51 protein-coding genes (2 of these 51 only partly in view) are annotated in these 54,905 nt (G+C 67.4%); 28 read left to right on the top strand and 23 right to left on the bottom strand.

Going from position 1 to position 54,905, the window contains the following annotated elements:
• The 3 genes from HFGMBDPB_RS09445 to HFGMBDPB_RS09435 all read left to right on the top strand — a co-directional run.
• Positions 1-390, top strand: the 3' portion of a protein-coding gene (locus tag HFGMBDPB_RS09445; RefSeq protein WP_212645297.1) for a GFA family protein. 18 nt of this gene lie to the left of the window's left edge; the window shows 390 of its 408 coding nt (coding positions 19-408); the start codon falls outside the window, past its left edge; the stop codon is at positions 388-390.
• A 252-nt stretch (positions 391-642) separates the two neighbouring features.
• Entirely contained in the window at positions 643-2,565 is a 1,923-nt protein-coding gene (locus HFGMBDPB_RS09440; protein ID WP_349305364.1) for a HEAT repeat domain-containing protein, read from the top strand.
• Positions 2,566-2,770: 205 nt separating this feature from the next.
• Positions 2,771-3,211: a hypothetical protein gene (locus HFGMBDPB_RS09435; protein WP_133074196.1), complete on the top strand. Its 441-nt coding sequence runs from the start codon at positions 2,771-2,773 to the stop codon at positions 3,209-3,211.
• 36 nt (positions 3,212-3,247) lie between these two features.
• Here the strand turns inward: HFGMBDPB_RS09435 and HFGMBDPB_RS09430 are convergent, their stop codons facing one another.
• A complete protein-coding gene (locus tag HFGMBDPB_RS09430) occupies positions 3,248-3,727 on the bottom strand; it encodes a GNAT family N-acetyltransferase (protein WP_249343400.1) in 480 nt (159 codons plus the stop codon).
• A 129-nt stretch (positions 3,728-3,856) separates the two neighbouring features.
• Positions 3,857-6,727, bottom strand: a complete 2,871-nt coding sequence (locus HFGMBDPB_RS09425; RefSeq protein ID WP_502757464.1) for an IPTL-CTERM sorting domain-containing protein — start codon at positions 6,725-6,727, stop codon at positions 3,857-3,859.
• A 1,134-nt stretch (positions 6,728-7,861) separates the two neighbouring features.
• On the opposite strand from HFGMBDPB_RS09425, the gene HFGMBDPB_RS09420 reads away from it, so the two are divergent.
• Positions 7,862-8,161 carry a hypothetical protein gene (locus HFGMBDPB_RS09420; protein WP_016446382.1) on the top strand — a complete coding sequence of 100 codons (300 nt, stop codon included), beginning with the start codon at positions 7,862-7,864 and terminating at the stop codon, positions 8,159-8,161.
• Positions 8,162-8,195: 34 nt separating this feature from the next.
• Here the strand turns inward: HFGMBDPB_RS09420 and HFGMBDPB_RS09415 are convergent, their stop codons facing one another.
• From HFGMBDPB_RS09415 to HFGMBDPB_RS09405, 3 genes are all read right to left on the bottom strand, one after another.
• Positions 8,196-8,900: an SDR family oxidoreductase gene (locus HFGMBDPB_RS09415; RefSeq protein ID WP_016446383.1), complete on the bottom strand. Its 705-nt coding sequence runs from the start codon at positions 8,898-8,900 to the stop codon at positions 8,196-8,198.
• 30 nt (positions 8,901-8,930) lie between these two features.
• Positions 8,931-9,932 carry an NADP-dependent oxidoreductase gene (locus tag HFGMBDPB_RS09410; RefSeq protein WP_212645294.1) on the bottom strand — a complete coding sequence of 334 codons (1,002 nt, stop codon included), beginning with the start codon at positions 9,930-9,932 and terminating at the stop codon, positions 8,931-8,933.
• A 73-nt stretch (positions 9,933-10,005) separates the two neighbouring features.
• Complete coding sequence (locus HFGMBDPB_RS09405) at positions 10,006-10,611, bottom strand: TetR/AcrR family transcriptional regulator (protein WP_212645293.1); 606 nt, start codon at positions 10,609-10,611, stop codon at positions 10,006-10,008.
• Between the two features lie 70 nt (positions 10,612-10,681).
• Between HFGMBDPB_RS09405 and HFGMBDPB_RS09400 the strand changes: the two genes are divergently transcribed.
• The 4 genes from HFGMBDPB_RS09400 to HFGMBDPB_RS09385 all read left to right on the top strand — a co-directional run bounded on the left by HFGMBDPB_RS09400 (position 10,682) and on the right by HFGMBDPB_RS09385 (position 14,456).
• Positions 10,682-11,992 carry a flavin-dependent oxidoreductase gene (locus HFGMBDPB_RS09400; RefSeq protein WP_212645292.1) on the top strand — a complete coding sequence of 437 codons (1,311 nt, stop codon included), beginning with the start codon at positions 10,682-10,684 and terminating at the stop codon, positions 11,990-11,992.
• Between the two features lie 98 nt (positions 11,993-12,090).
• On the top strand, positions 12,091-12,993 hold the full coding sequence (locus HFGMBDPB_RS09395) for a glutamate ABC transporter substrate-binding protein (protein ID WP_016446387.1): 903 nt from the start codon (positions 12,091-12,093) through the stop codon (positions 12,991-12,993).
• A gap of 3 nt (positions 12,994-12,996) precedes the next feature.
• On the top strand, positions 12,997-13,659 hold the full coding sequence (locus HFGMBDPB_RS09390) for an amino acid ABC transporter permease (protein ID WP_046238349.1): 663 nt from the start codon (positions 12,997-12,999) through the stop codon (positions 13,657-13,659).
• Entirely contained in the window at positions 13,656-14,456 is an 801-nt protein-coding gene (locus HFGMBDPB_RS09385) for an amino acid ABC transporter permease (protein WP_016451468.1), read from the top strand. Before HFGMBDPB_RS09390 ends, HFGMBDPB_RS09385 begins: the two co-directional genes overlap by 4 nt.
• Positions 14,457-14,475: 19 nt before the next feature.
• Here the strand turns inward: HFGMBDPB_RS09385 and HFGMBDPB_RS09380 are convergent, their stop codons facing one another.
• The gene (locus HFGMBDPB_RS09380) at positions 14,476-14,712 is read right to left on the bottom strand and encodes a hypothetical protein (RefSeq protein WP_016446390.1); all 237 of its coding nucleotides are present in this window, start codon (positions 14,710-14,712) and stop codon (positions 14,476-14,478) included.
• Between the two features lie 174 nt (positions 14,713-14,886).
• Here HFGMBDPB_RS09380 and HFGMBDPB_RS09375 point away from each other — a divergent pair, with 174 nt between their 5' ends.
• The gene (locus HFGMBDPB_RS09375) at positions 14,887-16,269 is read left to right on the top strand and encodes an aminotransferase-like domain-containing protein (protein ID WP_016446391.1); all 1,383 of its coding nucleotides are present in this window, start codon (positions 14,887-14,889) and stop codon (positions 16,267-16,269) included.
• Here the strand turns inward: HFGMBDPB_RS09375 and HFGMBDPB_RS09370 are convergent.
• Positions 16,250-17,740, bottom strand: a complete 1,491-nt coding sequence (locus HFGMBDPB_RS09370; RefSeq protein WP_212645291.1) for an MFS transporter — start codon at positions 17,738-17,740, stop codon at positions 16,250-16,252. The two genes, HFGMBDPB_RS09375 and HFGMBDPB_RS09370, sit on opposite strands and share 20 nt — an antisense overlap.
• A gap of 128 nt (positions 17,741-17,868) precedes the next feature.
• On the opposite strand from HFGMBDPB_RS09370, the gene HFGMBDPB_RS09365 reads away from it, so the two are divergent.
• From HFGMBDPB_RS09365 to HFGMBDPB_RS09345, 5 genes are all read left to right on the top strand, one after another.
• On the top strand, positions 17,869-18,771 hold the full coding sequence (locus HFGMBDPB_RS09365) for a LysR family transcriptional regulator (protein ID WP_047327515.1): 903 nt from the start codon (positions 17,869-17,871) through the stop codon (positions 18,769-18,771).
• A 149-nt stretch (positions 18,772-18,920) separates the two neighbouring features.
• Positions 18,921-19,394 carry a BLUF domain-containing protein gene (locus tag HFGMBDPB_RS09360; RefSeq protein ID WP_223275322.1) on the top strand — a complete coding sequence of 158 codons (474 nt, stop codon included), beginning with the start codon at positions 18,921-18,923 and terminating at the stop codon, positions 19,392-19,394.
• Positions 19,395-19,454: 60 nt separating this feature from the next.
• Positions 19,455-21,239, top strand: a complete 1,785-nt coding sequence (locus HFGMBDPB_RS09355) for a putative bifunctional diguanylate cyclase/phosphodiesterase (RefSeq protein ID WP_212645290.1) — start codon at positions 19,455-19,457, stop codon at positions 21,237-21,239.
• Between the two features lie 177 nt (positions 21,240-21,416).
• A complete protein-coding gene (locus HFGMBDPB_RS09350) occupies positions 21,417-21,824 on the top strand; it encodes a PRC-barrel domain-containing protein (protein ID WP_017404321.1) in 408 nt (135 codons plus the stop codon).
• Positions 21,825-21,944: 120 nt separating this feature from the next.
• The gene (locus tag HFGMBDPB_RS09345; RefSeq protein WP_016446397.1) at positions 21,945-22,319 is read left to right on the top strand and encodes a c-type cytochrome; all 375 of its coding nucleotides are present in this window, start codon (positions 21,945-21,947) and stop codon (positions 22,317-22,319) included.
• Positions 22,320-22,321: 2 nt separating this feature from the next.
• On the opposite strand, the gene HFGMBDPB_RS09340 is transcribed toward HFGMBDPB_RS09345, so the two are convergent.
• Entirely contained in the window at positions 22,322-23,257 is a 936-nt protein-coding gene (locus tag HFGMBDPB_RS09340; protein WP_016446398.1) for a LysR substrate-binding domain-containing protein, read from the bottom strand.
• 89 nt (positions 23,258-23,346) lie between these two features.
• Here HFGMBDPB_RS09340 and HFGMBDPB_RS09335 point away from each other — a divergent pair, with 89 nt between their 5' ends.
• Together HFGMBDPB_RS09335 and HFGMBDPB_RS09330 are read left to right on the top strand one after the other, a co-directional pair.
• Positions 23,347-24,717: an MFS transporter gene (locus HFGMBDPB_RS09335; protein WP_212645289.1), complete on the top strand. Its 1,371-nt coding sequence runs from the start codon at positions 23,347-23,349 to the stop codon at positions 24,715-24,717.
• Positions 24,714-25,352, top strand: coding sequence for a LysE family translocator (locus HFGMBDPB_RS09330; protein ID WP_016451462.1), 639 nt, complete (start codon positions 24,714-24,716; stop codon positions 25,350-25,352). Before HFGMBDPB_RS09335 ends, HFGMBDPB_RS09330 begins: the two co-directional genes overlap by 4 nt.
• Positions 25,353-25,395: 43 nt before the next feature.
• Here HFGMBDPB_RS09330 and HFGMBDPB_RS09325 read toward each other — a convergent pair whose 3' ends face one another.
• Positions 25,396-26,289, bottom strand: coding sequence for a LysR family transcriptional regulator (locus HFGMBDPB_RS09325; protein ID WP_016446401.1), 894 nt, complete (start codon positions 26,287-26,289; stop codon positions 25,396-25,398).
• A 133-nt stretch (positions 26,290-26,422) separates the two neighbouring features.
• Here HFGMBDPB_RS09325 and HFGMBDPB_RS09320 point away from each other — a divergent pair, with 133 nt between their 5' ends.
• The 4 genes from HFGMBDPB_RS09320 to HFGMBDPB_RS09305 all read left to right on the top strand — a co-directional run bounded on the left by HFGMBDPB_RS09320 (position 26,423) and on the right by HFGMBDPB_RS09305 (position 29,568).
• Complete coding sequence (locus HFGMBDPB_RS09320) at positions 26,423-27,277, top strand: amidohydrolase family protein (RefSeq protein ID WP_061289477.1); 855 nt, start codon at positions 26,423-26,425, stop codon at positions 27,275-27,277.
• A 77-nt stretch (positions 27,278-27,354) separates the two neighbouring features.
• The gene (locus HFGMBDPB_RS09315) at positions 27,355-28,359 is read left to right on the top strand and encodes a Bug family tripartite tricarboxylate transporter substrate binding protein (RefSeq protein WP_212645288.1); all 1,005 of its coding nucleotides are present in this window, start codon (positions 27,355-27,357) and stop codon (positions 28,357-28,359) included.
• Positions 28,360-28,370: 11 nt separating this feature from the next.
• Entirely contained in the window at positions 28,371-28,889 is a 519-nt protein-coding gene (locus tag HFGMBDPB_RS09310; protein ID WP_016451460.1) for a carboxymuconolactone decarboxylase family protein, read from the top strand.
• 4 nt (positions 28,890-28,893) lie between these two features.
• Positions 28,894-29,568 carry a hypothetical protein gene (locus HFGMBDPB_RS09305; RefSeq protein WP_034366750.1) on the top strand — a complete coding sequence of 225 codons (675 nt, stop codon included), beginning with the start codon at positions 28,894-28,896 and terminating at the stop codon, positions 29,566-29,568.
• 17 nt (positions 29,569-29,585) lie between these two features.
• On the opposite strand, the gene HFGMBDPB_RS09300 is transcribed toward HFGMBDPB_RS09305, so the two are convergent.
• Positions 29,586-30,599 carry an NAD(P)H-quinone oxidoreductase gene (locus HFGMBDPB_RS09300; RefSeq protein ID WP_034366753.1) on the bottom strand — a complete coding sequence of 338 codons (1,014 nt, stop codon included), beginning with the start codon at positions 30,597-30,599 and terminating at the stop codon, positions 29,586-29,588.
• A gap of 122 nt (positions 30,600-30,721) precedes the next feature.
• On the opposite strand from HFGMBDPB_RS09300, the gene HFGMBDPB_RS09295 reads away from it, so the two are divergent.
• Positions 30,722-31,597: a LysR family transcriptional regulator gene (locus HFGMBDPB_RS09295; protein WP_212645287.1), complete on the top strand. Its 876-nt coding sequence runs from the start codon at positions 30,722-30,724 to the stop codon at positions 31,595-31,597.
• A gap of 126 nt (positions 31,598-31,723) precedes the next feature.
• Here the strand turns inward: HFGMBDPB_RS09295 and HFGMBDPB_RS09290 are convergent, their stop codons facing one another.
• Positions 31,724-31,987 (bottom strand): VF530 family protein, encoded by a 264-nt coding sequence (locus HFGMBDPB_RS09290; protein WP_191625470.1) that lies wholly within the window; start codon positions 31,985-31,987, stop codon positions 31,724-31,726.
• Between the two features lie 123 nt (positions 31,988-32,110).
• Between HFGMBDPB_RS09290 and HFGMBDPB_RS09285 the strand changes: the two genes are divergently transcribed.
• Positions 32,111-33,667, top strand: a complete 1,557-nt coding sequence (locus HFGMBDPB_RS09285) for a methyl-accepting chemotaxis protein (RefSeq protein WP_016446409.1) — start codon at positions 32,111-32,113, stop codon at positions 33,665-33,667.
• A 53-nt stretch (positions 33,668-33,720) separates the two neighbouring features.
• Positions 33,721-34,026 (top strand): NIPSNAP family protein, encoded by a 306-nt coding sequence (locus HFGMBDPB_RS09280; RefSeq protein ID WP_016446410.1) that lies wholly within the window; start codon positions 33,721-33,723, stop codon positions 34,024-34,026.
• Between the two features lie 90 nt (positions 34,027-34,116).
• Here the strand turns inward: HFGMBDPB_RS09280 and HFGMBDPB_RS09275 are convergent, their stop codons facing one another.
• Positions 34,117-35,010 carry an amino acid ABC transporter substrate-binding protein gene (locus HFGMBDPB_RS09275; RefSeq protein WP_151019191.1) on the bottom strand — a complete coding sequence of 298 codons (894 nt, stop codon included), beginning with the start codon at positions 35,008-35,010 and terminating at the stop codon, positions 34,117-34,119.
• 181 nt (positions 35,011-35,191) lie between these two features.
• Here HFGMBDPB_RS09275 and corA point away from each other — a divergent pair, with 181 nt between their 5' ends.
• Complete coding sequence (gene corA / locus HFGMBDPB_RS09270; RefSeq protein ID WP_212645286.1) at positions 35,192-36,166, top strand: magnesium/cobalt transporter CorA; 975 nt, start codon at positions 35,192-35,194, stop codon at positions 36,164-36,166.
• Between the two features lie 114 nt (positions 36,167-36,280).
• Positions 36,281-37,201, top strand: a complete 921-nt coding sequence (gene ppk2, locus HFGMBDPB_RS09265; RefSeq protein WP_017404332.1) for a polyphosphate kinase 2 — start codon at positions 36,281-36,283, stop codon at positions 37,199-37,201.
• 138 nt (positions 37,202-37,339) lie between these two features.
• Here ppk2 and proA read toward each other — a convergent pair whose 3' ends face one another.
• Positions 37,340-43,417: an anti-phage protein ProA gene (gene proA, locus HFGMBDPB_RS09260; RefSeq protein ID WP_212645285.1), complete on the bottom strand. Its 6,078-nt coding sequence runs from the start codon at positions 43,415-43,417 to the stop codon at positions 37,340-37,342.
• A gap of 197 nt (positions 43,418-43,614) precedes the next feature.
• Positions 43,615-43,890: a metal/formaldehyde-sensitive transcriptional repressor gene (locus HFGMBDPB_RS09255; protein ID WP_026062191.1), complete on the bottom strand. Its 276-nt coding sequence runs from the start codon at positions 43,888-43,890 to the stop codon at positions 43,615-43,617.
• A gap of 45 nt (positions 43,891-43,935) precedes the next feature.
• On the opposite strand from HFGMBDPB_RS09255, the gene dmeF reads away from it, so the two are divergent.
• Positions 43,936-44,955, top strand: a complete 1,020-nt coding sequence (gene dmeF, locus HFGMBDPB_RS09250) for a CDF family Co(II)/Ni(II) efflux transporter DmeF (RefSeq protein ID WP_151020563.1) — start codon at positions 43,936-43,938, stop codon at positions 44,953-44,955.
• Positions 44,956-44,957: 2 nt separating this feature from the next.
• On the opposite strand, the gene HFGMBDPB_RS09245 is transcribed toward dmeF, so the two are convergent.
• Both HFGMBDPB_RS09245 and HFGMBDPB_RS09240 read right to left on the bottom strand, forming a co-directional pair.
• The gene (locus tag HFGMBDPB_RS09245) at positions 44,958-46,628 is read right to left on the bottom strand and encodes an ABC transporter substrate-binding protein (protein WP_016451452.1); all 1,671 of its coding nucleotides are present in this window, start codon (positions 46,626-46,628) and stop codon (positions 44,958-44,960) included.
• Between the two features lie 115 nt (positions 46,629-46,743).
• Positions 46,744-48,234 (bottom strand): leucyl aminopeptidase family protein, encoded by a 1,491-nt coding sequence (locus tag HFGMBDPB_RS09240; protein ID WP_212645284.1) that lies wholly within the window; start codon positions 48,232-48,234, stop codon positions 46,744-46,746.
• A 62-nt stretch (positions 48,235-48,296) separates the two neighbouring features.
• On the opposite strand from HFGMBDPB_RS09240, the gene HFGMBDPB_RS09235 reads away from it, so the two are divergent.
• Complete coding sequence (locus HFGMBDPB_RS09235; RefSeq protein ID WP_170961986.1) at positions 48,297-48,455, top strand: DUF6616 family protein; 159 nt, start codon at positions 48,297-48,299, stop codon at positions 48,453-48,455.
• 55 nt (positions 48,456-48,510) lie between these two features.
• On the opposite strand, the gene HFGMBDPB_RS09230 is transcribed toward HFGMBDPB_RS09235, so the two are convergent.
• Genes HFGMBDPB_RS09230 through HFGMBDPB_RS09220 form a run of 3 tightly spaced genes read right to left on the bottom strand, consistent with a single transcriptional unit; the run spans position 48,511 to position 51,138 of the window.
• Positions 48,511-49,185 carry an RraA family protein gene (locus HFGMBDPB_RS09230; protein WP_212645283.1) on the bottom strand — a complete coding sequence of 225 codons (675 nt, stop codon included), beginning with the start codon at positions 49,183-49,185 and terminating at the stop codon, positions 48,511-48,513.
• 40 nt (positions 49,186-49,225) lie between these two features.
• Complete coding sequence (locus HFGMBDPB_RS09225; RefSeq protein ID WP_016450417.1) at positions 49,226-50,212, bottom strand: Bug family tripartite tricarboxylate transporter substrate binding protein; 987 nt, start codon at positions 50,210-50,212, stop codon at positions 49,226-49,228.
• Positions 50,213-50,259: 47 nt separating this feature from the next.
• Complete coding sequence (locus HFGMBDPB_RS09220; protein WP_212645282.1) at positions 50,260-51,138, bottom strand: NAD(P)-dependent oxidoreductase; 879 nt, start codon at positions 51,136-51,138, stop codon at positions 50,260-50,262.
• Between the two features lie 188 nt (positions 51,139-51,326).
• Here HFGMBDPB_RS09220 and HFGMBDPB_RS09215 point away from each other — a divergent pair, with 188 nt between their 5' ends.
• Positions 51,327-51,983 carry a GntR family transcriptional regulator gene (locus HFGMBDPB_RS09215; RefSeq protein WP_012206234.1) on the top strand — a complete coding sequence of 219 codons (657 nt, stop codon included), beginning with the start codon at positions 51,327-51,329 and terminating at the stop codon, positions 51,981-51,983.
• 6 nt (positions 51,984-51,989) lie between these two features.
• Here the strand turns inward: HFGMBDPB_RS09215 and HFGMBDPB_RS09210 are convergent, their stop codons facing one another.
• From HFGMBDPB_RS09210 to HFGMBDPB_RS09195, 4 genes are all read right to left on the bottom strand, one after another.
• On the bottom strand, positions 51,990-53,243 hold the full coding sequence (locus HFGMBDPB_RS09210) for an MFS transporter (RefSeq protein ID WP_126312966.1): 1,254 nt from the start codon (positions 53,241-53,243) through the stop codon (positions 51,990-51,992).
• A gap of 84 nt (positions 53,244-53,327) precedes the next feature.
• The gene (gene aroQ / locus HFGMBDPB_RS09205; protein WP_013801830.1) at positions 53,328-53,765 is read right to left on the bottom strand and encodes a type II 3-dehydroquinate dehydratase; all 438 of its coding nucleotides are present in this window, start codon (positions 53,763-53,765) and stop codon (positions 53,328-53,330) included.
• Between the two features lie 56 nt (positions 53,766-53,821).
• Positions 53,822-54,880, bottom strand: coding sequence for a Gfo/Idh/MocA family protein (locus HFGMBDPB_RS09200; protein ID WP_212645281.1), 1,059 nt, complete (start codon positions 54,878-54,880; stop codon positions 53,822-53,824).
• 11 nt (positions 54,881-54,891) lie between these two features.
• On the bottom strand, positions 54,892-54,905 hold the 3' end of the coding sequence (locus tag HFGMBDPB_RS09195) for a porin (RefSeq protein WP_212645280.1). 1,138 nt of this gene lie beyond the right edge of the window; 14 of the gene's 1,152 nt are visible here — the last part of the coding sequence; its start codon lies off the right edge, out of view; the stop codon is at positions 54,892-54,894.

The raw sequence follows: 54,905 nt of genomic DNA, 5'->3' as shown, positions 1-54,905 counted from the left end.
AGCCCCCCTCTTGCCCTGACCGGCAGCTGCCTGTGCGGCGCCATCGCCTATGCACTGCGCTCCACGCCCCGGGCCGTCTCGCACTGCCACTGCCGCATCTGCCAGAAGGCTCACGGTGCCGCATTCGCCACCTACGGCAGCGTGCCGGCAAAGGACCTTGTCTTCACCCGGGGCCAGGAGCAATTGCGCTCCTTTGCCTCATCGCCCGGCATCACGCGCTGCTTTTGCCAGCAATGCGGCTCATCGCTGTCATGGCACAGCCGGCATTACGAAGAAGGCGCATGGATCTCCGTCGCACTGGCCACGCTGGATTCGGAGTTTGTCGTGGGCAGGCAGCGGCATGTGAACCGGGGGGCGGGGATGGCGTGGGTGGATGGTGGGACAAGGTGATCGGGCGGATGGGGTCGGCCAAAAGCGGCCGGATGCCAAGGCCTGCCCGGCCGGTCGACCGGTGGACGACTTGTCCAGTGGCGGCCCTGGGGCGGCACCTATGATGCAGGGCGCGCCAGACGAGCCTGTGCTGGTGGTCTTCTCGGACAAGCAGAACCAGGGCAATCCGGACCGGCCCTTCCAGTACTTATGAACGACAACCCAAGCCAGGCACTCGCAGACCAGCTGCAGAGCTCCACAAAAAACGTCGATGTGTTCTTGGCGCTGCAAGCGCTGTCCTGCGCTGCCCCCGCAGTGGCTTTCGAGGCCATCACGACATTCATGAGGTCCGCGCCGGCAAATCAGCTGCCCCTGGCCCGAAATGCGCTGCTGGAGCTGGCGGACCGCGCTCCCGCGCTCCTGGTGAGCGCGACGCTGGACGAAGACGCAAAGGTGGCTGACGCGGCCAGGCAGGCCTTGTTGATCCGTCCCTCCAATGAGGCACTGCCCCTGTACCTGCGCATGGCCAAGTCCAAGAGCGTTGACGAAGCCTGCTCGGGCTGCATGTACCTGGGCCGTATCTCCTCGCCACAGGCCCGGGCGCCTTTGTTCAAGGCCTTGGGTCACCGCAGCGCAGCGGTGCGCGAGTATGCGGCGACATCCATTCACAGCCACGCCGACGAACACTGGATCGCCGACCTGCTGGAGGCCATCCGCACGCTGCGGCGTGAGGAGACCGACAAAAAGAAAGACTTTGGCGAGGTGATCAGCACGCTGTGCATCGCGGTGGTCCAGAAATCCACACACGCCTGCCTGGACCTGCTGATGGAAGGACTCCACGATGCGGACGCCAGAGTCCGCGGGACCTGCATCAGCGCACTGGGGCGCCTGGGCGATACGGCAGCCGTGGTCCCGCTGATCGAGACGTTTGAACACCCGCGCCGCGGGATGCCGCGGGAGCTGAGGACGGCACTGGTCAAGGTGCTTGGCGAGTTGGGCGACGCGCGTGCGATCGCGCCACTGCTGCGTGCCGGAGTGACCGTTGCAGCACCGGCGCTGGGCCCGCTGAAGGCGCAGGAAGCCGTGCCTGAACTGATGGCCGCGCTGGAGCAGGCAAGGACACCGCGCGATGCCGACGAGCTGGCCGAGGTGTTGGCCCAGCTGCAAGGGCCTGGCGAGTCGCAGTGGCCCCGTGCAGGGTTGCGCACGGCGTCGCTGCAGGTACGGCGAGCCGCAGCGCTGCAGCTGGCGCGCACCGCGCCCCAGGAAGCGGCCCAGCATCTGCGCGCCATGCTGCCCCAGCTGTGCGGCGGCGACGCCGTGGGCGTGGCCGAAGCGCTGGCCTTGATGGGCTCAGCAGAGGGTTTCGAAGGCTTCGCGAAGGCATTGGTGGATGACCCCCACCACTGGAATGCCAGCGCCGTGGCGTACGCCTGCCAGAATCTTCGCGGCCCCCAGGTGCAGGCCCTGCTCCTGGGGCTGATGCCCGGCATCCGCAACGAATACCTCCACCACGTCTGCAAAGCGCTGGCAGCGCAAGGGGCTGACGTATTGCCTGCGCTGATCGCTGCAGCCCAGGCAGCCGGCGACAGCGTGCGACACCGCTACGTGATGGCGCTTGCCGAGTTCCGCGACCCCCAGGGGGCCGGTTTGCTGGCGCCTCTGATGGTCCGCCGCAACCCGTTGCGGGACGCCGCCATGCTGTCGCTGTCAGCCACGCCCAGCGCCGAGGCCAGCGCGGCGCTGGCTGCGGCATTGCTGCAAGCCGAATCGCCGGCTGATGCCCGGCTGATCACCGAAACGCTGGCGAAGGCAGCCACGCGCGAGGCGATTCCCGACCTGATACGGGCGCTGCAGGCTGACCTCGCCACCGAAGAGATATTGGAAGCCTTGGGCCGTCTGGGCAGTCTGGGCGACCAGGCGGTTGTGCCTGCACTGATCGATCAACTGAGCAGCCCCAACGCGCGCCGCCGCCAGGCAGCGGCCATGGCGCTGGGGCAGATCGCGGACCCTGCGGCGGGGGCACCGCTTGTCCGCCTGCTGCTGAAAGAGTTTCATCTGGAGGTGGCGCAGGCCGCAATGCAAGCCTGGCTGGCCATGGGCGCGCAAGATGGTGGCGCACTCGATGGGCTGGGCGCGCCGGGCACGCGCGCATTCCTGTTGGCCAGTGCCAGACAGCTGCGCAGGGAACGCTGACACGCACATCCCCGCACGGATTGCGGTGCGCCCGGTCAGGATCTGCCATCGCTGTAGAGCCGGCATTTGGTGCGGCTGCTTGAGGCTGAGAGCTGCCCGGCCCCTTGACGAAGATTCACCGTGCCTTCAGGCAAAATCCAGACGATCGGGAAAGCTTGGCGTCAGGTCTGCCGGGAAGCCCAACTTGAAGAATGGAACAGTATCAATGGCACTGACGAAGAAGGGCGAGTTCTGGTACGGGACAACGTCCGGCGACACCCAAGCCGAGCTGCGCAGCTACAGCGTTGCGAATGGCCATGAGGCCGTCCGGTTTGCCTCGTCCAAATGCGATTGCGGATGCCGGACTTTTGCGCTGCAGACGGATGAAGAAGCCGGCGTGGCCATCCGCACCTGCACCGACTGCGGGCAGGAACACCTGATGGGCGACAGCGCGGAACATGTTGAAGAGGCCACCCCTGAGGCACACGAGTGCGTGTGCGAGAACGAGACGTTCGAACTGATGTCCGGCGTCTCCGTGTACGAAGGCACACACGACGTGCGCTGGTACTACATCGCTTGCCGCTGCGTGGAGTGCAATCTGGTTGGGGTCTTCGCAGACTGGAAGTGTGAAGCGGGTGATGCAGCGGCCTTCCTCGCCAAGGTATGAGCGCGCGGGATCAAGACGCGCTGCCCAAAGATCTGGTCAAGCGGGTTTGCCGGGTGCATGCAGGCGATAGCGCAAAAAGCGAGTCCCCTCGATATCCAGTGCGCCATCTGGCCGAAATCCCAGCTTGAGAATCCCTTTTATTCTGGTTCTTGAAGGTGGCAGCAAAATCGTGATGGAGCTCCGCCCCAAGCCAGTGAATGCACGTTTCACTATCTCTTGATAGATGGCTTTGCCACTTCCCCAGAATTTGGGGTGAAGCACCAAAGCGAGGTCGGCATCACCTTCCTCGTACTGCAAACCGCCCCAGCCGGCAAATTGCTGGTCAATTTCAAACGCCCATGGCCCATAGCCGTATTGCTGCCACTGGGCATCCTTTTGCCGAGCCCATTCATTTGCTTTCGCCAGGTCGAAATTCGCACTTCCAAGCGGCATTTGTCGCAGCACATCTGGATTGTTGTTCAGCGAAACAATGTGAGCCGGATCAACTTCAGTGAGCCGCTTAAATTTCAAATTCATGCCTGTATCTGGTTGTCTATCCATCAAATTCAAAGCCTACCAAAACGGTGGTTGCCGACCGTCTATCTGAGCGTCAACCAAGGGGCAGCAGTCCACAGTGCGGGGTTGCTGCCGCTGCAAGCCAAGGCTTCACTTTCTGATCGGCGGTGCGCAACCACTGCTCGACGCTCGGCAACGCACCGCCACCAGACCCGCTGCCAGCAGCGAAAGCAGTGCCAGCGCCCAGGGGCCGAGCGCGGGGATGGCCTGCGGGGCCAGCAGCACGGGCAGGCCGGGGTCGGTGATCTGGTTGGGCACGGAATCGCTGTCACCCACGCCGCCATCGGCCAGGGTGAAGGTCACGCTCAGGCCGTCGGGTGCAAACTGCGCGCCGGGCAGCGCATACCAGTGCGGCAGCGCGCAGGCAGCGCCGGTGCAGCCCAGCCCGTCGGGGCTGGGGCCGTATTTGTAATAAACGGCCCCCTGCGGCACTGGCGTGGTGAAGTGCACGGTCACCTGTGCATCTGCATTGCCAGCGACACGCCCCAGCACCAGGCCCAGCGGCGCGTGCACCGCACGCACATGGGACGGCAAGGGCGCGGGCAAGGTGGAGGCAAAGGCGGCGCTGCTGATCTCCCAGCCGTTCGCTCCGTCCACCTCCACCGCCCCCAGATTGCCGTTGCCGCCCGCACCCTGCCACGGTGCGCTGCACTGCTGCGCTGCGCCGCCATACTCACCGCTGCACTGCCATTTGTGTTGGCCGCCGGCGGATAGCACGGTCCCTGGCGTACCCGTGGCGCACAGATTCGCGCTGGGCTTGAAGGCCACAGCGCCGTTGGCCGCTGAGCCGCAGGTGGCATCGACCGGGTCGTGGGTGAACGTGGCCGAAACGCTGCGCGGACTGGTCACGTTGGTGAGCTGGCATGCTCCCGTGCCCGCGCAATCGCCCGACCAACTGGTGAAGTGATAGCCCGCATCGGGCGTGGCGGTGCAGCTTGCGGCCTGGCCGTGGGTCACGGGGTTGGGCGTGCAGGTGACCGTGCCGTTGGTGGCGGCGGGGGCGATGCTGATGGGATAGGTGTTCAGCGCGAAGGTGGCACTCACGCTGCGCGGGCTGGTCACGTTGGTGAGCTGGCATGCCCCCGCCCCTGCGCAATCGCCCGACCAACTGGTGAAGTGGTAACCCACATCAGGCGTGGCGGTGCAGCTTGCGCCCTGGCCGTGGGTGACGGGGTTGGGCGTGCAGGTGACCGTGCCGTTGGCCGGGGCGGGGACGATGCCGATGGAATAGGTGTTGAGCACAAATGTGGCACTCACGCTGCGCGGGCTGGTCACGTTGGTGAGCTGGCAGGTGCCCGTGCCCTCGCAATCGCCCGACCAACTGGTGAAGTGATAGCCCGCATCGGGCATGGCGGTGCAGCTTGCGTCCTGGCCGTGGGTCACGGGGTTGGGCGTGCAGGTGACCGTGCCGTTGGTGGTGGCGGGGGCGATGCTGATGGGGTAGGTGTTCAGCGCGAAAGTGGCACCCACGCTGCGCGGGCTGGTCACGTTGGTGAGCTGGCATGCCCCCGTGCCCGTGCAATCGCCCGACCAACTGGTGAAGTGATAGCCCGCATCGGGCGTGGCGGTGCAGCTTGCGTCCTGGCCGTGGGTGACGGGGTTGGGCGTGCAGGTGACCGTGCCGTTGACGGCGGCGGGGGTGGCGATGGAGTGGGTCTTGGGCGTGAAGGTGGCCGAGACGGTGCGCGACGCGGTCACGCTGGTGAAATGGCATGCCCCCGTGCCCGTGCAATCGCCCGACCAACTGGTGAAGTGGTAGCCCGNATCGGGCATGGCGGTGCAGCTTGCNTCCTGGCCGTGGGTGACGGGGTTGGGCGTGCAGGTGACCGTGCCGTTGGCCGGGGCGGGGACGATACCGATGGAATAGGTGTTGAGTACAAATGTGGCACCCACGCTGCGCGGGCTGGTCACGTTGTAGAGAATGCACGCGCTGGCAGTGCCCGCGCAATCGCCCGACCAATGGGTGAAGTGGTAGCCCATCGCGGGCGAGGCGACGCAGATGGTGTCTTGCCCATGGGGCACGGGGTTGGCCGTGCAGTTCACGCTGCCGCCGGTGACGGCAGGGGTGGCGATGGCGTAGGTAATCGGCGCGAAGGTGGCTCCCACGCTGTGCGCGCTGGTCACGTTGGTGAACTGGCATGCACCCGTGCCCGCGCAATCGCCCGTCCAGCCGGTGAACTGAAAGCCCGTTTGCGGCGTGGCAGTGCAGCCAGCGGCCTGGCCGTGGGGCACGGGGTTGGGCGTGCAAGACATGCTCCCGCCCGGGGTGGCAGTGGTAGTGATGGCGTAGGTGATGAGCGTCGTGTTGGCAGAGACGGTGGTGGCCCCGAGAACCACGGGCTGGCAAGCCCCCGTGCCGCTGCAGGCGCCGCCCCAACCGCTGAAGGGGCGGGCGACAGGGTCGTGCACCGTGGCCGTGCAGGTGGCGCTGGAGCCATGGGTCACGGGGTTCGGGGTGCACTGTGCGCTGGAGATGCCCGCATCCGTGTTGACTGTCACCATGTACTGGCGCGGTGCCAGGCAAGCGGCCGTGGTGCCGCCGCTGATGCCCGCGCAATTCCAGCGGAAGGCATCGGACGCGGCAGACTGGTTGGTGGCCGAACCGGCGCTGCACAAGAGGGTTGGCAAGGTGAGCGAAGGCGCAGTGCTGCCACACGCGCCATTGGTGGGCGGCGGGGCGAAGGTGGCGCTGATGGTGCAATTGCCGGTAATGGTCGCAGTGGTGTAGGTGTTGCCCGCAAGCGATCCGCCGCAGCCGCTGACCTGCACCGTATAGCCCGGTGGCGTGGTGAGCGTGAAGCTGGCCTGCTGCCCCGCCGCTACATCGCGCCCCGCCTCGATGCTGCCGCCGCCCGTGGCCTGGGAGGTAACGAGGTAGGCGCGAGGCACGGAGCATTGCGGCGAAGGGTTGCCGCCGTAGCTGCTCTGGCACACCCAGGAGAAGGAGTAGGTTTCACCCATCACGCCGCTGGTCGTGCCCACGCTGCACAGCAAGGCGTCTGGCGGATAACGGCGAGGCGTGGTGCTGCTGGCACTGCCGCACACGCCATCGAGCTGCACGGAGCCGGCCTCGACCGTCATCCCGATGGAGGTCTGCGGCTCGGCCACCCAGGCCGGCTTGTGGCTCGCGCCTGAATACCAGGTCAGCCCGTCGTTGGTGGCCGTGGTGATCTGGCGGCGGATCATGGTCTGGCCGATGCTGCGCACCACCACCCAGGCAAAGTCGCCCGCCGCCACGATGCGGTCGCCCGTGAACACGCGCATGCCCGGCGTGGCCGCGTCGGCGGTGAAGGGGGCGCAGGCCGTCATGTCCACGAACGGCGTGGCGGCGCTGGCGTCGGTTGCGCACACTTGCAGCTCGAACTGGTCGATCTGGGTGAGATTCATCTTCACCTGCGTGATGCGCAGCGACTGGCTGCCAATCGGAATGCGGTTGGCCACCCACAGTTTGGTGTGGTAGCTGGAGTTGTGCTGGATGAGCCACGGGTCATTGGCGGCTGCCAGGTTGTCGAATACCGTGACTGCACCAGCAGACACTGAAGCCGCCGCCGTCAGCAGCAGCATGGCAATTCGAAGGGCAAGGGTTTTCATGGCGATGGGGTGGGTGGGTGAAGCGGTGTTCCACCCAGCCGCGATCGGCCATGAAAAATGCTTTCAGCGCTTGTGTATCAAGCGCTGAAAGCCATGTTGATGCAAGCGTGTGGCACGGGTGGATGCGCACTGCCGGCCATCTTGCGGGCGCGCAGCCCTGGCGGCTTGACTGTGCGTTCGTGCCGCGCTTGACTGGACGTTTCGCAAGCCTCACCCCCCCAAAAAAATGGGCGTTCCCCTCCCCGCCCGCGCTATCATCCGCCCCGGCCCCCTGTCCCGGGGCTGATGCTTCAAAACATCCGTCGTATAGCGGCACAGCCTCTCCGAAAGCGAGGCTTGGTACACCGAATCCATCAGTCAACGCAGATGCGATGGCCTGTGGATTCGACCCGCAATGGAGCACGGAACAATGAACGCCGTTTCTCTCGCCTGCGCGCCGTCTTTTGGCGCAGCCCCTCCCTCATGCCAGGCCTTTGTGCCCGGCCAACTGCGGAGGGACATGGCATGAACCCCGCCCAGCCCTCCCCCACCACGGACAGCCACAGCACCCGGCAGCTGTCCAACGCCCTCACCCAGGTGGACCATCTCGTGCAGCAAGGCTGTGCAGAAATCTCCGCCATCGCCCAGTTGGCCCTGGCATGGCTGGAGACCCCCAAGGGCCATCGCCACCTGGACGTGGTGGCCCGCGCCCTGCAAAGCATCCGCGACAGCGCCGACACGCTGGCCGACTACGCCGGCACCGAGGCCCAGACCATGGGCTGCGGATCTGCCATGGCGCGCACTTCATGGCCCGGCCTGTGTTGATGGTCCGGCCACGGGCTGCGGCGGTCATCCAGGCTCAGGCGCCCTGCGGCAGATAGCTTGGCCGGGCCGCCGTCATGCCGCGCTTGACCTGCTGGGTGAGCTCGTCGGCCAGCACTTCATCGAGCCCGGCCTCCAGTCCGTCCAGCGCGCGGCTGACGATGTCCTCGGGGCTGGACTTCGGTGCGTCAAGCCCGCGCGTGAGGTCGGTATCGACATAGGCCATGTGCAGGCCCAGCACCTGTGTCTTCTGCCCTGCAAGCTCGCTGCGCAGGGCGTTGGTGAGCGACCAGGCGGCCGACTTGCTGGCCGAGTAGGCGGCCAGTTCGCCGCCATTGACCCAGGAGGCCACCGACAGCACATTGAGCAAGGCCCCGCCGCCGTTGGCCTTGAGAACCGGCGCAAAGGCCTGGCTCATGCGCAGCACGGCGAAGAAGTTGGTCTCGAAGATGCGCCTGGCGACCTCTTCGCTGTCGGGCGCCAGAAAGCCGCCGGGCTGCGCGATGCCGGCGTTGTTGATCACCAGCGTGACGTCCGACGCCTGCGCTGCGGCGGCGGCCACGTCCTGCGGGCGGTTCACGTCCAGCTGCAGGGCATGCACGCCGGGCTGGGTGACGGTGGCGGGGTCGCGCGCGCCGGCGTAGACCTTGCGGGCGCCACGGGCAAGCAGCTCGCGCGCGAAAGCCAGGCCGATGCCGCGATTGGCACCGGTGACGAGAACAACAGCGTTTTCAATTTTCATGGAGCACTCCAGGGGTGGGGGGAAACAGATTCAACGGATCTTGATGACGACCTTGCCCTTTGCGTGGCCGGCTTCGGCATAGGCAAGGGCCTCGTTGGTGGATTCGAATGCGAAGACCTTGTCCACGACCGGGCGGATGGCGCCCGCCTCGATGAGGCGGGTGATCTCGCGCAGCTGGCCGCCGTCGGCCTTCATGAAGACAAAGGAGTAGTCGATGCCACGGCTTCGCGCCCGGCGCCTGATGCCGGAGCTGAGCAGCCGCATCACCAGCCGCACGAATGCGTGCGCCGCGATGTTTCTGCCAAACGCGGGATCGGGTGGGCCGGAGATGGAGACCAGCTTGGCGCCGCCCTTGAGCACGCGCAGGGATTTGCCAAGCGTCTTGCCGTCCTGGCTGTTGAGCACCACGTCGTAGTCGTGCAGGACGTCCTCGAAGTCCTGCGTGCGGTAGTCGATGACGACATCCGCGCCCAGGCCCCTGACCAGCTCGAAGTTGGCCGCGCTCGTCGTGGTGGCCACAGCGGCGCCCAGGTGCCGGGCCAGCTGGATGGCGAACGTGCCCACGCCGCCGGAGCCGGCCTGGATGAAGACCTTCTGCCCCCTGGCCAGCCGTGTCGTCTCGACCAGGACCTGCCAGGCCGTCAGGCCCACCAGGGGAATGGAGGCGGCCTCTTCCATCGTGAGCCCCTTGGGCTTGGGCGCCAGCGATGATTCCCTGACCGGCACGAACTCCGCGAACGTGCCGATCCGGAAATCGTCCGTGCGTGCATAGACCTCGTCACCGGGCTTGAACTGCCGCACGCGCGGGCCGGCCTTGACCACCACGCCGGCCACGTCGTGGCCCAGGATCAGGGGCAGGCGATAGGGCAGGATGAGCTTGAATTGCCCGTCTTTGATCTTGGAGTCCAGCTGGTTCACGCCTGCGGCATGGACCTGGACCAGGACTTCGTCTTCACGCAGCTGCGGCTCGGGTACGTCTGCCAGCTGCAAGGCGCGGTTCGCTCCATAGCTTTCCAGAATGAATGCCTTCATGGCTCTCCTTTATATGATGATCATCATATGTAAAGACGAAAAAAATCCAGGCACATGCACTGGGCATGCGCCATCACTGGCTGGCCGGCGCCAGGTGCTTGAGTGCTGCCTCGCGCAGGCTGTCGGACAGGGCCGGATCGTCCACCGCCCGTGCCAGCAGCAGGCTGCCGACCATGGTGGACAAGGTGACGAGCGCGCGCTCGTGGGCACCGGGCTGTCCCCAGTCCGGTGATTGGCGGGCGATGAGATCGACCATTTCCTTGATGTGGCCCGTGGCCACGCGGCGCACCTCCGGCGCCTGGCGCGAGGTCTCGGAGCCCAGGGCCGCCAGGGGGCAGCCCAACTCGGCGCGCTGGACATGTTCCTTGGAAAGATAGGCGGCCAGCATGGCCTGCAGCGCCATGCCGGGCGGTGCCTTGGCCACCACGTCGGCGACGGCGGCGCAGGACTCGGCGCAGGCCTTGCCCGCCGCTTCGGCCAGCATGGCATCGCGCGAGGCGAAATGGGCGTAGAAGGCGCCATGCGTCAGGCCCGCCTCCTTCATGATGTCCGCCACCCCGGTGCCGCCATAGCCGCTGCGGCGGATGGCACGCGCCGCCACGGAGACGATGCGCTCATGCGTGGCCTCCTTGGCGGAAGCCCGGGCGCTGGAATTGGTGTTTCGCATGATGATCATCATACATTGTTTGCGCCATGCACGCGCCGCAGATGGGACATCCGCCCGCAGCCATTGCATGGACAATCCCGGCATGTCTGCTGCTGCTTCACACCACAATCCATCCCGCCCCGTGCTCATTGCCGGCGGCGGCATCGGTGGCATGGCCACTGCCCTCACGCTGCACCAGATCGGCGTGCCCTGCATCGTGTTCGAGTCGGTGGCGCAGTTGCAGCCGCTGGGCGTGGGCATCAACCTGCAGCCGAACGCGGTGCGGGAACTGCATGACCTGGGTTTCGGCAACGATGTGCTGGACACCATCGGCCTGCAGGCCCGGGAATGGGCGCTGGTCGGGCGCAACGGCAACGAGGTGTATGCCGAGCCGCGCGGGCTGCAGGCCGGCTATCGCTGGCCGCAGTACGCGGTGCACCGGGGGCAGCTGCAGATGATGCTGTTCAACGCCGTCAGGCAGCGCCTGGGCGACGACGCCGTGCAGCTGGGCCGGCGCGTGGTGGGCTACCGGCAGGATGCCAAGGGCGTGACCGCCCTCATCGACACCCGCGATGGCCAGCGGCTGGAGGTGCAGGGCTCGCTGCTGGTGGCGGCCGATGGCCTGCACTCGGCCGTGCGCGCGCAGATGCACCCCACGCAGCCGCCCATACAGTGGGGCGGCGCCATCATGTGGCGCGGCACCACGCCCGGGGTGCCGGTGCGCACCGGCGCGTCCTTCGTGGGCGTGGGCTCGCTGCGCCATCGCGTGGTGCTGTACCCCATCACGCCGCCGGACCCCGTCACGGGCCTGGCCACCATCAACTGGATCGCCGAGATCACGGTGGACAACCAGGGCGGCTGGCGGCAGGGCGACTGGAACCGGCGCGTGGCGCTGGAGGAATTCATCCACCACTTCGACGGCTGGGACTACGGCTGGCTGGACGTGCCGGCCATGCTGCGCGGCGCCACGGATGTCTTCGAGTACCCCATGATCGACCGCGACCCCGTGCCCACCTGGGTGGACGGCCGCGTGGCCTTGCTGGGCGATGCGGCGCATGTGATGTACCCGGTGGGCTCCAATGGCGCCAGCCAGGCCATCGTGGACGCGCGCGTGCTGGGTGCGCAGTTCCTTGCCCACGGCGTGGGCCCGCAGGCGCTGCGCGCCTATGACGACAAGCTGTGCAAGGACCTCTCGGCGCTGGTGCTGCGCAACCGGGGGGCCGGCCCCTTCGGCCTGCTGGGGCTGGTGGACGAGCGCTGCGGCGGCGTCTTCGACCATATCGACGAGGTGCTGCCACGCGAGGAGCGCGAGGGCTTCATGGCCCGGTACAAGGCCGCTGCCGGCTTTGCGATCGAGACGCTCAACGCCGCGCCCCCCACCATTGCGCCAGGGCAGCGCGTGGCCGGGGCCTGAGCCCTTGTGCGGCGGCAAGGGCCGCGAGTCGCCATAATCGGCCCTTGCCCCTGGCAGCCATCCCCAGATTTACATCACAGACCCAGCAGGAAGACCCCATGCCGATCCAATCCATTCTGAAATCCACCGTGGTGGCACTGGCGATCGTGGGCAGCGGTTCGCTCTTTGCGCAGGGCGCGCCCCTGAACACAGCGGCGTTCGACGCCCTGATTGCGCAAGGCCCCGTCGCCGACGCCGCGACCATCGCATCGAGCACCTGGGCCAGCAAGATCAAGCAGGCCGGCACGCTGCGCCTGGGCAGCACCCAGACCTCCAATCTGTTTTCCCTGCTCAACGAGAAGGACGGCAAGATCCGCGGCTTCGACGCAGGCCTGGCCCAGCTGCTCACGCGCTACATCCTGGGCGATGCCTCCAAGTACCAGTTCGCGCAGGTCACCTCGTCCACGCGCGAGCAGGTGCTGATCAACAACCAGGCGGACATGGTGATTGCCACCTACTCCATCACCCCTGCCCGTGCCGAGAAGATCTCGTTTGCCGGCCCCTACTACACCTCGCAGGCCGGGGTGCTGGTCAAGGCAAGCAACAAGACCGTGCAGTCGTACAGCGATCTGGGCGGCAAGAAGGTCGCCACGCAGGCCGGCTCCACGGGGCCTGCCATCCTGGCGCAGCACGCGCCCAAGGCGGTCGTGCAGGAGTTCCAGACGCACCAGGAAGCGCTGGACTCCCTGCGCCAGGGCCGCGTGGACGCCTATGTGACCGACTACACCCTGCTGCTCAACACCCTGAGCCTGGGCACCGGCGACGCGCGGCTGGCGGGCGCGCCCTTCGGCACGCAGGATTCCTATGGCATCGGCCTGCCCAAGGGCTCGGACGGCGTGGCCTTCATCAACGCCTTCCTGAAGAAAATCGAAGCCGACGGCACCTGGGCCAAGCTGTGGACCATCTCCATCGGCCAGCGCACCGGCAGCACGGCCGTTCCCACGCCGCCCGCCCTGCCCTGAGCGATGGGTGACGTCTCCAGACTCCTCGCCGACCACGGGCCTGCCTTCTGGCAGGCCCTCTTGCTGACCTGGAAGCTCACCGCGTTCTCGTTCCTGCCCGGCTTCCTGCTGGGCGTGGTCGTCACGGTGCTCAGGTTGCTTCCGCTGCCGCCGCTGCGCTTCGTGCTGACGGGCTACGTCGAGATCTTCCGCAACATCCCCAGCGTGGCGCTGCTGATCTTCATCGTGTTCGCGCTGCCCGATCTCAACGTCGTGATCGACTATGAGCCCAGCGTGGTCCTGGCCCTGGCGCTGGTGTGTTCCGCGTTCACGGCGGACTATCTGCGCGCGGGCATCAACACCATTGCCGGCAGCCAGATCGAGGCCGCGCTCAGCCTGGGCATGCGGCCCATGCAGATCATCTCGGCCGTGGTGCTGCCGCAGGCGCTGCGCTCGGTGGTGCAGCCGATGACGTCGCTGCTCATTGCGCTGATGCTGTCCACCTCGCTGGCATCCCAGGTGCCGCTGGCGGGCCGGGAACTCACCTCGCTCGTGTCCAAGATCGCCAACGACTCCGCTGCCGGCATGGCCGCCTTCGCCGTGGCCGCCGCGATGTACGTGGCCACCGGATTGCTGATCGCCTGGGCGGGCGCCATCCTGGAAAAGAAGCTGCGGATACTGCGATGAGCCGTTCTCTGGAAGACATTCTGTTTGGCGCACCCAGCCCGCAGGCCCGGCGGGTCACGCAGGTGGCCAGCCTGATCGCGGCGGCCCTGCTGCTGGCGCTGGCCGCGGGCATCGCGCTGCGCTTTCATTCGGCAGGCCAGCTCGAGGCCCGGTTCTGGGAATTCTTCGCCTGGCCCACCACCTGGGCCTTTCTGGCCAAGGGCCTGCTCGGCACGCTGGCATCGTCGGCCATGGCCGCCGTGATTGCGCTGGCCCTGGGGCTGGTGCTGCTGGCGGGGCGCCTTGCGCGGCCCCGGCTCGTGCGCTGGCCCAGCGTCGCCGTCATTGAATTCCTGCGCGGCACGCCCACGCTGCTGCTGATCTATGTGTGCTTTCTGGTGCTGCCCGCCGCCGGCATCAAGCTGAGCACCTACTGGATGCTGACCCTGCCCATAGGCCTGAGCACCGCCGCCGTGGTGGCCGAGGTCTACCGCGCGGGCGTGCTTGCCGTGCCACGCGGCCAGACCGATGCCGCGCGAAGCCTGGGACTGACCGAGGTACAGGTCTTCCGGCTCGTCGTCTTCCCCCAGGCGGTGCGCTTCATCGTGCCGGCGCTGGTCGCGCAACTGGTCATCGTGGTCAAGGACACCACCTTCGGCTACATCGTCACCTACGGCGAGCTCATGCAGAACGCCAAGGTGCTCATTGCCAACTACCACGCGCTGGTGCCCGTGTACCTGGTGGTGGCGGTGCTCTACTGCCTTGTGAACTACGCGATATCCAGGGCGAGCAGGCGGCTGAACCGGCCCGTGCACTGAGGCCCGCCAGTGCCTGCCCTCAGGGAAGGCTCAGATCCATGCCGAGCATCCTGGCAAGGCCGAAGGTGAAGGCCAGCACGCACAGCAGCAGCAGCGTGAAGACGGCAGCGATCTTGCCGCCCGCAATGAGCAGCTCGCGCCTGTCCGCCCCCTTCTTCTTGCCTTGGTCGTAATGCCACTTGATGGCGAAGAACATGGCCGTGCCGAACACGAGCGCCTTGAACGTGACGAAGACTACGGGGATCCAATCGATCATTTTGAGAACTTCCAGCCAATGACTTGGCACTGTCCACGGTGGGGAGCCCCCCTCCCGGACATGAGAGGCAGAGCGTCAGCGACGGCCATGCAAGCACGGTGCTGCCACACCTTGTGGCGCATACTACCCAAAAGCAATTTCCATACATGGACCCCAACATCGCTGCTGAAAACCATGCAAGATGACTCTTTGCCAAGCTGGCTGCCGCGCCTGGCCGTGCAGCGCGGCCCCCGTTTTCTGCAGATTGCGGATGCCTTGCAGGCAGCGGTGGCGGACGGATCGCTGAAACCGGGTGACCGCCTGCCTCCGCAGCGCCTGCTGGCAGCGCAGCTGGATGTGGACCTGACGACCATCACCCGCGCCTACGACGAGGCCCGGCGGCGCCACCTGCTGGAGGGACGCGGCGCGCGAGGCACCTATGTCGCGGCGCCGAAGGTCGAATGGAGCTCGGTGCTCGACCTGAGCATGAACACCCCGCCGCCGCCCGAGGGCGTGGACTTCGACGACATGCTCAAACAGGGCTTGTCACAGGTATTGATGAGGGCCGATGCCCAGCTGCTGATGACCTACCACCTGGGCGGGGGCAGCGACTCCGACCGCAAGGCCGCAGCCCAATGGCTGGAGCCGATGTTTGGGAGTCTCGATGACCGGCAGATCGTTGTCTGCCCCGGGGCGCAGGCGGCGATCGCCGCCCTGATTCTTGCGCTGACCGCGCCGGGCGACGTGATCCTGGCGGAGCCCGCCAGCTATCCCGGCCTGCGTGCCGCAGCGGCCCAGTTCGGCCGGCGCATCCTGGCGGTGCAGGCGGACAGGCAGGGGATGGTGCCGGAGATGCTGGAGCAGGCCTGCCGCGAGCACAGGCCGGCGCTGGTCTACCTCAATCCGACACTGCAGAACCCGACCGCCATCACCATGTCGGAAGGCCGGCGCAAGCAGCTGGCCAGCGTGGCCAGGCGCTGCCAGGTGCGCATCGTCGAGGACGACCCCTACTGGCTGCTGGCCGACGCCCCGCCGCCGCCCATTGCCGCATTCGCCCCGCAGCAGGTGTACTACATCTCGACCCTGTCCAAATGCCTGACGCCCGGCCTGCGCGTGGCCTTCGTGCTCATGCGCGACCCGCATGAACGCCAGCGCTTCCTGGTGGCGCTCAGGTCCTTTGCGCTGATGGCCACCCCCGTGACGGCCGCGCTGGCCACGCAGTGGATCCTCGATGGTTCGGCCGGGCAATTGATGGACGGCGTGCGCAAGGAGGCGCGCCTGCGCCACCGGATGGCCAGGGACATCCTGGCGGGGCGGTACAGCGGCGCCGGGGACGGCCTGCATGTATGGCTGGAGCTGCCGGGGTACTGGACTAGCGCCCAGCTGGCACGTGCCGCCGACAGCGAGGGCATCGCCGTCACGCCCGCGCAGGCATTCGCCACCGGCAGCGAATCCGTGAATGCCATCCGCATCTCCCTGGGCAGCATCAAGGACCGTGGACGCCTGCACGCCGGTCTTCAACGGCTGTCCCATCTGCTTGCACGGCTGCCGGAGTCGTTCAGCGCTGCCGTGGTGTAGCCGCGCCGGTCGCGGGAGCGCGGCTTGCGGCCGCAGCCGCAATCGCAGCCGCAATCGCAATCACGAGCGCAGCCACGACCAGCACTGCCGCGACTGCGAACGTGATCCGCATCGCGTGGGCAATGGCCCCGGGATGCACCGCGGCGATGTCGGCCGTCCCTGACGCGAACGCGAACACCATCCCCATCACGGATGCCCCGGTGACGAGCCCAAGGTTGCGCGACAGCCCGAGCATGCCCGACATCACGCCACGCTGGTCCGCAGCGACATCGGCCATGACGGCCGTGTTGTTGGCGGCCTGGAACAGCTGGTAGCCAGGGGTCAGGACGGCGATGGCGGCAACGTAGCCCGCAACACCGAACATCGCCGCAAGCACGGACAGGGCGAATGCGCCCGCCGCCATGGCGATGAGTCCGGCGATGACCATGGGGGCAGCGCCCAGGCGATCGACGACACGGCCGGCCGGGACACCGCTCAGGATGGCGATGAACGGGCCCACCGACATCACGAGCCCGACCGTGGTTTCGTCAAGCCCGAGCCCGCGAGACAGATAGAACGGCCCGACCACCAGCGTCGCCATCATCACCGTCGAGACGAGCGCATTCATGGCCAGGCTCGCGCTGAAGCCCGGATCGCGGAACCGCTCCAATCGGATCAATGGCGATGCGGCTGCCGCCTGGGCCCTCGCGAAGAGCACGACGCCGAAGGCCGCAGCCGACAGCAAAGCCCCGTTGAGCGAACCGAAGCTTGCGCGCCCCAGCGTCATGGCGAGTGCATAGGCCACAAGCGTCAGAGCGAGCAGCAAGGTGCCCAGGTGGTCGAAGCGCGCCCGATCCGCCTGCGCCCCTTGGCGATGCACGGGCAGGTATCGATGCGCGAGAAGGAATGTCAGGACGCCCAGCGGCAGGTTGATGAGGAAGATGGCCCGCCAGCCGGGTCCGGCGATCAGATATCCGCCGAGTGCTGGACCGAGGGTGGTGCCCATCGCGGACATCGTTCCGAGCAGGCCCATCGCGCTACCGGTCCTTGCCTTCGGAACCGTCTCGGCAACCAGCGCCATGGAGAGGGCCATTATGATGGCCGCGCCCAGGCCCTGCACCGCCCGGGCGGCAATCAGCAGCCAGAGAGTGGGAGCCAGGCCGCAAAGGACCGAGGCCAGCGTGAACAGGACGATGCCGGCCAGCAGCAGCCGTCGACGGCCCAGGACATCGCCAAGCCGGCCGGCGCTGACGGTCAGGGCGGTGATGGCCAGCAGATAGGCCAGGACGATCCACTGGACCTGCTGGAAGGACGCGTTGAACGCCTGCGCGAAGGTGGGCAATCCCACGTTGGCGATGCTGGTGCCCAGCGAGGACAGCAGCATGGACAGCGAAAGGCTGGCCAGCACCCACCGGACCGGCGGCCCCTGTTGCGCACCGCCGGCCCCTGCCCCACCTGTTCCGGCACCGATCGGTTTCGACGTGGACTTCATCTTTGGCGACTCCCATATTCAAGTTCTCAGGAGCCTAGTGCCGTGCCTGGCATGGCGGAAGGCGCACTGCTCTCACTTTATTCATGCGTTTGACGCCATGTCACTACCCGCTGTGCTACGGTCAATCCATGCCGAAGCCCGATCTCAACCTGCTTGTCACCCTGGATGTGCTCCTTGCGGAGGGAAACGTTGCGCGCGCGGCCCAGCGGTTGCGGCTGAGCCCGTCGGCAATGAGCCGGGCGCTGGCGCGGCTGCGTGAGACCACCGGCGATCCGCTACTGGTCAGGGCCGGGCGGGGTCTCGTTCCCACACCGCGAGCGCTTGAGCTGCGCGAGCGGGTCAGCCAGCTGGTGCAGGACACGGAAGCTGTTCTGCGCCCTGCCGGGCAGCCCGACCTCGGACAACTGGTGCGCACGTTCACGCTGCGCACCAGCGAAGGCTTCGTGGAGAATTTCGGACCGGACCTCATTGCCCGCGTGGGCCAGCAAGCGCCCGGCGTACGGCTTTGCTTCGTGCAAAAGACCAACAAGGACAGCGGCCCGCTTCGCGACGGGACGGTCGACCTGGAGACCGGCGTTGTCGCAAGCACGATAGGTCCGGAGGTGCGCGCGCAGGCGCTGTTCCGAGACCGTTTCATCGGCGTCGTGCGCCAGGGCCATCCGCTGAGCCAGGGCGAGATCACACCCGCGCGCTATGCGAGCGGCAGGCATATCCTGGTGTCCCGGCGGGGGCAGGAAAAGGGGCCCATTGATGAAGCCTTGAATGCGCTCGGCCTGCAGCGGCAGATCGTTGCGACCGTCGGCGGCTTTTCCACCGCGCTGGCCCTGGCCCGCGCCAGCGACCTGATCGCCAGCGTTCCCGAACGGCACACCGGCAACCTGCGCGCGCAAATGCACAGCTTCCCCCTTCCGGTCTCCATGCCGCAGATCACGGTTTCATTGCTCTGGCATCCCAGGCTGCATGCCGATCCTGCGCACCGCTGGCTGCGCGGGTGCGTACGGGAGATTTGCGCAAAGGCTGATTCGCCATGAGCGCCCGCAGCCAGCGGGCTGCCATCGCCGCTCCCATGCACCCATGCAGATACCCATGCAGATGGGCCAGCCCATCTGCAGACCAAGGCTGACCAGCGCCAGATGCAGCAGGCGCTGGAGGCCGGGATGGTTACATATGCAACAACGGGTTGCACACCTACGTGGACCGTCCCGCGCAGGCCATACCATCGCCGGCCTACAACACAGAAAGGCGCGAGGTTATGCAGGAGAGTTCTCTGGAGTGCTTCCTCTATCACAGTCAGTTGGCACCAGGGGCCGACACCACCTGCATCGCGGGCATCATCAAGACCGCACGCTCGTTCAACGGGTCGGCCGGGATCACGGGCATGCTGGTTTTCGACGGGGAACGTTTCTTTCAGTATGTCGAAGGGCCGGCACGGCAATTGGGTTTGCTGGTGGAGTCCATCTCGCGCGACGAAAGACATATCAACTTCACGCCGATGTTCCCGCAAACGCGCATTGATCAAAGGCGTTTCGCCAAGTGGTCCATGGCCTATGTGATTGTGGAAGATACAGAACATCTGGGCACGATTTCCAAGCTTGAAGGCCCTGGTGCGCTGGCCAAATTGCAGGAGCTGTTGCCGCTGCTGGATGTTCAGTAATTCCTTGGGCCAAAGCGGAGCGGGATTTTCATGATGTGGGTTCACTGAGGCAGGAAATCGATGCTCACCCGTTGGACTACCGAATCCGAGAAAGAGCAACTGCTCGGACTTCAGACCGCTGAAATCCTGGACATGACCGCCAGACGGGAATTTCAGCGCATCACCCAGCTGACCAGCCAGATGTTCATGGTGCCGATTGCCATCATCACGGTTCTGGACGAGCACAGGCAATGGTTCAAGGCGCCCGTAGGTGTGGACATGGACGGCAGCCTGCGCACGGACGCCTTCTGCGACCACACCATCAGAAACGAAGGAATCATGGTGATTCCTGACACGCACCTTGACCGCAGGTTCTCAGGTAATGCGCTGGTAACCGGCCAACCGAACATCAGGTTCTATGCCGGCGTTCCCCTGATCATGAAATCCGGCCATGCCATCGGCAGCCTGTGCATCATCGATACCCGACCCAGAACCTTCTCTGAAGAGCAAGGCCGGCAACTGGCCGCCATGGCTGCGATAGTGCAGGCTCAGATCCAATACCATCACAGCATTGGAAAAGTAGACGAGGTCACGGGCTTGCACAATCGCTCGCAGCTCCAGTCCGACCTGAACAGCCTTTGCATTGTGGCCCCGCAGGAGGCACGCAGCCTGGTATTGATGGAAGCGATCAACCATTGCAGCCTGCTGGAAATGAGCAATGCGCTGGGCTTGAATTATGTCGAGCAGCTCCTGCGTGACATTGCGAAGGCCGTCACGGACATGACGGGACCGCACGCAACCGTGTACCACGTGGGCTTGGCCAGGTTTGCATGGATCATCAGCGCAGGCAGGCAAGAAGATGAAGAGGCCCTGGTCAGGCAATTGCTGAAACACCTGCAAAAGCCCATCACCAGTGCCGATCTCCGGTTCGAACTTCAGCCCCGGGCAGGCGTGGTGCGGTTCCGCCTGACCCAGGCCGAGGTCGATGATGTCATTCGCAAGGCCATGGTGTCCGTGCAGCAGGCTGGCCACAACCATCGGTCACTTCACCGCTATGAGGAGAACGAGGACAGCCGCCAGCGAAGATCCTATCGGCTATTGCGGGACTTTGGGCATGCGCTGGACAAGGGGCAGCTGCGGCTGGTGTACCAGCCCAAATTCGACAACCGCAGTTTCAGCTGCAAGGGGCTGGAGGCGCTCATCCGCTGGAAGCACCCGGAAATGGGGGAAATCCCGCCCAGCGAATTCATCCCCCTGGTGGAAGCCACGCCGTTGATCCATGGCCTGACGCGGTTCGTGATCAAAACGGCGCTGGCGCAGGTTGCGGCCTGGAAAGCGGAAAGTCTCGACCTCCAGGTCTCCATCAATGTCTCGCCGCGCAATCTGGACGAGGTCGATTTTCCGGACTACCTCAACGCCATGTGCAGTCAATATGGCGTTGCCCTGGAAAATATCGTGATCGAGTGCACCGAAAGCGATGTGCTGACAGGCCATGGCACGGTCCAGGCGCTTCAGCACATCAGAAAACTCGGAATCCAGGTCGCACTGGATGATTTTGGTGCCGCCTACTCCAATCTTGCGTCACTCAAGAATCTGCCTGCCGAGATATTGAAGATAGACCGCTCCATGGTCTGCGACGTCGATACCAATGAGCGGGCGCTGGCCGTGCTCAAATCCATCATGACCATGGCCTCGGACCTTGGCTACCGCCTTGTGGCAGAAGGCGTTGACAGCGCCGAAGTCTTCGATCTGCTGGTTTCGCTGGGGTTCGATGAGATACAGGGCTACTATTTCAGCAGGCCCATGGAGGCATCGGAAATCAGGAAGTTCGTCGAAGAGCGCAATCGATACGCACAGGGGAAATGAAGGGCCTTGGCCATGGCATGCCGGGCGCAGGCGCAGGCAATTGGCGGGACGACTGTAGGCAGTCTCCTCACCGTGGCGCTGGATCGGCTGACATGGCTTTGCTTGGTTTTCCGATCTCGCCGCTGCCGGGCTGCACTCCTAATGAGGGCTTCAAATTTTGTTTTCCAGGAGTTCTCTATGACAGGTCTCAAGACGCTGAAGATGGGTTTGATCGCAACCGCGCTGATCGCAGCCACGGCCTCGACCAGCTGGGCACAGCCCGTGGCGGGCACCACCACCTTGGGCGTGACGGCCACCGAAGTCCAGGCCGTGGCCACGGGCTGGAGCCTGAAGAAGTCCGTGCTGGGCAAGAGCGTCTACAACGAGGAAGGCAAGGCCGTGGGCAAGATCGACGACGTGATCGTCGCACCCGACAAGGCGGTCTCCTACGCCATCGTCGGCGCCGGCGGCTTCCTGGGCATGGGCAAGCATGACGTGGCCATTCCGGTGAACCAGTTCCGCGTGGAAAACAACAAGATCACGCTGCCCGGCGCCACCAAGGACGCGCTGAAGGCGCTGCCCAAATTCGAGTACGCCAAGAAGTAAGCCGGGCGCGCGCCCTGCTTCTTTGACAAGCCCTGCGTTGCAGGGCTTTTTCGTGGGCGGCCGTGCAGGACCATATGATCGCGGCGGATCAGATTCATACCAAAAAATATCCGCGAGTCAATGAAAACAATCGTCGCCGTATCCTTGGGAATATCGCTGTGCATTCAGGCATTGCCCTGCCTTGCAGACAACAGCAATGGAAAGCAGCTCTACCTGTCCAGATGCGCCATGTGCCACGGGGCAGACGCCAAGGGTACGGGCCCGCTGGCCAACAAGAGCAATCCACCCACCCCCGACCTGGCGACCGCCGCGTTCAGAAAAAGGCTCCATGACTATCCGGGCGTGATCGTCTCGTCCGTCATTCTTCGCCCCAATGGCGACCTGATTCCCAGGACCTTGCGGGAAAACGGGGTGAAGGTGCCGCCCCATGCCTGGACCGTGAAGGATTTCCGCGACCTCAATGAATACTTCAGTGGCCTGGTTGCGAAGAAGTAGCCCTATATATCGAGTTTCTGCGCGCGCATATGCTCGCGCACCGCATCGACCAGGATGCTGGCCAGCCGGTCCACGGGCGCCGGCGCATCGAGCGTGGCACGGCCCAGGATCAGATCCATGGACGGCAGGGCCGGCAGGCCCAGGGCCTGCGCATCCAGCGGCTTGACGTGCGCGGGCAGGCCGAACGGCGTGCGCACGGACAGGCCCAGGCCTGCAGCCGTGGCGGCCCAGACGGCGGACAGGCTGGCACTGTTGAAGGCATGGCGCCAGGCCATGCCCTTCTTGTCCAGCGCAGCCGTCACGATGTCCCGCAAGGGGCAAGGCGCATCGAGCATGGCCAGGGGCAGCACGTCGTCGTCCTGCGCTGCACCACTGCGCCAGCGTGCCCAGCCAGCGTCGGCCGCGTCCATGGATGCCGGGCCAATCCACTGGAGCGGCAGCCGCATGATGTGCTCCCCATGCACGCACGCGTGGTTCACGCCCGCATCCCATAGCAGGGCCAGGTCGAATTGCCCGAGGGCGATGCGCTCGCGCAGTTCATCGCTGCGGGCCACGCTGGCTTCGATGCGCACATGGGGATGGGCGCGCGCGAACTGCCCCAGCACATGGGGCAGCACGCTTTCGCCCAGGTCCTCCTGCAGGCCCAGGCGCACCAGGCCGCGCAGTTCGCTTCCGCGCACGGCCGCCACGGCGCGGTCGTTGAGTTCGAGCAGGCGCAGCGCGTAGCCGCGCAGGGTTTCTCCGGCCTCCGTCAGCACCAGCCCCCGGCCGGACTTGCGCAGCAAGGGCGTGCCGCATTGGGATTCCAGCTTCTTGAGCTGGGCGCTGACGGCCGAGGTGGAGCGGCCGAGCTTGTCCGCGGCGCGGGCGAAACTGCCCAGTTCGACGCCGGTGCAAAACGTGCGCAGCACATCCAGGTCATAGAGCACACGTGTCATTGCCAAGCCTTCATCGTGCTGAAAAACTGGATTGTAGATACGAAATTATGTGATTTTCAGGATGGTTGGGGCTGACCATACTGCCGGCCATGACCTCTTCTTCCGCCGGCCGCAGCGCCAATCCCAGCCCCTTGGCTTCCCCCCACCCGCCCCGCCACCGATGGAAGGTGCTGGCCGCTGGCGTCATCGCCAACGCCGCGTTTTCCGTGGCTTTCAGCGGCATCCCCATGACGGCCATCCTCATGCGTTCGGGCTACCAGCTGGACACGCAGACGCTGGGCCTGGCGCTGGGGCTGATGGGCCTGGGCATTGCGCTCAGCGAACTGCCCTGGGGCCTGCTGACGGACCGCTGGGGCGACCGGCCGGTGCTGCTGCTGGGCCTGTGCGGCACGGCCTTGGCCCTGGCGGCGATGGCGCTCTGGGCCTCGCCATCGCCGGACCATATCCCTTCGTTCGGCCTGCTGGCCGGCGGGCTGGTGCTGGTGGGCCTGCTGGGCGGCAGCGTCAACGGTGCCAGTGGCCGGGCCGTCATGGGCTGGTTTGCCGAAGGCGAGCGCGGCCTGGCCATGAGCATCCGCCAGACCGCCGTGCCCTTGGGCGGCGCCATTGGCGCCCCCTTGCTGACCGGCCTGGCCACGCATGCAGGCTTTGCCGCCGTCTATGGCGTGCTGGCGGCGCTGTGCCTGGCGGCGGCGGTGTTTGCAGCGCTGTGGATTCAGGAGCCAGCGCATGCACCGGCCTCAGGCAAGGCCGCTGCGCCAGGCCGGGCCGGGCCATCCGCGCCAGGGCCCCTGCGCGATCGGCAAGCCTGGCGCATGGCCGCCGGCATCGGCATCCTGTGCGCCCCGCAGTTCGCCGTGCTCTCGTTCGGAACGGTGTTTCTGCATGACCATGCCCACCTGGGGCTGGGCGTGGCGGCGGCCGTCATGTCGGTCGTGCAGCTCGCCTCCATGGCCCTGCGCATCTGCAGCGGCCGCTGGACCGACAGGCGCCAGAACCGCCCGGCCTTTCTGCGCGCCTGCTGCCAGCTCACCCTGGCGTTGTTCGCGGGCATGGCGGCCCAGAGCTGGAGCAGCCATCCGGGCGCATCGGCAGTGTCGCCCGCCATGGGCCTGGTGCTGATGGTGATGCTGGGCGTGTGCGGTATCTGCGTGTCCGCCTGGCACGGCGTTGCCTACACGCAGCTGGCCGGGCTGGCCGGCGCGGCCCGCGCGGGCACGGCGCTGGGCATGGCCAATACCTCGGTGTTCGCGGTGTGCTTCCTGGTGCCGCTGGCCATTCCGCACTTGCTGTCGGCCCAGGGCTGGGGGCTGGTCTGGGCCTGCGCGGCGGCCTGCGCGGGCTGGGCCATGCATCTGTTTGCACGGGCCGGGGTGGCCGGCAACCCCGGGGCCACGCAGGGGGCGTTATTGAACGAGAATACCGGCTGTCTTCCCACGGCCTCCTCGCACCGACCATGACCATCGCCCACTGGCTTGTTTTCTGCGGCGTCTCGCTGCTGATGTGCTTCACTCCCGGCCCGGCTGTGCTGCTGGCCATCTCCAACTCGGTGGACGTGGGCGCCAGGCGAACGGCCCTGAGTTCGCTGGGCAGCTCGGTGGGCATCTTCGTGGTCTCCGGGCTGGCCATGATCGGCATGGGCACCATTCTCAGCATGTCGGCCCACGCATTTCTGGTCATGAAGGTGGCAGGCGCCATGTACCTGATCTGGCTGGGCGTCAAGCGCTGGCGCAGCAAGGACGCGCTGCTGGGCAGCGACGCCGGCCTGGCGCCTGCCCACCGGCGTGAACGCGGGAACTGGCAGCTGGTGGCGCAGGGCCTGGGCGTGTCGCTGACCAATCCCAAGGCCATCCTGTTCTTCTCCGCGCTGTTCCCGCAATTCGTCATCCCGGGCGAGCCGCTGCTCACGCAGTACCTGGTGCTGACCACCACGTTCGCGGTGTGCGCCCTGATCTCGCACGCCTGCTATGTGCTGCTGATCTCCATGATCAAGGGCCACGTGCTGGCGCACGCCAGGCTGTTCAACCGCATCGTGGGCGGCACCTTCATCGCGCTGGGCCTGGGATTGCTCAGGACGCGGCACAAGCTGGGCTGAGTGCGGGCCAGGGCTTCGCACTGGCCGTTCAACAGCTGTCGGATCAACCCGGCAAGCCCAGCCGCTCGCTCACCACCCGCTTGATCAGCTGCTCTGCAAAGCGCGTGACGCGGGTGGACGGGCGTGCGCGCGGAATGGCCAGCACCAGGCGGTTGCGCACGACGGGCGAGATGATCTGCGCGATCGACAGCTGCGAAGGCGAGGCCGTGCCCTGGATGGCGCTCAGCGGCAGCACGGAGTCGCCCATGCCCCGGGCCACCAGCGAGAGCACGGTGTGCACGGAATCGACCTCGGCCAGCATGTGCAGCGGCACGCCGCGCGGCACGGTGTAGCTCTCCAGCAGCTTGCGCAGCGCGTTGGGGCCGCGCGCCATGACGAGCTTGCGCTGGGACAGCGCCGCCATGCGGACCTTGGCGGGCAGCGCATGCCTGCTGACCAGCACCAGCGGCTCGCGCAGCAGGGTCTCCGTGGTGATCTGCGGCGAGTGCGGGGGATCGAACAGCAGGGCCATGTCCACGCGCCCGGCGATCAGCCATTCGCGCAGGCTGATGCTCAGGTTCTCCTCGATGGAGATGGTGACGTCGGGGTACTGCTGCAAAAAGCCCTGCACCAGGTCTGCGGCGATGGAGCGCGCCACCCAGGGCGGCAGGCCGATGCTGATGCGCCCGCGCGGGCTGCGCAGCCGGTCCTGCATGTCCGATTCGGCCTGCGCGGCCAGCGCAAAGATGCCGGCCGCATGCTGCAGCAGCGCCTGGCCCGGCTCGGTCAGCACCACGCCGCGCCCGGTGCGCTCCAGCAGCCGCTGTCCCAGCTCCCCCTCCAGCAACAGCACCTGTCGGCTGAGGGCCGGTTGCGACAAATGCAGGGCGGCGGCGGCGCGGCTGAAGCTGCCGGCCTCGGCCACCGCAGCGAAATAGCTCAGGCGCGTCAGGTCCATGGTTCTCCTTGGCAAGGGCTTTCAGCATGCTTTTGGCTGATAGCAGGTATCAGCCAAGTCTATGCCTCATTCGCGGCAAGCCCGCCCACAATCGCCACAAGCCTTCGCTGTCGCTGCCTTGTTGCAAAGCCCCATGCCTGAACTCACCTACGCCCTGTCCCCCTCCAAGCCCGCGCTGCAGCTGCCTGCGGGCGCCTGCGATACCCATGTGCATGTGTTCGGTCCCGGCACCCAGTTTCCCTATGCGGCCGGGCGCAGCTTCACCCCGGCGGACGCGGGCAAGCACACGCTGTTTGCACTGCACCGCCACCTGGGCGTGTCGCGCTGCGTGATCGTGCAGTCCGCCTGCCACGGCCTGGACAACAGTGCGGTGCAGGACGCGATTGCCGCCGGTGGCGGCAACTACCTGGGCGTGGCGCTGGTGGCCGCCGATGTGTCCGATGGCGAGCTGGCGCGGCTGGCGGGTGCGGGGTTCCGAGGCGTGCGCTTCAACTTCATGCGGCACCTGGCCGGCGCCCGCATTGAAGACGTTCTGGCGCTGACCCCGCGCCTGGCCGCGGCCGGCCTGCATCTGCAGGTGCATTTCGAAAGCAGCCTGGTGCATACGGTGGGCCGGCAGTTGCAGGCCAGTGCCGTGCCCGTGGTGATCGACCACATGGGGCGCGTGGATGCGCGCCTGGGCGCAGGGCATGCAGATTTCCAGGCGCTGATGCAGCTGCTGGCCGACCAGCCGCAGTTCCACGTCAAGGTCAGCGGCGTGGACCGCATCGACAGCCAGCCGCCCTATGCCCAGGGCAAGCCGCTGGCGCGCCTGCTGGTGGAGCGCTTTCCCACGCAATGCCTGTGGGGCACGGACTGGCCCCACCCCAACCACACGCATGTGCCCGACGACGGCCTGCTGGTCGATGCTCTGGCCGACATCGCGCCCACGCCAGCGCTGCGGCAGGCCCTGCTGGTGGACAACCCGCAGCGGCTGTACCGGTTCTGAGGACCGCACAAGGCGCCTGTCGCCTGTGGCTCATCGCCGGTCGCCCTGCCCACAGGTACCCATAAAAGGAGACATCCATGACAAGCATCCCTTCCACCCGCCGCAGGCGCTGCCTGTCCACGGCGCTGGCGGCCCTGGCGCCCCTCGCTGCCCTGGTTTGCGCCGCATGGCCCGCGCTTGCGCCCGCGCAGCCGCAGATGACGCGCATCGTCGTGGCCTTTCCGCCGGGCGGCCCGGTGGACTTCGTGGCGCGCACGCTGGCCGAGCAGTTGGGCAAGGAGCTGGGCAGCATCGTCGTGGTCGAGAACAAGGCCGGTGCCAACGGCGCCATTGCGGCCGAATACGTATCGCGCGCACAGCCGGACACGCGCACGCTGTGGCTGACCAGCGTGGGCGCCGTGGCCATCAACCCGGCGCTGTACCCCAAGCTCGGCTACAAGCCGGCCACCGACCTCGCACCGGTGTCGCTGGTGGTCAGCAACGTGGAGATGCTGGTGGTCAACGCCAAGGCACCCTACGGCAACGGCGCGCAGTTCGTGGCAGCCGCACGCCAGGCCCGTACACCGCTGACCATGGCCTCGTCCGGCACGGGCAGCGTGCCGCACCTGGCCATGGAATTGCTCAAAGAGCATGCGGGCATCCAGCTCGCCCACATTCCCTACAAGGGCGCCGCGCCCGCCATCACGGATGTGGTGGCGGGCCATGTCGATGGTTTCTTTGGCGACATTCCCGGGCTGATCGGACAGATCTCCGCCGGCAAGCTCAAGCCCGTTGCCATTGCCGCCAGCCGGCGCCACCCGCGCTTTCCCGAGGTCAGGACCTTTGCCGAGATCGGCATCACCGGCGTGGATTCGGACAACTGGTACGCCCTGTTCGCCCCCAAGGGCACGCCAGCGGCCGAGACCGAAAAAATGAGCCAGGCCGTGCAGCGGGCGCTGAACACGCCCTCGGTCAAAAGCCGCCTGGAAGCCTCTGGCACCGAAGTCGTGGGCAGCACGCCGGCCGAGCTGGCCAGGGCGCTGCAGGCCGACACCCTCAAATGGAGCCGCGTGGTACGCGCCAACGGCATCACCCCCGACTGAAGCGAGCCCCCATGAGAATCCAACCCGTACTCCCCGGAACCCGCCCCGAACTGGCGGCTGTGGAATCGCGCATCCTGGCCGAACGCGGCCGCATTTCCGAGCTGTACCAGGTGCTGCTCAACAGCCCGCCCATCGCCCACGGATGGGAGCAGATGCTGTCGGCCGTACGCAATCGCAGCAGCCTGGATGCAGGGCTGCGCGAGCTGGTCATCCTGCGCGTGGCCGTGCTCAACGGCGCGCCCTATGAATTCAATGCCCATGTGCCCCATGCCCACAAGGCGGGCAAGAGCGATGCGGCCATCGAGGCGACCCGCAGCATCCCCTGCGCCGCGGATGCGCCGTGGACCGAGCAAGAGCACCTTGCCATCCGCCTGACCGATGCCATGACGCGCGACATCACCGTCGCCGACGCGCTGTTCGCCCAGGTGCAGGCCCGCTTCAGCGCGCAGGAGCAGGTGGACCTGGTGGCCACCATCGCGGCCTACAACATGGTCTCGCGCTTTCTCACCGCATTCCATATCGGGCACTGAAGGCATGGCTGATTCCCGCATACCTGCCGACTGCCTGCTGCTGCAATGGACGATGGCAGCGCCCTGCCTGGCAAGCGCCAAGGCACTCGCAAGAAGCGCCTACGGTCCTGCGTTTGGCGACGCCCTCACCCAGGCGGCAGGCCTGGGCGTGCGCCTGACCGTCCAGCGATTCGCCTGGTCGGCCAGCACGGGGCGCATCTACGTCTATGTGGAGCTGCCGGGCCGCATCGGCGTCTCGCGGCCTGCAGTGCTTGCCGTGCAGGCGGCGGCGCAGGCCATGCTGCCGGCCGCATCAAACCTTGCGGCGTCCAGGCTGACGCTGGCCTTCGACCGGCCCGGCGCCTCGCACGGGCAGCAGCGCCATGCCCACTACACGGTGGAGATGGACCCGGCCGAAGGCTGGGCGCCCGAGATCTTTCGCTGGTACGACGAAGAACACATGCCGGGCCTGGCCGCCGTGCAGGGCAACATCCATTCACGCCGCTACCTGAACCACGACGGCGGCCCGCTGTCCCTGGCCTGCTATGACCTGCAAAACCCCGGCGTGCTGGGCTGCCCGGCCTGGCTGCAGGTGCGCGCCACGGCCTGGAGCGACATCACGCGGCCGCATTTCACGCACACCGTGCGCACCATGTTCGCGACCGTGGACGCGGGGGATGGGGCCTGGCCGCCCTATTGAGCGCCCTATTGAGTGCCCTATTGACCGCCCTGCCCGGGAATCAGCAGCAGCTTGCCCACGCTCTGGCCCGACTCCATGCGCCGGTGCGCCTGCGCGGCCTCGGCCAGCGGCCAGGTGCTGTCGATCACGGGGCGGATGGTGCCGGCCGCCAGCGCGGGCAGCCAGCGCTGGGCAAAGCGCCGGACCATGGCCTGCTTGACTTCGGGCGGGCGCGACTTCATCACCGTGCCGAAGATCCTCAGGTGCCTGTACAGCAGCACGTCCATCGGCACGGCCGCCGCCAGCGCGCCGCCCAGCAGGCCCACGCAGACCATGCGCCCGCCCATGGCCATCGAGCGCAGGTTGCGCTCCAGATACGGGGCGCCGATGAAGTCCACCACCACATCCACACCCTGGCCGCCGGTCTGCTCGGCCACCACGGCCTGGAAGTCTTCGCTGCGGTAGTCGATGAACACGTCGGCGCCAAGGCCCAAGACAGCCGCCCGCTTGTCGCCGCTGGCCGTGGCGAACACGCGCGCCCCGGCCGCATGCGCCAGCTGCACCGCCGCCGAGCCCACGCCGCTGCCGGCCGCGTGGATGAGCACGGCTTCGCCAGGCTGCAGTTGGGCCAGGTGGAACAGCGCCTCATGCGCCGTCACGAAGACTTCGGCCACCGCGCCGGCATCCGTCAGCGAAAGGCCCTCGGGCACATGCATGGCCATGCGGTGGTCGATGCGCGACAGCTCGGCATAGGCGCCGCCGCCCACGATGCCCATGACGCGGTCGCCCACGGCGAAGCCCTGCACCTCGGCGCCCACTTGCACCACCGTGCCGGCGATCTCCAGGCCCATGAGGTCGGATTCGCCAAAGTGGGCGCGGCCATAGGCGCCCTTGCGGTGCGAGACATCGGCACGGTTCACGCCGATGGAGGCATTGCGCACCAGAAGGTCATGGGGCCGGACTTCGGGCCGGGCCACGTCGCGGGCCACGAGCACTTCGGGGCCGCCGAAATCGTCGAAAACAATGGCTTGCATGCGGGCGTCGTCATTCATGGCGAAAGAGTGTCCAAAAACAGGTTGAAGAAACGAATGCCCCGAGCTTACGACTGCCGCCAGCCGCTCGAACGCAGCGATTTCGCTCTACAGTGCTGCAAATCTGCATCACGCCAACCGCCATGAACTGGGATGACACCCGCATCTTTCTCGCGCTGACACGCGCCCCTTCCCTGCGCGCGGCCGCACGCATCCTGGGCGTGGACCAGGCCACCGTGGGCCGCCGCCTGAACGCGCTGGAGGCCGAGTTGGGCAGCAAGCTGTTTTTGCGCGCCAGGGATGGCTACCTGCTCACGGCCGCTGGCGAGGCAGCGCTGGGCGCGGCGCGACGCATGGAGGGCGCGGCACTGGACCTGCGCACGCGCATCGAAGGCCTGGACGACAGCCCGGCCGGCCTGGTGCGCGTGACCAGCACCGACTCGATTGCCACCGAATTCCTGCTGCCCGCCATCGAGCGCCTGCAGCAGCGCTGGCCCGGCATCCGCGTGGACCTGGAGGTGTCCACCCAGATGCTCAACCTGGGCCGCCGCCAGGCCGACATCGCGTTTCGCAACGTCCGCCCCGAGGCGCCAGAGCTGGTGGTGCGCCGCGTGGCGGCATGGCCGGTAGGACTGTTTGCGAGTGCCGCCTATGTGGCGCGCTTTGGCGAGCCCGTGGCCGAGGACGAACTGCGCGGCCACCACCTCGTGGTCTACGGTCCCATCCTGGAGCAGCGGCCCGTTCCCACCATGGTGGACGTGCCCGCGCGCCAGGCCAGGATCGCCATGGCCGCCAACTCCAGCCTGCTGGTGCGCAAGGCCGTGGCGGCCGGCATAGGCCTGGGCGAAATGCCCGTGAGCATGGGCGAGCGCGAAGGCCTGCTGCGCATCTGGCCGCAGCGCCAGCGCTCGGACGACTACGAGGTCTGGCAGGTCATGCACCCCGACCTGCAGCGCACGGCCCGGGTGCGCGTCACGGCCGAGTTCCTGGCCCAGGCGCTGGGCGCGGAGCCTGCGTGATGCAGAGCTTGTCCAGGGCGGCGGCAATCACGGCGGCAGGGATGCAGGCATGCAGCGGGAGCCGATGATCGGCAGAACCTGCGCCAGCGCACCGGACAGGCTGCCCGGTGGCCACCGGCTTCGCCTTCAGTCTTGGGAAGCAGGCCTGTGCCTGTCCTTGCGCAGCATCTCCAGATAGAGCGCCTCCACCTTCTCGCGCGCCCAGGGCGTCTTGCGCAGGAACTTCAGGCTGGAGCTGACGCTGGGGTCCAGCGCAAAGCAGCGCACCGGAACCTGCCGCGCAAGCCCGGCCCAGCCGTAGCGGGCCTCCAGGGCAAGGACGATGGCTTCGAGCGTGACGCCGTGCAGCGGATTGCGGGGCTGGGCGGCGGGAGGCGGGGTTTCTTGCATGGCGCGATTTTCGCCCGCCTTTGCAGTGCTGCGGACCGCAGCTTTATTTGTAATTACATGCAACCATGCCGTAAGTTTCTGTAGCATTGTGGCGTTCCTGGCCTTCTGCTGCACTCCCCGACCATGCCCGCCCTGTCCCTTCGCCAGAAACTGCTGGCACCGCTGGTTTTCTGCCTTCTCGCGCTGCTTGCGCTCACCCTCTTCAACGCCTACCAGGCACGCGACAAGGCCTACGAGGCCCGGCAGCAGGCGCTGCGCGACTTCGTCGATGCGGGCGACAGCCTGATTGCGGCGATTGCCGCCGAGGCCAAGGCCGGCAAGCTGACAGAGGAAGAAGCCAAGGCCACCGCCATTGCCCGCGTGGGCCAGTTGCGCTATGCGGGCGGCGCAGGCTACATCACCAGCATCACCACGGATTCCGTGGTGCTGAACAATCCCGCAAGCCCGGGCATCAACGGCAAGAACATGGGCGGCTTCCAGGATGCCAAGGGCAACTACCTGTACCGCAACATTGCCGCCGTGGGCGCGTCGGCCCAGGGCAGCGGCTACCTCACGTACTGGTGGCCCCGCCCCGGCGCCAAGGAGCCCAGCGAGAAGCTGGCCTATGCCAGGCGCTCCACGGCCTGGAACTGGGACCTGATCGCTGGCGACTATGTGGACGACATCCAGCAGGCCTTTGTCGCCACCATCACCAAGTCGGTGGCGGCGCTGGCCGTGCTGGGCGCGCTGCTGTCCCTGATCGCGTGGCTGGCCACGCGCAGCGTGCTCAATGCCATTGGCGGCGAGCCGGCGGTGGCGGCCGAGATTGCCAACCGCATCGCCTCGGGCGACCTGTCGCAGTCGGGGCTGGCGGGCGCAGCCCAGGCCCCCGAAGGCAGCGTGATCGCCGCCGTGCAGCGCATGAGCGAGCAGCTGCGCCAGCTGGTGACACGCATCCATGACACGGCCGGCGTCATCCACCGCTCGGCCGGCGAGATCGCCACGGGCAGCGTGGACCTGTCGCAGCGCACGGAGCGCCAGGCCAGTTCGCTGGAAGAAACCGCCGCCTCCATGGAGCAGCTCACGGCCACCGTGCACCAGAACGCCGAGAACGCCCAGCACGCCAGCCAGATCGCCTCGGGCGCCTGTTCCGTGGCCGAGCGCGGCGGCTCCGTGGTGGACCAGGTGGTGGCCACCATGGGCGAGATCAACAGCTCCTCGCGCCGCGTGGTGGACATCATCGGTGTGATCGACGGCATTGCCTTCCAGACCAATATCCTCGCGCTGAATGCGGCCGTGGAAGCGGCGCGCGCGGGCGAGCACGGGCGCGGCTTTGCCGTGGTGGCGGGCGAGGTGCGCACGCTGGCACAGCGCAGCGCCTCGGCCGCGCGCGAGATCAAGACGCTGATCCAGACCTCGGTGGAAAGCGTGGACGCCGGCGCCACCCTGGTGGACCAGGCCGGCCAGACCATGCGCGAGGTGGTCACCACGGTGCGCAACATCACGGGCATCGTGACCGAAATCGCCTCGGCCAGCCGCGAGCAAAGCAGCGGCATCGAGCAGGTGGGCCATGCCGTGACCGACATGGACCGCGTGACCCAGCAAAACGCCGCCCTGGTCGAGCAGTCCTCGGCTGCCACCCAGGTGCTGCAGGAAGAATCGGAGAAGCTGTCGCGCCTGACGGCTTCGTTCAAACTCTAGAGCCGGCTCTGCCGTCCCTGCCTCCCATTCCCTTTCCCCCTTCTTCCATCCCCATGATCACCTGCTACCTGCGCTACATCATCGACCCGTTCAAGGCCAAGGAATTCGAGCACTACGGCAAGACCTGGATTCCGCTGGTCGAGAAGTTCGGCGGCAAGCACCACGGCTACTTCCTGCCGTCCGAAGGTGCCAACAATGTGGCGCTGGCCATGTTCAGCTTTCCCAGCATGGCGCTGTACGAGGAGTACCGCATCAAGTCCATGCAGGACCCCGAGTGCCAGGCCGCCTTCCGCTACGCGGAGGACACGCGCTGCATCCTCAGCTACGAGCGCAGCTTCATGCGCCCGGTGTTCGGCTGAATCTGCCCGGCGCCACAGCCGCCACCGTCCAAGCGGGCAAGCGGGCAAGCGCTGGCGGCTCGACAAATCCGGCGCCGCGCCTGCACGGGCCTACAGCAGAATGTCCGCCGTGGGGTACTTCCAGAAGTCGCGCAGCAGGTAGCTGATCGGCAGGTTCAGATTCGTGGAGTTGGGTGGAATCGGCTGCAGGAACCACTTCTCGTAGATGGGGTGGATTTCGCGGCTGGTGATGATCCGCTTCATCTCTTCATCGACCAGTTTCTTGAACGCGGTATCGGCCTTCGGCAGCATGATCGCCAGGGGTTCGGTGGACAGGAACTTGCCCACCACCTTCAAGGCACGTGGATCAGGCCGTGCAGCGGCCAGCCCGTTGAGAAGCACGTCATCCATCACGAACGCGTCGGCTTCGCCCTTCTCCACCATCTCCAGGGCCCTCGCGTGATCGGGGGCCTCCACAATGGTGATGCCCATCAGGCGCTGCCTGTTGGCCTGCGTCACCAGGGCCATCGGGCTGGTGCCCTTGGTGGAAACCAGCTTTTTGCCCTTGAGATCCTCCATCGCGTTGATGGTGCTTTCGGCCTTCACGAGCATCCGGGCGCCGGTGATGAAATGGGGAACCGTGAACGCCACGGTCTGGCGCCGCTGCGCGTTGTTCGTGGTCGAGCCGCACTCCATGTCGGCCTTGCCCTGCTCGATCACGGCCATGCGATTGGCGGGCGTGACCATCAGGAACTCCACCTTCATGTCCTTCCTGCCTGTCTGCTTGCGCACCGCCTCGGCCAGGCGAAGGCACAGATCCAGCGCATAACCGACGGGCTTGCCGCTGCGGGTGTCGATGTAGGAGAAGGGAACAGACGATTCCCGGTGCGCAATCACCAGCGCGCCACCGGCCTGGATCTTGTCCAGCACACCGGCTGCAGATACACCGCTCAAGGCCCACAGGCCCAACGCACCCAACGCAATACCCCACTGGCGAAAGATCATCTGAGTCCTTGGCTCGCAAGCGCCGGGCGGCGCCCAGCAGGTTGTGACAGGTTATACACGTATTGTTACCAGGTGCGCAAACCTGGGCTGCTGGCGGTTTCGATGGCAGCTTGGGCACTGGCTTTTCCCCCTCCCCCGTTATGGCAGGATCACCAGCACCAGAATTACCGAGGGAACTCCCATGCTGATCAACTGCGTTGCCTACGAAAACGGGGCCAAGCTGGCGGACATTCCTGTCGCCGACATCAGCAACTACATAGAGCGGCCCGGCTGCTTCGTCTGGGTGGCGCTGGCGGACGCCACGCCGGTCGAACTGGAGGAAATGCGCCAGGAGTTCGGCCTGCACGCCCTGGCCGTGGAGGATGCGCTGCACGGCCACCAGCGGCCCAAGCTGGAGGAGTACGGCAGCTCGCTGTTTGCCGTGATGCACCTGCTGGAGCCCGAGCCCGAGCGGCCCGGCCACTTCAACCATGGCGAGGTCGATGTCTTCGTGGGCTCCAACTACGTGCTGTCGGTGCGCAACCGCAGCAAGCGCGGTTTCCTGGGCGTGCGCGAGCGCTGCGAGAGCGAGCCCGAGCTGCTGCGCCATGGCTCGGGCTTTGTGCTGTATGCGCTGATGGATGCGGTGGTGGACCGCTACTTTCCCATCATCGACGCGCTGGAGGTGGAGCTGGAGCAGATCGAGCAGCAGATCTTCACCAAGGGCGCGGCGCGCGACAACATCAAGCAGCTGTATGAACTCAAGGGCCGCGCCATGGACCTCAAGCACGCCGTGGCCCCCCTGCTGGAAGCCGTGGGCAAGCTCAACGGCGGGCGCGTCCCCCAGATCTGCGTGGGCTCCAGGGACTACTTCCGCGATGTGATGGATCACCTGGGCCGCATCAACGCCCAGATCGACACCATGCGCGACACCGTGGGCACGGCCATCCAGGTGAACCTGTCCATGGTGTCCATCGAGGAAAACGAAGTCACCAAGCGGCTGGCAGCCTGGGCCAGTATCTTCGCCATCTGCACGGCCTTCTTCGGCGTCTGGGGAATGAACTTCGAGAACATGCCCGAACTGAAGTGGCAATACGGCTATCCGGCCGCACTGCTGTTCGTGCTGGGTGTTTGCGGCCTGCTCTACTACAAGTTCCGCAAGGCGGGGTGGCTGTAGGCGGCGGGAAGACGAGCGGTGCCAGGGTATTCACCCAGCCGCACCGTCACAGCCGCGTCACACATCCACGCCACCATCCCAGGCGCCAACTCCTGGACGCCCGGATTCCCCACCATGTACGACGAACTTCTGCCCGACCACCATGATTCGCTGATGCAGCGCATCGAACGCGATCTGCTCGACAGCTACGACGAAGAACTGGAGATGGAGATAGACGACGCCCGCCTGGGCAGCGGTGGAGACGATCTGGACGGTGCCGACACCGTGAGCCGCCAGACCTACTTCCGCGAGCTGCTGCGCCTGCAGGGCGAGCTGGTCAAGCTGCAGGACTGGGTGCAGCACCACAGGAAAAAGGTGGTCATCCTCTTCGAGGGCCGCGATGCGGCCGGCAAGGGCGGCGTGATCAAGCGCATCACCCAGCGCCTGAACCCGCGCGTATGCCGCGTGGCCGCCCTGCCCGCGCCCAACGACCGCGAGCGCACGCAATGGTATTTCCAGCGCTATGTCTCCCACCTGCCTGCGGGTGGCGAGATCGTTCTCTTTGACCGCAGCTGGTACAACCGCGCCGGCGTGGAGCGCGTGATGGGCTTTTGCTCCGACGAGGAGTACGAGGAGTTCTTCCGCTCCGTGCCCGAGTTCGAGAAGATGCTGGTGCGCTCGGGCATCACGCTGGTGAAGTACTGGTTCTCCATCACCGACGAGGAGCAGCACCTGCGCTTTCTGGGCCGCGTGCACGACCCGCTCAAGCAGTGGAAGCTCAGTCCCATGGACTTCGAGAGCCGCCGCCGCTGGGAGGACTACACCAAGGCCAAGGAAGCCATGCTGGAGCGCACCCACATCGCCGAGGCGCCCTGGTGGCTGGTGCAGGCCGTGGACAAGAAGAAGGCCCGGCTCAACTGCATCTCCCACCTGCTGACGCAGCTGCCCTACGAGGAGATAGAGCACCCGGCCATCGTGCTGCCCGAGCGCACGCGCAACCCGGAGTACACGCGCAACCCGGTTCCCCAGCACATGTACGTTCCGGACAAGTACTGACACCCCCTGAGGCGCTTCGCGCCTTCCCCCTCTCTACCCGCTTTGCGGGGGAGGGGGACGACACCCTCGGTGCGGGGGCGGCCCTTCCTTGGTGTCTCTGGCTTCAGCAAGTGCCCATTTCATGCGCACGGCCGACTTTCAGACCTTCTGCGCCTCGCCATCCTCCACGGATGCCTCGGGCCACTCAGAGGACGCGGAGGCCTCGGAGGACTCGGACGCCTCAGGCGTCTCTGGCGCTGGCTCTGCCCCGGCGACTGCAGCCGCCTGCGGCACCTCGGCAACCTCTACAACCTCGGCCGCACGCTTGCGCCGGTCCTGCTCCAGCAGCGCGGTCAGCGCCGCGTGGATGCGCTCCAGCGTGCCGCCCGGGTTGACCCACCAGTCCGTGGACCAGATGCGCAGAATCTGCCAGCCCAGGCCGCGCAGCACCTGCTCGCGCAGCTTGTCGCGGTCGCGTGCCGTGGCCGAGCGGTGGTAGGTGGCGCCGTCGCACTCCACGCCCGCCAGGTAGCTGCCCGCATGGTCCGGGTGCACCACGCCCAGGTCCACGCGGAACGAGGATGCGCCGATCTGCGTGTGCACGCGCCAGCCCTTGCGCTCCAGCGCCTGGGCCACGCTGGCCTCGAAGGGGCTGTCGAAATCGCCCTGGCTGCCATGGTGCGACTCGGCCAGCGCGCGCGGGCCGCGCTCGGCAAATTCCAGGAAGTGCTTGAGATCGCGCACGCCCGCCGCCTGGGTGCGCGACAGGTCCATCTGCTCGCCGCGCAGGCTGGAGAAGATGCGCAGCTCCTGCCGCGCGCGCGTCACCGCCACGTTCAGCCGCCGCTCGCCGCCGTCGCGGTTGAGCGGGCCGAAGTTCATGGACACCGCGCCCGAGATATCGGGCCCGTAGGTGATGGAAAAGTACATGATGTCCCGCTCGTCGCCCTGCACGCTTTCCAGGTTCTTGACGAAGACGGGCTCCAGCAGCGCATCGGAGAAAAACGGCTCCAGCCCCGGGTCCTTGCGGCGCTCTTCGTCCAGCAAATCCTCGATCAGGCTTTGCTGCTCGGAGTTGAAGGTGACCACGCCGATGGTGGCGCCCGACTGCGCAAACCCCGGCGACTTCAGCCGCGCCACCAGGTCGGCCACCAGGGCCTTGGCCTCGGGCTGGTTGATGCGGGCGCCACCTTTTTCATAGCGGCCCTGCACGGCGTGGAAGCTGACGGCGCGGTCATCGGTGACGGGCGAGGGAAAGGTCACCAGCCCGCCGCCGTAGTAGCGGTGGTTGCTGAAGGCGATCAGGCTTTCATGGCGCGAGCGGTAGTGCCACGACAGGTTGCGCGTGGGCAGGCTGGCGCCCAGGCATTCGTCCAGGATGCTTTCCATGTCGCCTTCCACGCCCTGCGTGTCGTCGTCGAAGGTGTCGGAGGTGTCGGCACGGCCGAAGAAGCTGGTGGGCGGCAGCTGCTTGGGGTCGCCCACCATCACCACCTGCCTGGCACGCGCCATGGCGCCGATGGCGTCCCAGACGGGAATCTGCGAGGCCTCGTCGAAGATGACGATGTCGAAGTTGCTGGTCTCGGCGCTCAGGTACTGGGCAATGGACAGCGGGCTCATCAGCAGGCAGGGCGTCAGGCGCAGCACGGCCGACGGGATCTGCTCCAGCAGCTGGCGCAGCGGCAGGTGCTGGCGCTTCTTGGTGATCTCGCGCCGCAGGATGCCCCACTCGCTGTTGCGCTGGATGCTGTCGGCCGACGGCAGGCCCGCGCACAGCCGCGCACGTATCCACTGGCGCGTGACGGAGGTGAATTCATCGTCCAGCGCGCGGAAGTCGGCAATGCGCCGCTCATGCTCGGCAGAGACGAAGCGCTTGAGCACCTCGTCCTCGTCCACGGCCAGCGCCAGCCACCAGCGCGCGTAGTTGACCTCGAAGGCCTGGGGCGCCTGGGCCGGTTCCAGGCTGCCGGACTCGATGGCGTCGGCCAGCGCACCCAGCCCGCCCGCGCGGGCCGCGGCCTGGGCATTGCGCCAGGCGCACCAGGCATGCAGGCCGCCCTGCCCGGCCAGCACGCCGCCCGCCGTGGCCGCCAGTTGCTCGGCGGTGCGCTGGGCCAGGGCACGCTGCTGCGGCTCGCCATGGGCTGCCGCCACACTGAAGGGGTCTATGGCCGCGTGCAGGCCGGCCAGGCTGTCCAGCAACTGCTGGCAGGCCATGCCGATCGCTGCGCCCTCGCCCAGCTCGGCGCTGCGCAAGGCCAGCACCTGGTGCAGCGCCTGGCGTGCCTGGGCCAGCTCGGCCTCCTGCCAGCCCAGCCCGGTCAGCCCTGCCTGCAGCGATCCCTGCAGGCGCAGCGCATGCTCCACGGCTTGCGGGCGCGTGTCCAGGCCGTCCCAGACGCCGGGGCAGCGCAAGCGCAGATCGTCCAGCGCCAGCAGCTGTTCCTCGATGGCGCTGCGGGCCGCCAGCTGCGCATGGGCCTGCTGCAGCGCCGCACCACAGCGGCCCTGGGCCACGGCGGCGTGCGATGCCATCAGGCCGCCGCGCCGCGTCAGTTGCAGGCGCTCGCGCTCGAAGGCCAGCGCGTCCTGCAAGGCCTGGGCATCGGTTTCCAGGCCGCGCCACAGGCCGTGGCTGGCATCGGCCAGCGGCAGGTAGCCATCGAGCTGGCGGTCGATCTGGTACAGGGCCTGCAGGCGCTGCACTTCGGCCGCCCAGCGCTCACCGCCGTGGCCTTCGGCCACGGCCTCCAGTCCATCGAGCGAGAAGGATTTCTGCGCGCGCGCGGCCAGCAGGGCCGCATTGGCCTTCAAGGCGCTGCGCGCATGGTCGGTGCGCGTGCGGTGTCCGGCCCACAGGCCGTCGGCTGCGGCGCCGGGCTGGATCTGGTCCAGTTCCTCGCGCAGGCCCCGGATGCGCACCAGGGCGGCCAGGTCATCGGCCACGCGCGGCTCGCCCGCGCCTTCGATGGTGGCCTCCAGCGCCGCGCGCACCTTGCGCCGGACCAGCCAGGACAGCGGCCACAAGGACTTGCCGGCCCTGGCCCATTCGCGCTGCAGCTGCGAGACATTGAGCTGGCCCACGCCCGCGCCGTACTTGACGGACAGGCCCTGGCGCAGCGCCGCGATCTCGTCGATGCACTGCAGGCCGCGCTCCAGCTCGTCGCCCAGGGCCACGGGCCAGGGCGTGCCCAGCCCGGCCTGCAGGCGCCGGCGCTGCGCCAGCAGGTCCAGCGCCTGGGCCAGGCGCGTCTGCAGCTCGGCCGGCCAGGGCGCCGGAATCTGTGCGGACAGATCACCGTGCTGCGCCAGCAGCTGCAGGCCCGATTGCAGGGATTCGCCAATGCGCGCGCCGTCAGGCAGCACGCAGAAAGCCAGGTTGCGGCCTGCGGCCGCAGGCAGCGCGCGCGCGATCACGCCCAGCGCCGAGCGCGCCTGGCGCCCCAGCGCCGGCCACTCGATGCGCAGCAGCCGGCCCAGCTGCTGCGCCGCCTCGGCAAAGCCCTGGCCTGCATCGTGCAGGGCCTGGGCGGCATCCACCATCTGCTGCTGCCAGCGCACGGACCAGTCGCTGGCCTGCACCGTGGCCAGCGGCCCGTCCTTCAGATGCTGCGCGCCCACGGCCTGGGCATTGGCCTGCAGGCGGCCCGCAGTCTCGCGCAAAAGGGCCAGGCCCGCTTCGTCATGGGCCTGGGGCGTGGGCCAGTGAAATCCCAGGCGCGGCAGCGCCTGGCCACCGGCCACGGCGCCAATGGCGCGGTAGATGGTCCAGCCGTTGGCGTGGCGCCGGTGCAGGCGCTCCACATAGGCCGACAGCTGCTCGCGCAGGCGGCCGAGCTGGCTGGCCTTGGCGGCCCAGGCCTCGGTATCCACCTGGCCATGCGAGTCCCAGGATTTCTGCAACTGGCCCAGCACGTCGAGCTTGCGGCTCTTGTTGGAGTGCAGCTCCAGGCAGAACTCGCCCAGGCCCACTTCGCGCAGGCGGCGGTAGACCACGTCCAGCGCGGCGATTTTCTCGGCCACGAAGAGCACGCGCTTGTCCTCGGCCAGGCATTGCGCGATCAGGTTGGCAATGGTCTGGCTCTTGCCCGTGCCCGGCGGGCCGATGAGCACGAAGTCCTTGCCGCGCGCAGCGGCCATCACGGCCGACAGCTGCGATGAATCGGCCGGCAGCGGGCTGAAGACCTGCTGCGGCGCGAACTCCTGGTCCAGCCGCCGCGTGTCGGGAAAGGCGATCTCCGAGCGATAGGGCTCGCGCGGCGTGTCGATCAGGTGGGCGACCACGGGCGAGCTGCGCAGCTGGTCGGCGCGCTCGGCCAGGTCCTTCCACATCAGGTATTTGGCGAAGGAGAACATGGACAGCACCACGTCCTCGCTGACCTCCCAGCCGCGCACGTCCTTGATCGCCTCGCGCACGCGGGCCCAGATGCCGGTGATGTCCAGCCCGGCCTCGTCGCGCGGCAGGTCGCCTGCAGGCACGCCCAGCTCCAGCTGGAAGTCCTGGCGCAGCATCTCGACCAGCGTGGGGTTGAAGCGCGGCTCGTCCTCATGCGCCTGCAGCGTGAAGCCCGAGCGCGCGCTCTTGCGCTCCAGCGTGACGGGCAGCAGGATCAGCGGCGCGCGCACGCGCACATCGGGCTTGTCGGGCCGGCTCCAGACCAGAAAGCCCAGGGCCACGAACAAGGTGTTGGCGCCGCCTTCCTGCAGCGCGTTGCGCGCGCCGCGAAACAGCTCCACAAAGCGGCTGTCCAGCTCCAGCGGCTCCAGGTCGATGAAGACCTCGCGCCGCTGCAGCGCCTCTTCGGCGTGCGCGCCGCGCAGGTCTTCCAGGCTGCGCGCCTCGTGCAATGGCTGGCTGCGCGGGTCCTTGCCCTGCATGAGCTCGGGGCTGGGCAGCAGCTTGAGCACCTGGCCCCGGGCCAGCGTGTCCTCCAGCGCGGGCGCGGCCACCTGCAGCAGCAGCGATTTCTTGCCAGGCTTGAAGTTGAGCAGCGCATTGCGCAGCGACAGGTCCAGCAGCCGGCGCTGCCAGCGCGCCAGCCTGTCCTTGGGATCGAGTTGGGAGGTGGGCACTTCGCGTGTCTGCGCCTGCGCCAGGAGTTCGGGCGGCGGCTCCACGGTGAGCCGTGGCTCGGCCTGGCCTTCGCCGGCCTCGGGCGCGGCGTCCTGCGGCTGGGCCAGCGCCAGCGGGCGGATGCGCTGCATGCGCGCGCGCCGAACGTCCACCAGCAGCTCGAACTGGTCCTCATGCTCTTCGGCCAGCTGGCGCGCGCCCTGGGCAATGGCCTGGCTGAAGGCCACGGCCTGGCCTTGCGCGGCCAGCGTGGTCTCGAAGACCACCAGCTCCTGCAGCTTGAGCCGCTTGCGCACGGCCGTGATGTCATCGACCACGGCGGTCGAGAATTCCTGCCTGCCCAGCCACAGGCCCACGAAGGCATGGCCGCGCGTGAAAACCAGCAGCGGGTTCAGGTGCGCCTGCTCCAGGCAGGAGGCGAACAGCAGCGTCAGGTCCAGGCAGGTGGCCAGGCCCGCATCCAGCACCTGGGTCGCGCCGCGTATCTTCTGGCCCGCATGCTCGAAGCTGGCCGGCGGCAGCGCGTAGTTGAGTTTCTTCTGGAGCACGGAAGTCCAGATGGCCGAGGCCAGTTCCCAGGCGCGCTGCGGCCCCTGCTCATAGCCGTTGATGGCACCGGACTTGCCCGCCGCCTCCAGCGCCTGCGCCGCGCCCTTGAGGATGCGGTCCACGGCCGGATCATTGGGTTGCACGAAGGCCGCCACCATCTCGGGCAAATGCCCCAGGCCGCCCCACTGGTTGCGTGCCAGCAGTTCCAGCGGGTGTTCGTGCCGGGCCAGCACCGTCTGTGCCGGCTGGCCGCTGCGCAGCTCCAGCCGCAGCACGGCAGGCTCGGCCTCGGTCAGGCGCGAGAGCAAGGCGCCGTCCAGCGCCACATCCAGGTCGGTCAGCGCATAGGTGCTGTGCGCGGCCACCGACTCCAGGCGCCAGGTGCGCGGCTTGATGAAGGCAGGCTCCGAGGCCAGGTGCAGGCTCAGCGCCTGCAGCGGCAGATCGCCCTCGTTGACGATGGCCAGCTCCAGCAGCGCGGGCACGGCGTTCTGGAAGTCGGCGAGATTGAGCTTGGCGACGGTGCCGATGCGCAGCTGTATGGCCGTTTGCGGCGCCTGGGCGGCGGCGGGGGCGGCATCTGCGGGGGAATCTCGGCGGGGGTCTTCTGTCATGCGCGGTAGTCCTTGGCTGGCCAGCAGGCGGCGGGAACTGTCGAAATCCCGTCATATTCCTGGCCCGACGATTGTCCGCTGCGAATGAGGCGCCGTGTCCGAGATGGGCGGTTTTCAGGGGTCACTGTTTGCAAAAAATGAGAGCAGGAAACCGCGCCGAGAGCGCCAATCCGCAGGGCCGGCCATCACTTCATCAATCACTTCATGTACGAGCGCATCACCGACAGCACAAGGTCCACGTCGTCATCACGGGCCTGGCCGCCGGCCGTGCCATCGGCCAGATGGGTGCGCACATGGCCCTCGAGCACCTCGAAGATCATGCCGTTGACGGCGCCGCGCACGGCTGCCAGTTGCTGGAGGATGGCCGCGCAGTCGTGCTCGGCCTCGAGCGCGCGCTCCAGCGCCTGGGCCTGGCCCTGGATGCGGCGGATGCGCGTGAGCAAGCGCTTCTTGTTCTGAATCGTATGTGCCATGAAGGCCATTCTAGGCGCCTGCATATACTGGGGTACAGTATCTGCATGCGCAGCATTCCATCCCTCTCGACCGCTGGCGGCGCCAGCCCCAGGCAGCATTCACACCGTTTCGACGAAGGCAACCCGCTGGGCGAGCGCCGTGCCATGCTGGCTGCGGGGCTGACGGCGGCCATGATGGTCGGGGAGATCGCAGGCGGGTACGGATTCAACTCCATGGCGCTGCTGGCCGATGGCTGGCACATGGGATCGCACGCGCTGGCGCTGGGGCTCTCAGCTGGCGCCTATGCGGCCGCGCGCAGATTGGCGGGCGATACGCGCTTTGCCTTCGGCACCTGGAAGATCGAGGTGCTGGCCGGCTACACCAGCGCCATCTTGCTGCTGCTGGTGGCGGGCGGCATGGCCTGGCAGTCGGTGCAGCGCCTGTTCTCGCCCTCGCCCATCCATTACGAGCAGGCACTGGGCGTGGCCGCACTGGGCCTGCTGGTCAACCTTGTCTGCGCCTGGCTGCTGAAGGGCGGGCACGGGCATCACCACGGTCACGACCACGGACATCACCACGGGCACGGCAGGCATGCGCACGGCGGCCACGCGGGCGACCGCCATCACGGCGACCATGGCGACCACAGCGATCTCAACCTGCGCTCGGCCTACCTGCATGTGCTGGCCGATGCCGCCACCTCGGTGATGGCCATCGCCGCCCTGTTCGGCGGCATGGCCTGGGGCCTGGGATGGCTGGACCCGGCCATGGGCCTGGCCGGCGCCGTGCTGGTGGCGGCATGGGCCATGGGCCTGCTGCGCGACAGCAGCCGCGTGCTGCTGGACGCCGAGATGCACGCCCCCGTGGTCAGCGAGGTGCGTGAGGCCATCGCCCAGGCGCCGTTTGCCGCGCAGATCTCCGACCTGCATGTCTGGCGCGTGGGCAAGGCGCGCTACGCCTGCATCGTGGCACTGGACGCGCCCGCAGGCGTGGACCCCGATGCCGTGCGCCAGTTGCTTGGCGTGCATGAGGAACTGGTCCACGTCACGGTGGAGGTCAACCGGCCGCAGCCGGCTGCGACACACTGAGCCTATTGCGCGCCGGCCACCGCAGCCTGGCGCGCACCGGGCTGCTTGAACAGCTTGAAGTACGGCGTGTTCGACGGATTCACCGGGATGTCGAACTTGCGCACCATGGCATAGGTCTGGATCTGGTCGTGCAGCGGCAGGTAGATCAGCTCCTTTTGCACCGTGCTCCAGATGGAGTGGATGGTGGCATCGCGCTTGCGCGCATCGCCCTCGGAGGCCAAGGAGACGATCTGGCTGTCCAGCTCGGCATTGCTGTAGCGCGTGGCATTGGTGTTGCCCCGGCCATTCTTGCCGCGCGTGTGCACCAGGTAGTCGAAGACGTAGGCCGAGTCATAGGTGGGCACGCCCCAGCCGTAGAGGTAGAAATCCGTCTCCTGGTTGTTGATGGCCGCCGTCTGGATGGCCAGCGGCCGGGACGACACGGCCGTCTTCACGCCGATGCGGCCCAAAAAGCCGGCGATGGCCTGGCAGATGGCCTCGTCGTTCAGGTAGCGGTCGTTCGTGCAATGCAGGGTGATGCCGAAGCCGTTGGGATAGCCGGCCTCGGCCAGCAGCTTCCTGGCCTGGGCCAAGTCGGCCTTGCCCACGGCGCCAAAGGATTTCTCGTAGCCATGCACAAAGGGCGGCGCAATGATGTTGGTGGGCACGGACAGGCCGCGCATCACGGCGCGCTGTATGGCCTGCCGGTCTATGGCCAGCTGGAAGGCCTGGCGCACGCGCAGGTCAGCCAGCGGGTTCTTGTCCTTCACATCGGAATGCGACAGCGGGGCGGCGCCCACGTTCAGGCCCAGGAAGATGGTGCGGTTCTCGGCGGCCTGGTTGATGCGAAAGCGCGGGTCGGCGCTCAGGCGCGCAATGTCCTGGATGGGCAGGTCCTGCACGAAGTCCACCTCGCCCGACAGCAGCGCCGCCACGCGCGTGGCCTGGGACTTGATGGGCAGGTAGACCAGTTCGTCGATCTCCAGCGGGAACAGCCCCTTGCCCCAGTAGCCGGGAAACTGCCGCAGCACGGTGCGCGTGTCCTGCTCGCGCGAGGCGATGACGTAGGGCCCCGTGCCGTTGGCGTTGCGCGTGGCGTAGTTCTCTTCCTTGGCCAGCGCGTTCTGCGGCTGCTCGGCACCATGGGCCTTGGCCCAGGCGGCGCTCAGGATCTGGATGTTGATGAGGCTGGCCGGCAGCAGCGGGTTGGGCCCGTTGGTCCTGATGTGCACGGTGAAGGCATCGACCTTGGTCACGTCGGTGATCGAGGTCAGCAGCGAGCGCATGTCCGAGGTGGCCGAGCGCGCGCGGCGCAGCGAGAACAGCACGTCGTCGGCCGTGAACAGGCTGCCGTCATGAAACTTCACGCCCTTGCGCAGCTTGAACTCCCAGACCGAGGGGTCGGCAGTCAGCGCCCAGGACGTGGCCAGGGTGGGCAGCAGCTTGCCATCGGCCGTGCGGATGATCAGCGGCTCGTAGATCTGGTGCAGCAGGTTGTGGTTGGGGCCGTTGTTCAGCGCGTGCGGGTCCAGCGTGGATGCGTCGGTGGAGCGCGCCCAGCGCAGGGTTTCGGCCTGGGCGGGCGGTGCGCACAGCAAGGCTGCGGCCAGGGCGGGGAGCAGTGCGGAAGTTCGCAGGGTGCGCAAGTGGGTGCGCAGCAGGGAAAGGCGAGGCAGGAAGCGTCTTTGGGTCATGAAGTGTCCTGGCAGCCGGAACAAGATCGCAGAAAGGCGGCGGCGGGTGCCGCGCCGGCTGCACCAGACGGCCGATTGTGTGGAGCCACCAGCCCGCCGCAAAGCCCGATTGCGCCTATGCAAATGCGCTGCGCGCAGATGCAAAGCGCTGCGACAGCAGGGCGTACAGCGCGCGCAGGCCCTGGGCTTCGCCGCCCCTGGGCCGGCCGGGGCGCTCCTCCAGATTCCAGGCGAACAGGTCCAGGTGCAGCCAGGGCAGCTCGGGCGGCACAAAGCTCTCCAGGAACAGCGCAGCCGTGATGGCGCCGCCCTGTGGCGTGCTGGCGGCGTTGAGCAGGTCGGCCTGGTCGGAACGGAGCATGCGGCGGTACGGCGCCCACAGGGGCAGGCGCCACAGCGGGTCGGCCTGCGCGCGGCCCTGGGCCAGCAGCGCATCGGCCCAGCCGTCATGGTTGCTGAACAGCGCGGGCAGGTCCGGCCCCAGCGCCGTGCGCGCAGCGCCCGTGAGCGTGGCCAGGTCGATCAGCAGCGCGGGCGGCGTGGGCGCGCTGCGAATGGCGTGGTGCAGCGCATCGGCCAGCAGGAGCCGGCCTTCGGCATCGGTGTTCTCGATCTCCACGCGCCGGCCGTCACCGGCCTCGATGATGTCGCCGGGCCGCAGCGCACCGGCACCCACGGCGTTCTCCACCGCAGGCACCAGCAGCTTCAGGTGGATGGGCAGGCCCGCCTGCATCAGCAGATCGGCCAGGGCCAGGGCGTGTGCGGCGCCGCCCATGTCCTTCTTCATCCAGCGCATGCCTGCGGCGGGCTTGAGGTCCAGCCCGCCGGAGTCAAAGCACACGCCCTTGCCGATGAGCACCACATGGGGCAGCGCGGCATCGCCCCAGGTCAGCTCGGCCACGCGCGGCGCCTGGGCCGCCCGGGACGCCGCCCGACCCACGGCGTGCACCAGGGCAAAGCCTGCGGCGGGCAGCTCGTCGCCCACCCATTGCCGGTAGCGCGCGCCATGGCGCGCGGCCAGGTCGGCCACGGCCTGGGCCAGCTGTTCGGGACCCAGCTGGTTGGCAGGCAGGTTGACCAGCCGCCGCACCTCGCCAATGGCGGCGGCCATTGGCGCGACGGCGGCCTGCTCATCAGGGCTTGCCACCAACTGAGCGAGTGATGGAGCGGTTGCCGCATCCGACTGCCGCGTCTGGCGGGTCGATGGCAATGCGCCCAGTGCCCAGCCCAGGAGCAGATGCGGCCTCTGAGCCTCATCCGCATCGGCGAGCGCATAGGTGCCGGGCGGCAGCGCAGGCGGCAGGCCGGCCAGCTGCCACAGCGGCTGGTCCGGGTCCACGCCGACCAGCACGCCAGCGAGGGCAGTGCCCTCGCCCTGCCCTTCCCTCTGCACTTCGCTCTGCATGCCGGGCAACAGCAGGATGCGGCCCGGCTGCGCATCAAAGCCTGCGGCGCGCGCCCATCGGGCCTGGGCCGGGGACAGTTGCTCCAGCACGGCCGCCAGCGTGGCGGGCGTGGCAAGGTGCAACGCCGTGGCGGGTTGGGATGAAATGGCAAAGGCGCCGGGACGGGAATCGGAATGGACGGTTGCGACGGGGCTGGACATGGCGTGGTCAAAGCGCGCCAGCCTAAAGGCCAGCCCGGCTATCGCAAACAAGCCTGCCGCATATGGATATGCGCATCTGGCGCTTTCCCGATACCGCCGCGCGCGATGCCCTGCTGGCGGGCATCAAGGCCAGCGGCTGGTACGGCTACTTCGACCATGTGAACGCGGCCAGCGGCACGGGTGGCCTGGAAAGCCATCTGAAGGCGCTGGCCGAGGCCTGAGGCGGACGAGCGATGGGTGATGAATGGGTGCTGTATGGATGATGCCGCACCGGCGCTACGGCTGAATCGGGCAGCCCAGACGCTTGAGCGTCTCGTCGATCCATGGCGCGCTGTAGGTACCGGCAGCGATGTCGGCCACCATCCTGGCCTCAACGACCTGCTTCCCGAGTGCTGCATCCAGCAGGGCCTGCGCCTGCGCATGCGGTACGCACAGCAAGCCATCGTCATCGCCAATCATGAGGTCACCGGGCTCGATCACCATGCCATCAATGGCGATAGGCACATTGATTTCGCCCGGGCCGTCCTTGTAGGGTCCGCGGTGCGTGACGCCCGCGGCGAATACCGGGAAGCTGCCAGCATGAATCCATGCCGCGTCGCGGATCGCGCCGTTGATCACGATGCCGCCCAGCTGGCGACGCATGGCGTCTCCCACCATGATTTCTCCGATGAGTGCGTTGGTGAGGTCGCCACCGGCATCCACCACGATCACGTCACCTGGGCTGGCCAGTTGAAGTGCCTTGTGGAGCATGAGGTTGTCGCCCGGGCGGGTCTTGATGGTCAACGCGGGGCCGGCCATGCGCCCGCCGCCGTGCATGGGGCGCAGCCGCGCGCCGCCAGCCGTCATGCGGGCCATGCAGTCGCTGACGTTGGCAACAGGCACGTCGAGATAGCGCCTGGCAATATCGAGGCTGACAGCGCGTTGCCGCTTCAGAATTTGAAGACCGATCATGGTGTGGTGCTCAGAGTGGATGGAATGAAAGCCGTGCCGCTCAATCGAGCGTGGTGCCAGAGCTCTTGACGATGGGTGCCAGGCGTGCGCGGTCGCTGGCGTAGAGCCTGGCCATGTCCTGCGGTGTGCCGGTGATGAGTTCGGCGCCGGAGTCGGCGATCTTCCTGGCCGTGTCGGGTGCGTTCACCACCTTGTTGATGGCTTCGTTGAGCTGCCTGACGATGGCGTCGGAGGTGCCGGCCGGGGCCATCACGCCCCACACGCTGGCCAGCTCCACGCCCTTGATGCCGGATTCGGTGTAGGTCGGCACGTCGGGCAGCAGCTTGGAGCGGCTCGCGGTGGTCACGCCGATGGCGCGCACTTTGCCCGACTGGATGTGCGACAGCAGCGTGGGGATGGAGCCCATGTACATGTCGATGCGCCCGCCCAGCAGGTCGGGCATGGCCTGCGCCATGCCGCGAAACGGCACGTGGGTGAACTTCACATTCGAGCTTTTCTGCCAGGCCTCGCTGATGAGGTGCGAAATGGTGCCGGTGCCCGGCGTGGCAAAGCTCAGGCGCCCGGGTTCCTTCTTCGCCGCCTGGATGATGTCGTCCAGGGACTTGTACGGGGAATCGGCATTCACCACGAGCACGGCCGGGCCGGCTGCGACCAGGGCCACGGCGCGCAGGTCCTTGTCGGGGTTGTAGGTGAGCTTGGAGTACAGCAGCGGGTTGAGCACCACGTTGTCGGTCTGCGCCATCACCAGGGTCAGGCCGTCGGCGGGGGCCTTGGCCACCTGGTCCAGAGCCAGGTTGCCACCGGCACCGGGCTTGTTCTCCACCACGATGGCCCACCCATGGGCCTCGGTGAGCTTGGTGCCGACCAGCCGCGTGAGGTTGTCGGTGCCGCCACCGGCCGGAAAGGGCACGATGAACCTGATGGGTCGCTGCGGATAGGTGCCCTGGGCATGGGCCGGAGCCATGGCGGCAGCGGTCAGTGCCAGCAGGCCGGCGAGGGCCAGGCGGCGTCGGGTCGGGGTCGTCATTGCGGATGTCTCCTTTGGTGGTGTCGGTGGGCGCAGGGATACGTTGATCAGGGGCGGCTGGCGAGCACATGGCTGCCCAGCCAATCGATGGCCTCGTCGGTGGAGGTGCCGGTGAAGGGCTGCACCGCATGCGCCCGGGCCGTGTCGGCGAACAGCGCCTCGACGGCGGTCAAGGCGATGGGCGCCAGGCCGTTGCGGGCCATCTGCTGCCGGGCCTCGGCCACCTCGTTGCGGCGGCGCGCGGAATGCGGGATGTGCGTGCGCACCATGGACTCCATCAGCGTGCGCAGCGGTGTCTCGTCGATGTCCTGCAGCACGGCATGCAGCTGCTCGCGCAGGCCCATCTGCTGGGCCGTCACCAGGCACTCCACGGCCAGCGCCTCGGTCCCCTTGGTGTAGATGCTGCGCAGGAGCTTGAGCGCGGCGGCATCGCCCGGCTGCCCGCCCACCACGCGAACGGAGCCGCCAAGGGGCAAGAACAATTCCTGTACAAAACCGGCCTTGCCACCGGCCACGAGCAGCGGCGTCTTGCTGCCGCCCAGGTTGACCGCGCCGGTGATGGCCACGTCCACGAAGTGCACCGCCCTGCCCTGGGCGACGCGCCGGGCCAGCTCGCCGCATTCGCGCATCTCCTGCGGGTCGGCCGTGGTCATGTCCACATAGACCACGCCATCGCGCAGATGGGGCAGGCAGGCCTCGAACAGGCTGCGCGCCACGGTGCCGAACACGGCGCTCACCACCACGTCGGCCCCGGCCAGCCAGGCGCCGGGCGCGGCATGCACCTGCGCGCCAGCGGCCTGCACGGCGTCGGCCACCGCAGCGTTGGGCTGCAGCTCGCACAGGCCCACCAGGCTGTGCCCCTGCTCCAAAAAGGCCTGCATGTAGCAGGCGCCGACCATTCCACCACCCAGTATTGCGAACTTCATAAAAATACAAATTTAAAACATTCATCGCAGTCTACGGAGTGCATCTCCTTTTTCTTCCTAGAGATTTCCCGTAGAACTTCGAATATTTGTACTTGTTTTGTATTTTTCGGAATGAAGCGAAGCGAAACGGGTCCCTCCGCCGTCACCTAGAATCGGCGCACCACTCCCATCCACTTGGTGCAAACACAGTGCAAAACGTGAAAGACAAGGCGTACGAGGTTCTGCGGCAGCGGCTCATCGGCGGCCACTACCGACCCGGCGAACAGCTCAAGGAGGAGCCCATTGCCCGCGACCTGGGACTGAGCCGCACACCGGTGCGCAATGCGCTGCACCGCCTGGTGGAAGATGGCCTGGCCACCGATGGCGCGGGCCAGGGTATCCGCGTGTCGGAGTGGAGCGACTGGGATGTGGAGGAGACCTTCCAGCTGCGCATGCTGCTGGAGCCGTACGCCTCGTTCCTCGCGGCCACGCGCGGCGGCGAGGGGCTGGCCGATGAGCTGGAGGCCAGCAACCAGCGCATGGAGGCCGGCATTGCCGCTGGCCACGACGGCATTGGCGAGGTGCAGTCAGCCAACCGGGATTTTCACCACGCGCTGATCGAGGCATCGGGCTCGCCGCGCCTCAAGACCATGCTGGCGACGATGATCGACATGCCGATCATCAAGCGGTCGTTCTACATCTACACGCCCGAAGAGCTGGTGCAAAGCCTGCACCACCACTGCGACCTGGTGATCGCCATACGTGCCAGGGATGGGGAGCTGGCACGCCAGGTGATGCAGCTGCACCTGCGCATGTCCTACCACCGGTTCATGAAGCATCGGGGTGAATACCGCGCGGATGCATGAGCGGTGTCATGACCGGGGCTGAACCCTTTGCGCTGCCCCCACCCGGTACAGCCGCGGCAGCCAGACAAAGGCGATGAGGACCAGCACAACGCCCGCCAGCGCCATGGGCAGCACCATCGGCCAGGCACGGTGGCGCATCGTCGGATCGACAAATTGCGCCGCCAGCTGGCCGGTGCAGAAGGCCACGCACATGATCGCGAAGCCCGAACACGACACGGCCCGCCCGGCCAGCTGCGGCGGCAGGCCACCCACCGCGCCCGCCTGGCCGCAAGGCTGGTGCAGGCCATGGCCCAGCGCATACACCGCGTGCCCCAGCAGCAGTGGAAAGGGCGAGGCCGGCGCCAGCACGCAGCCGGCGATCTGGATGCACGGCCCCAGCAGACTGAGCGAAGCGCCCAGCTGCACCGTGCGCACCGGCCCGCGGCGCGACAGCAGGCGCCGGCACCATGTGATGCCGAGGATGTAGACCAGCGAGCCGCCTGCTGGAATCCAGCCGTAGAGCACGGGCGACAGGCCGAACAGGTCGACGTACACCATCGGCGACAGCAGCAAAAAGCAGAAGATGCCGCCGTAGGTGGTTGCGGCCAGCGCCGTCCAGGCGCAAAAGCCGGGGTCGGCGAACACCTGGCGCACACCGCCAGCGGATACGGATACGGGTACGGATGCGATGACCGGGGCAGACTCCGCCGGCGCTTGCCGCGTCTCGCTGAAAGTGCGCCAGCACAGTGCCAGCAAAGCCAGCGAGTAGACGCCCATCGCCACCAGCACCCAGCGCCAGCCGGTGGCCTGGACGCCCCATGCACCGGCAATCGGCGCCACCAGGGCCACCAGCCCCAGGCCCATCAGGCCGCGGGCCATGATGCGCGGCCCTTCATGGGCCGGATACAGGTCGCGCACCGCAGCCCGTGCGCACACCAGGATGGCCGCCATGGCCGCGCCCTGCACGGCGCGCCAGGCCACCAGTGCGTCCGCGCTGCCCGCCAGCGCACAGCCTGCCGCCGCTGCCGTGTAGCAGGCCAAACCCGTCAGCAGAACGGGCCGGCGCCCGAAGCGGTCGGCCAGCGGTCCGCACACCAGCTGGGCGACACCGAAGGCCAGCATGAACACGGTCAGGCTGCTGCTGGCCGAGCCCAGGTCGCGCGCGATCTCGGGCAACGCCGGCAGATAGCCATCGGTGGCGACCGGCTGCGCGGCCAGCAGCAGCGGCAGCAGCAGGAGAAAGGAAACGGAGCGGCGCGGGCCGGGATCAGCGAAGTTCATCTCAATGAAGCCTGGTCACGGCATGCGGCGCGTCGAGCGAGGGAGTTCGAAGGACGATACATGGCCAGTTGCGCGCCATGCATCCTATGCGACGGCGGACAGCACGGCCCGCAGGCCCAGCAGATAGCTGTCCGCGCCGAAGCCGCAGATCTGGCCCCGGACGATGTCGGCAAACACCGAGTGGTGGCGGAAGGGCTCGCGCGCATGGATGTTGCTCATGTGGATCTCCACCACGGGCACGGTGAGCATGGCCAGCGCGTCGCGGATGCCGTAGCTGTAGTGCGTCCAGGCGCCGGCGTTGATGAGCACGCCATCGACGCCGTCCCGAAAGCCCTGGTGGATGCGATCGCACATGGCGCCTTCGCAATTGGTCTGGAAGCTGTCCACCTCGCAGCCCAGTTGGCTGCCCAGGCTGCGCAGCGAGGCGTCGATCTCGGCCAGCGTGACCGTGCCGTATTGGGCGGGGTCGCGCTGGCCGAACATGTTGTGGTTGATGCCGTGCAGCATCAGGATCTTTTTCATGGAGGCTCCGTGGCTTGATGTCATGGATGGAGGATGGCGCGCCGGTGATGTCCGGGTCACGCCGTGGTGTCGATGGCGGCGCCCATGCGGGCAGCCTCTGCAATGGCCTCGGTGATCTGCAGGTTGCGCAGGCCGTCGTGCACGCTGACCAGAGGCTGCGCCAGGCCGCGCGCCACCTGCGCGAAATGCGCCATCTGGCGCACCAGCGGGTCTTCGCGCTCCACGGCGGCCACATCCAGGTCGAATGGCTCATTCCAGGAGCGCTGGCCGGCCGATGCATAGGTCTTCAGCCGCATGCTCGGTATGGCCAGCGAGCCGAAGGTGCCCGCCACCAGGTAGCAGTCTTCGTCCTCATAGCTGGCATAGGCCTTGTTCTCCTGCGAGGTCTGCTCCCAGCTGCGCGCGCTGGCGGCCGTGTCCGAAAGCACAAAGCTGCCCAGCGCACCGCTGGCAAAGCGCAGGTTGATGGCCACCGTGTCTTCCACGGCAAAACCGCGCGTGGCATGCGAGGCGAAGGCCTGCACGGCCACGATGTCGCCGCACAGCATGCGCAGGTTGTGGACCTCGTGGATCATGTTGAGCAGGATGGGGCCGCCACCGGCCTCGCGACGCCAGGAGCCTTCCTCGAAGTAGGCGTCCGGCTTGTAGAACAGGGCCGCACCGGTCACGGCCACCAGGCGGCCCAGCCGCCCCTGGGCGATGAGGGCTGCGGCCCGCGCCATGATCGGGCTGTGGGCGCGGTGGTGGCCCACCAGCAGCCGGGCGCCGCAGCGATCGGCCAGCGCGGCCAGCCGCTGGGCCTCGGCCACGGTGGCGGTCACGGGTTTTTCCAGCAGTATGGGCAGGCGCGCATGCATGCACTGGGCCGCCTGCGGGGCATGCAGGCGGTTGGGCGTGGCCAGCACCACGGCGTCGGGCCGGTCATGGGCGATCAGCTCGCCCAGGTCGCGCCACAGCGGCACCCCGGCCCTTTGGGCAAGCTCCCGGGCTGCGGGCGCCGGGTCCACGATGGCGGACAGGTGGCAATCCGCCTGGGCCCCGATGGCGGCGATATGGGCCTGGCCGATCGCGCCGGCGCCGGCCACGGCAATGCGAAGCGGGTGCAGCTGTGCCATGGCATGCCCCCTCAGAAGCGGTGCA

The organism is Delftia sp. PE138 (assembly GCF_018320755.1).
Taxonomy (GTDB): Bacteria; Pseudomonadota; Gammaproteobacteria; order Burkholderiales; family Burkholderiaceae_C; genus Comamonas; species Comamonas tsuruhatensis.
The sequence above is the reverse complement of the archived record's forward strand: the minus strand, read 5'-3'. Positions and strand labels throughout refer to the sequence as shown.

What these genes read in the sequence shown, in the direction of transcription:
- HFGMBDPB_RS09310 (WP_016451460.1), top strand. Translation starts at nt 28,371, where the DNA reads ATGAGAATCCAACCCGTACTCCCCGGAACCCGCCCCGAACTGGCGGCT.
- HFGMBDPB_RS09325 (WP_016446401.1), bottom strand. Translation starts at nt 26,289, where the DNA reads ATGGACCTGACGCGCCTGAGCTATTTCGCTGCGGTGGCCGAGGCCGGC.
- HFGMBDPB_RS09235 (WP_170961986.1), top strand. Translation starts at nt 48,297, where the DNA reads ATGGATATGCGCATCTGGCGCTTTCCCGATACCGCCGCGCGCGATGCC.
- ppk2 (WP_017404332.1), top strand. Translation starts at nt 36,281, where the DNA reads ATGTACGACGAACTTCTGCCCGACCACCATGATTCGCTGATGCAGCGC.
- HFGMBDPB_RS09420 (WP_016446382.1), top strand. Translation starts at nt 7,862, where the DNA reads ATGAACCCCGCCCAGCCCTCCCCCACCACGGACAGCCACAGCACCCGG.
- HFGMBDPB_RS09305 (WP_034366750.1), top strand. Translation starts at nt 28,894, where the DNA reads ATGGCTGATTCCCGCATACCTGCCGACTGCCTGCTGCTGCAATGGACG.
- HFGMBDPB_RS09435 (WP_133074196.1), top strand. Translation starts at nt 2,771, where the DNA reads ATGGCACTGACGAAGAAGGGCGAGTTCTGGTACGGGACAACGTCCGGC.
- HFGMBDPB_RS09225 (WP_016450417.1), bottom strand. Translation starts at nt 50,212, where the DNA reads ATGACGACCCCGACCCGACGCCGCCTGGCCCTCGCCGGCCTGCTGGCA.
- HFGMBDPB_RS09200 (WP_212645281.1), bottom strand. Translation starts at nt 54,880, where the DNA reads ATGGCACAGCTGCACCCGCTTCGCATTGCCGTGGCCGGCGCCGGCGCG.
- HFGMBDPB_RS09230 (WP_212645283.1), bottom strand. Translation starts at nt 49,185, where the DNA reads ATGATCGGTCTTCAAATTCTGAAGCGGCAACGCGCTGTCAGCCTCGAT.
- HFGMBDPB_RS09220 (WP_212645282.1), bottom strand. Translation starts at nt 51,138, where the DNA reads ATGAAGTTCGCAATACTGGGTGGTGGAATGGTCGGCGCCTGCTACATG.
- HFGMBDPB_RS09255 (WP_026062191.1), bottom strand. Translation starts at nt 43,890, where the DNA reads ATGGCACATACGATTCAGAACAAGAAGCGCTTGCTCACGCGCATCCGC.
- HFGMBDPB_RS09315 (WP_212645288.1), top strand. Translation starts at nt 27,355, where the DNA reads ATGACAAGCATCCCTTCCACCCGCCGCAGGCGCTGCCTGTCCACGGCG.
- HFGMBDPB_RS09240 (WP_212645284.1), bottom strand. Translation starts at nt 48,234, where the DNA reads ATGTCCAGCCCCGTCGCAACCGTCCATTCCGATTCCCGTCCCGGCGCC.
- HFGMBDPB_RS09300 (WP_034366753.1), bottom strand. Translation starts at nt 30,599, where the DNA reads ATGAATGACGACGCCCGCATGCAAGCCATTGTTTTCGACGATTTCGGC.
- HFGMBDPB_RS09385 (WP_016451468.1), top strand. Translation starts at nt 13,656, where the DNA reads ATGAGCCGTTCTCTGGAAGACATTCTGTTTGGCGCACCCAGCCCGCAG.
- HFGMBDPB_RS09210 (WP_126312966.1), bottom strand. Translation starts at nt 53,243, where the DNA reads ATGAACTTCGCTGATCCCGGCCCGCGCCGCTCCGTTTCCTTTCTCCTG.
- HFGMBDPB_RS09390 (WP_046238349.1), top strand. Translation starts at nt 12,997, where the DNA reads ATGGGTGACGTCTCCAGACTCCTCGCCGACCACGGGCCTGCCTTCTGG.
- corA (WP_212645286.1), top strand. Translation starts at nt 35,192, where the DNA reads ATGCTGATCAACTGCGTTGCCTACGAAAACGGGGCCAAGCTGGCGGAC.
- HFGMBDPB_RS09365 (WP_047327515.1), top strand. Translation starts at nt 17,869, where the DNA reads ATGCCGAAGCCCGATCTCAACCTGCTTGTCACCCTGGATGTGCTCCTT.
- HFGMBDPB_RS09380 (WP_016446390.1), bottom strand. Translation starts at nt 14,712, where the DNA reads ATGATCGATTGGATCCCCGTAGTCTTCGTCACGTTCAAGGCGCTCGTG.
- HFGMBDPB_RS09395 (WP_016446387.1), top strand. Translation starts at nt 12,091, where the DNA reads ATGCCGATCCAATCCATTCTGAAATCCACCGTGGTGGCACTGGCGATC.
- HFGMBDPB_RS09345 (WP_016446397.1), top strand. Translation starts at nt 21,945, where the DNA reads ATGAAAACAATCGTCGCCGTATCCTTGGGAATATCGCTGTGCATTCAG.
- HFGMBDPB_RS09415 (WP_016446383.1), bottom strand. Translation starts at nt 8,900, where the DNA reads ATGAAAATTGAAAACGCTGTTGTTCTCGTCACCGGTGCCAATCGCGGC.
- HFGMBDPB_RS09335 (WP_212645289.1), top strand. Translation starts at nt 23,347, where the DNA reads ATGACCTCTTCTTCCGCCGGCCGCAGCGCCAATCCCAGCCCCTTGGCT.
- HFGMBDPB_RS09400 (WP_212645292.1), top strand. Translation starts at nt 10,682, where the DNA reads ATGTCTGCTGCTGCTTCACACCACAATCCATCCCGCCCCGTGCTCATT.
- HFGMBDPB_RS09245 (WP_016451452.1), bottom strand. Translation starts at nt 46,628, where the DNA reads ATGACCCAAAGACGCTTCCTGCCTCGCCTTTCCCTGCTGCGCACCCAC.
- proA (WP_212645285.1), bottom strand. Translation starts at nt 43,417, where the DNA reads ATGACAGAAGACCCCCGCCGAGATTCCCCCGCAGATGCCGCCCCCGCC.
- HFGMBDPB_RS09430 (WP_249343400.1), bottom strand. Translation starts at nt 3,727, where the DNA reads ATGAATTTGAAATTTAAGCGGCTCACTGAAGTTGATCCGGCTCACATT.
- HFGMBDPB_RS09410 (WP_212645294.1), bottom strand. Translation starts at nt 9,932, where the DNA reads ATGAAGGCATTCATTCTGGAAAGCTATGGAGCGAACCGCGCCTTGCAG.
- HFGMBDPB_RS09275 (WP_151019191.1), bottom strand. Translation starts at nt 35,010, where the DNA reads ATGATCTTTCGCCAGTGGGGTATTGCGTTGGGTGCGTTGGGCCTGTGG.
- HFGMBDPB_RS09405 (WP_212645293.1), bottom strand. Translation starts at nt 10,611, where the DNA reads ATGATGATCATCATGCGAAACACCAATTCCAGCGCCCGGGCTTCCGCC.
- HFGMBDPB_RS09355 (WP_212645290.1), top strand. Translation starts at nt 19,455, where the DNA reads ATGCTCACCCGTTGGACTACCGAATCCGAGAAAGAGCAACTGCTCGGA.
- HFGMBDPB_RS09295 (WP_212645287.1), top strand. Translation starts at nt 30,722, where the DNA reads ATGAACTGGGATGACACCCGCATCTTTCTCGCGCTGACACGCGCCCCT.
- HFGMBDPB_RS09320 (WP_061289477.1), top strand. Translation starts at nt 26,423, where the DNA reads ATGCCTGAACTCACCTACGCCCTGTCCCCCTCCAAGCCCGCGCTGCAG.
- HFGMBDPB_RS09375 (WP_016446391.1), top strand. Translation starts at nt 14,887, where the DNA reads ATGCAAGATGACTCTTTGCCAAGCTGGCTGCCGCGCCTGGCCGTGCAG.
- dmeF (WP_151020563.1), top strand. Translation starts at nt 43,936, where the DNA reads ATGCGCAGCATTCCATCCCTCTCGACCGCTGGCGGCGCCAGCCCCAGG.
- aroQ (WP_013801830.1), bottom strand. Translation starts at nt 53,765, where the DNA reads ATGAAAAAGATCCTGATGCTGCACGGCATCAACCACAACATGTTCGGC.
- HFGMBDPB_RS09350 (WP_017404321.1), top strand. Translation starts at nt 21,417, where the DNA reads ATGACAGGTCTCAAGACGCTGAAGATGGGTTTGATCGCAACCGCGCTG.
- HFGMBDPB_RS09285 (WP_016446409.1), top strand. Translation starts at nt 32,111, where the DNA reads ATGCCCGCCCTGTCCCTTCGCCAGAAACTGCTGGCACCGCTGGTTTTC.
- HFGMBDPB_RS09370 (WP_212645291.1), bottom strand. Translation starts at nt 17,740, where the DNA reads ATGAAGTCCACGTCGAAACCGATCGGTGCCGGAACAGGTGGGGCAGGG.
- HFGMBDPB_RS09290 (WP_191625470.1), bottom strand. Translation starts at nt 31,987, where the DNA reads ATGCAAGAAACCCCGCCTCCCGCCGCCCAGCCCCGCAATCCGCTGCAC.
- HFGMBDPB_RS09280 (WP_016446410.1), top strand. Translation starts at nt 33,721, where the DNA reads ATGATCACCTGCTACCTGCGCTACATCATCGACCCGTTCAAGGCCAAG.
- HFGMBDPB_RS09330 (WP_016451462.1), top strand. Translation starts at nt 24,714, where the DNA reads ATGACCATCGCCCACTGGCTTGTTTTCTGCGGCGTCTCGCTGCTGATG.
- HFGMBDPB_RS09340 (WP_016446398.1), bottom strand. Translation starts at nt 23,257, where the DNA reads ATGACACGTGTGCTCTATGACCTGGATGTGCTGCGCACGTTTTGCACC.